Source organism: Curtobacterium sp. NPDC090223, assembly GCF_044746585.1.
Classification (GTDB): Bacteria; Actinomycetota; Actinomycetes; order Actinomycetales; family Microbacteriaceae; genus Curtobacterium.
In genome coordinates, this window is the sequence record NZ_JBIVCN010000006.1 from 171,397 (window position 1) to 227,476 (window position 56,080).

56 protein-coding genes and 1 riboswitch (1 of these 57 cut by a window edge) are annotated in these 56,080 nt (G+C 69.7%); of the genes, 31 read left to right on the forward strand and 25 right to left on the reverse strand.

From position 1 onward, the window contains the following. The first annotated feature begins 839 nt into the window (after positions 1 to 839). Positions 840 to 1,295: a hypothetical protein gene (locus tag ACIPJY_RS15805; protein ID WP_400465590.1), complete on the forward strand. Its 456-nt coding sequence runs from the start codon at positions 840 to 842 to the stop codon at positions 1,293 to 1,295. Between the two features lie 72 nt (positions 1,296 to 1,367). Here the strand turns inward: ACIPJY_RS15805 and ACIPJY_RS15810 are convergent, their stop codons facing one another. Next, positions 1,368 to 2,645, reverse strand: a complete 1,278-nt coding sequence (locus tag ACIPJY_RS15810) for a hypothetical protein (protein WP_400465593.1) — start codon at positions 2,643 to 2,645, stop codon at positions 1,368 to 1,370. Positions 2,646 to 2,841: 196 nt separating this feature from the next. On the opposite strand from ACIPJY_RS15810, the gene ACIPJY_RS15815 reads away from it, so the two are divergent. Together ACIPJY_RS15815 and ACIPJY_RS15820 are read left to right on the forward strand one after the other, a co-directional pair. Next, entirely contained in the window at positions 2,842 to 3,591 is a 750-nt protein-coding gene (locus tag ACIPJY_RS15815; protein WP_400465595.1) for a recombinase family protein, read from the forward strand. Continuing rightward, on the forward strand, positions 3,584 to 3,949 hold the full coding sequence (locus tag ACIPJY_RS15820; protein WP_400465598.1) for a hypothetical protein: 366 nt from the start codon (positions 3,584 to 3,586) through the stop codon (positions 3,947 to 3,949). Before ACIPJY_RS15815 ends, ACIPJY_RS15820 begins: the two co-directional genes overlap by 8 nt. A gap of 148 nt (positions 3,950 to 4,097) precedes the next feature. Here ACIPJY_RS15820 and ACIPJY_RS15825 read toward each other — a convergent pair whose 3' ends face one another. Both ACIPJY_RS15825 and ACIPJY_RS15830 read right to left on the reverse strand, forming a co-directional pair. Beyond that, the gene (locus tag ACIPJY_RS15825; protein WP_400465601.1) at positions 4,098 to 5,855 is read right to left on the reverse strand and encodes a hypothetical protein; all 1,758 of its coding nucleotides are present in this window, start codon (positions 5,853 to 5,855) and stop codon (positions 4,098 to 4,100) included. A 114-nt stretch (positions 5,856 to 5,969) separates the two neighbouring features. Next, on the reverse strand, positions 5,970 to 6,680 hold the full coding sequence (locus ACIPJY_RS15830; RefSeq protein WP_400465603.1) for a hypothetical protein: 711 nt from the start codon (positions 6,678 to 6,680) through the stop codon (positions 5,970 to 5,972). 33 nt (positions 6,681 to 6,713) lie between these two features. Here ACIPJY_RS15830 and ACIPJY_RS15835 point away from each other — a divergent pair, with 33 nt between their 5' ends. Then, a complete protein-coding gene (locus tag ACIPJY_RS15835) occupies positions 6,714 to 7,175 on the forward strand; it encodes a phage tail protein (protein WP_400465606.1) in 462 nt (153 codons plus the stop codon). A 3-nt stretch (positions 7,176 to 7,178) separates the two neighbouring features. Here ACIPJY_RS15835 and map read toward each other — a convergent pair whose 3' ends face one another. After that, on the reverse strand, positions 7,179 to 7,949 hold the full coding sequence (map, locus tag ACIPJY_RS15840; RefSeq protein WP_400465609.1) for a type I methionyl aminopeptidase: 771 nt from the start codon (positions 7,947 to 7,949) through the stop codon (positions 7,179 to 7,181). Between the two features lie 66 nt (positions 7,950 to 8,015). On the opposite strand from map, the gene ACIPJY_RS15845 reads away from it, so the two are divergent. Together ACIPJY_RS15845 and ACIPJY_RS15850 are read left to right on the forward strand one after the other, a co-directional pair. Beyond that, on the forward strand, positions 8,016 to 8,282 hold the full coding sequence (locus ACIPJY_RS15845) for a helix-turn-helix transcriptional regulator (protein WP_400465612.1): 267 nt from the start codon (positions 8,016 to 8,018) through the stop codon (positions 8,280 to 8,282). A 236-nt stretch (positions 8,283 to 8,518) separates the two neighbouring features. Beyond that, entirely contained in the window at positions 8,519 to 8,848 is a 330-nt protein-coding gene (locus ACIPJY_RS15850) for a hypothetical protein (RefSeq protein ID WP_400468232.1), read from the forward strand. Positions 8,849 to 9,003: 155 nt separating this feature from the next. On the opposite strand, the gene ACIPJY_RS15855 is transcribed toward ACIPJY_RS15850, so the two are convergent. Both ACIPJY_RS15855 and ACIPJY_RS15860 read right to left on the reverse strand, forming a co-directional pair. Then, positions 9,004 to 9,291: a hypothetical protein gene (locus ACIPJY_RS15855; RefSeq protein WP_400465617.1), complete on the reverse strand. Its 288-nt coding sequence runs from the start codon at positions 9,289 to 9,291 to the stop codon at positions 9,004 to 9,006. Positions 9,292 to 9,531: 240 nt separating this feature from the next. Further along, positions 9,532 to 10,149 (reverse strand): HD domain-containing protein, encoded by a 618-nt coding sequence (locus ACIPJY_RS15860; RefSeq protein ID WP_400465620.1) that lies wholly within the window; start codon positions 10,147 to 10,149, stop codon positions 9,532 to 9,534. Positions 10,150 to 10,304: 155 nt separating this feature from the next. Here ACIPJY_RS15860 and ACIPJY_RS15865 point away from each other — a divergent pair, with 155 nt between their 5' ends. Continuing rightward, positions 10,305 to 11,081: a hypothetical protein gene (locus tag ACIPJY_RS15865; protein ID WP_400465623.1), complete on the forward strand. Its 777-nt coding sequence runs from the start codon at positions 10,305 to 10,307 to the stop codon at positions 11,079 to 11,081. Next, positions 11,078 to 12,946 (forward strand): amidase family protein, encoded by a 1,869-nt coding sequence (locus ACIPJY_RS15870; protein ID WP_400465625.1) that lies wholly within the window; start codon positions 11,078 to 11,080, stop codon positions 12,944 to 12,946. Before ACIPJY_RS15865 ends, ACIPJY_RS15870 begins: the two co-directional genes overlap by 4 nt. Positions 12,947 to 13,119: 173 nt before the next feature. On the opposite strand, the gene ACIPJY_RS15875 is transcribed toward ACIPJY_RS15870, so the two are convergent. Continuing rightward, positions 13,120 to 13,899 (reverse strand): isocitrate lyase/phosphoenolpyruvate mutase family protein, encoded by a 780-nt coding sequence (locus ACIPJY_RS15875; protein ID WP_400465628.1) that lies wholly within the window; start codon positions 13,897 to 13,899, stop codon positions 13,120 to 13,122. Positions 13,900 to 14,009: 110 nt separating this feature from the next. Between ACIPJY_RS15875 and ACIPJY_RS15880 the strand changes: the two genes are divergently transcribed. Next, on the forward strand, positions 14,010 to 15,197 hold the full coding sequence (locus ACIPJY_RS15880; protein ID WP_400465631.1) for a MalY/PatB family protein: 1,188 nt from the start codon (positions 14,010 to 14,012) through the stop codon (positions 15,195 to 15,197). Positions 15,198 to 15,225: 28 nt separating this feature from the next. Here the strand turns inward: ACIPJY_RS15880 and ACIPJY_RS15885 are convergent, their stop codons facing one another. The 4 genes from ACIPJY_RS15885 to ACIPJY_RS15900 form a co-directional block, all read right to left on the reverse strand. Beyond that, on the reverse strand, positions 15,226 to 15,429 hold the full coding sequence (locus tag ACIPJY_RS15885) for a hypothetical protein (RefSeq protein WP_400465634.1): 204 nt from the start codon (positions 15,427 to 15,429) through the stop codon (positions 15,226 to 15,228). Between the two features lie 80 nt (positions 15,430 to 15,509). Beyond that, positions 15,510 to 15,965 carry a GNAT family N-acetyltransferase gene (locus ACIPJY_RS15890; protein ID WP_400465636.1) on the reverse strand — a complete coding sequence of 152 codons (456 nt, stop codon included), beginning with the start codon at positions 15,963 to 15,965 and terminating at the stop codon, positions 15,510 to 15,512. A gap of 4 nt (positions 15,966 to 15,969) precedes the next feature. After that, a complete protein-coding gene (locus ACIPJY_RS15895; RefSeq protein ID WP_400465639.1) occupies positions 15,970 to 16,314 on the reverse strand; it encodes a hypothetical protein in 345 nt (114 codons plus the stop codon). 37 nt (positions 16,315 to 16,351) lie between these two features. Beyond that, positions 16,352 to 16,834: a GNAT family N-acetyltransferase gene (locus tag ACIPJY_RS15900; RefSeq protein WP_400465641.1), complete on the reverse strand. Its 483-nt coding sequence runs from the start codon at positions 16,832 to 16,834 to the stop codon at positions 16,352 to 16,354. A gap of 68 nt (positions 16,835 to 16,902) precedes the next feature. Between ACIPJY_RS15900 and ACIPJY_RS15905 the strand changes: the two genes are divergently transcribed. Continuing rightward, positions 16,903 to 17,784 (forward strand): LysR substrate-binding domain-containing protein, encoded by an 882-nt coding sequence (locus ACIPJY_RS15905; RefSeq protein ID WP_400465644.1) that lies wholly within the window; start codon positions 16,903 to 16,905, stop codon positions 17,782 to 17,784. A gap of 10 nt (positions 17,785 to 17,794) precedes the next feature. On the opposite strand, the gene ACIPJY_RS15910 is transcribed toward ACIPJY_RS15905, so the two are convergent. The 4 genes from ACIPJY_RS15910 to ACIPJY_RS15925 are packed head-to-tail and all read right to left on the reverse strand — an operon-like array spanning position 17,795 to position 19,709. Continuing rightward, a complete protein-coding gene (locus ACIPJY_RS15910; protein WP_400465647.1) occupies positions 17,795 to 18,064 on the reverse strand; it encodes a hypothetical protein in 270 nt (89 codons plus the stop codon). Continuing rightward, complete coding sequence (locus ACIPJY_RS15915) at positions 18,061 to 18,543, reverse strand: FBP domain-containing protein (protein ID WP_400465650.1); 483 nt, start codon at positions 18,541 to 18,543, stop codon at positions 18,061 to 18,063. The genes ACIPJY_RS15910 and ACIPJY_RS15915 overlap by 4 nt, the downstream gene beginning before the upstream one ends. Before the next feature lie 40 nt (positions 18,544 to 18,583). Continuing rightward, positions 18,584 to 19,321, reverse strand: a complete 738-nt coding sequence (locus tag ACIPJY_RS15920) for a M56 family metallopeptidase (protein ID WP_400465653.1) — start codon at positions 19,319 to 19,321, stop codon at positions 18,584 to 18,586. Between the two features lie 13 nt (positions 19,322 to 19,334). Further along, positions 19,335 to 19,709: a BlaI/MecI/CopY family transcriptional regulator gene (locus ACIPJY_RS15925; RefSeq protein ID WP_400465656.1), complete on the reverse strand. Its 375-nt coding sequence runs from the start codon at positions 19,707 to 19,709 to the stop codon at positions 19,335 to 19,337. Between the two features lie 199 nt (positions 19,710 to 19,908). Then, positions 19,909 to 20,029, forward strand: a riboswitch (glycine riboswitch). A gap of 70 nt (positions 20,030 to 20,099) precedes the next feature. Here ACIPJY_RS15925 and gcvT point away from each other — a divergent pair. From gcvT to ACIPJY_RS15965, 8 genes are all read left to right on the forward strand, one after another. After that, a complete protein-coding gene (gcvT, locus tag ACIPJY_RS15930) occupies positions 20,100 to 21,215 on the forward strand; it encodes a glycine cleavage system aminomethyltransferase GcvT (RefSeq protein ID WP_400465658.1) in 1,116 nt (371 codons plus the stop codon). A 5-nt stretch (positions 21,216 to 21,220) separates the two neighbouring features. Beyond that, positions 21,221 to 21,598, forward strand: coding sequence for a glycine cleavage system protein GcvH (gene gcvH / locus ACIPJY_RS15935; protein WP_400465661.1), 378 nt, complete (start codon positions 21,221 to 21,223; stop codon positions 21,596 to 21,598). Continuing rightward, the gene (gcvP, locus tag ACIPJY_RS15940; protein ID WP_400465664.1) at positions 21,595 to 24,513 is read left to right on the forward strand and encodes an aminomethyl-transferring glycine dehydrogenase; all 2,919 of its coding nucleotides are present in this window, start codon (positions 21,595 to 21,597) and stop codon (positions 24,511 to 24,513) included. Before gcvH ends, gcvP begins: the two co-directional genes overlap by 4 nt. Positions 24,514 to 25,679: 1,166 nt before the next feature. Then, positions 25,680 to 27,317 carry an ABC transporter substrate-binding protein gene (locus ACIPJY_RS15945; protein WP_400465666.1) on the forward strand — a complete coding sequence of 546 codons (1,638 nt, stop codon included), beginning with the start codon at positions 25,680 to 25,682 and terminating at the stop codon, positions 27,315 to 27,317. 215 nt (positions 27,318 to 27,532) lie between these two features. Then, positions 27,533 to 28,462 carry an ABC transporter permease gene (locus ACIPJY_RS15950; protein WP_123654126.1) on the forward strand — a complete coding sequence of 310 codons (930 nt, stop codon included), beginning with the start codon at positions 27,533 to 27,535 and terminating at the stop codon, positions 28,460 to 28,462. Continuing rightward, on the forward strand, positions 28,452 to 29,402 hold the full coding sequence (locus ACIPJY_RS15955) for an ABC transporter permease (protein WP_400465669.1): 951 nt from the start codon (positions 28,452 to 28,454) through the stop codon (positions 29,400 to 29,402). Before ACIPJY_RS15950 ends, ACIPJY_RS15955 begins: the two co-directional genes overlap by 11 nt. Next, a complete protein-coding gene (locus tag ACIPJY_RS15960; protein WP_400465672.1) occupies positions 29,399 to 31,141 on the forward strand; it encodes a dipeptide ABC transporter ATP-binding protein in 1,743 nt (580 codons plus the stop codon). The genes ACIPJY_RS15955 and ACIPJY_RS15960 overlap by 4 nt, the downstream gene beginning before the upstream one ends. Positions 31,142 to 31,203: 62 nt before the next feature. Beyond that, entirely contained in the window at positions 31,204 to 31,698 is a 495-nt protein-coding gene (locus ACIPJY_RS15965) for a PH domain-containing protein (protein WP_400465675.1), read from the forward strand. Between the two features lie 153 nt (positions 31,699 to 31,851). On the opposite strand, the gene ACIPJY_RS15970 is transcribed toward ACIPJY_RS15965, so the two are convergent. Genes ACIPJY_RS15970 through ACIPJY_RS15980 form a run of 3 tightly spaced genes read right to left on the reverse strand, consistent with a single transcriptional unit; the run spans position 31,852 to position 35,929 of the window. Further along, positions 31,852 to 34,011 carry a dipeptide ABC transporter ATP-binding protein gene (locus ACIPJY_RS15970; RefSeq protein WP_400465678.1) on the reverse strand — a complete coding sequence of 720 codons (2,160 nt, stop codon included), beginning with the start codon at positions 34,009 to 34,011 and terminating at the stop codon, positions 31,852 to 31,854. Next, a complete protein-coding gene (locus tag ACIPJY_RS15975) occupies positions 34,004 to 34,942 on the reverse strand; it encodes an ABC transporter permease (protein WP_400465680.1) in 939 nt (312 codons plus the stop codon). Before ACIPJY_RS15975 ends, ACIPJY_RS15970 begins: the two co-directional genes overlap by 8 nt. Positions 34,943 to 34,945: 3 nt before the next feature. Next, positions 34,946 to 35,929 carry an ABC transporter permease gene (locus ACIPJY_RS15980; RefSeq protein ID WP_400465683.1) on the reverse strand — a complete coding sequence of 328 codons (984 nt, stop codon included), beginning with the start codon at positions 35,927 to 35,929 and terminating at the stop codon, positions 34,946 to 34,948. 258 nt (positions 35,930 to 36,187) lie between these two features. Here ACIPJY_RS15980 and ACIPJY_RS15985 point away from each other — a divergent pair, with 258 nt between their 5' ends. Continuing rightward, on the forward strand, positions 36,188 to 37,900 hold the full coding sequence (locus ACIPJY_RS15985) for an ABC transporter family substrate-binding protein (protein WP_400465686.1): 1,713 nt from the start codon (positions 36,188 to 36,190) through the stop codon (positions 37,898 to 37,900). A 107-nt stretch (positions 37,901 to 38,007) separates the two neighbouring features. Here ACIPJY_RS15985 and ACIPJY_RS15990 read toward each other — a convergent pair whose 3' ends face one another. From ACIPJY_RS15990 to ACIPJY_RS16000, 3 genes are all read right to left on the reverse strand, one after another. After that, positions 38,008 to 38,577, reverse strand: a complete 570-nt coding sequence (locus ACIPJY_RS15990) for a PH domain-containing protein (protein WP_400465689.1) — start codon at positions 38,575 to 38,577, stop codon at positions 38,008 to 38,010. Between the two features lie 273 nt (positions 38,578 to 38,850). Further along, positions 38,851 to 39,330, reverse strand: coding sequence for a peroxiredoxin (locus ACIPJY_RS15995; RefSeq protein ID WP_400465692.1), 480 nt, complete (start codon positions 39,328 to 39,330; stop codon positions 38,851 to 38,853). 71 nt (positions 39,331 to 39,401) lie between these two features. Further along, entirely contained in the window at positions 39,402 to 40,151 is a 750-nt protein-coding gene (locus ACIPJY_RS16000) for a CPBP family intramembrane glutamic endopeptidase (protein WP_400465695.1), read from the reverse strand. A 138-nt stretch (positions 40,152 to 40,289) separates the two neighbouring features. Here ACIPJY_RS16000 and typA point away from each other — a divergent pair, with 138 nt between their 5' ends. The 7 genes from typA to ACIPJY_RS16035 all read left to right on the forward strand — a co-directional run bounded on the left by typA (position 40,290) and on the right by ACIPJY_RS16035 (position 48,251). Further along, positions 40,290 to 42,212 (forward strand): translational GTPase TypA, encoded by a 1,923-nt coding sequence (gene typA, locus ACIPJY_RS16005; protein WP_400465698.1) that lies wholly within the window; start codon positions 40,290 to 40,292, stop codon positions 42,210 to 42,212. Positions 42,213 to 42,260: 48 nt separating this feature from the next. Next, positions 42,261 to 43,454 carry an amidohydrolase gene (locus tag ACIPJY_RS16010; protein ID WP_400465701.1) on the forward strand — a complete coding sequence of 398 codons (1,194 nt, stop codon included), beginning with the start codon at positions 42,261 to 42,263 and terminating at the stop codon, positions 43,452 to 43,454. A 91-nt stretch (positions 43,455 to 43,545) separates the two neighbouring features. After that, complete coding sequence (locus tag ACIPJY_RS16015) at positions 43,546 to 44,091, forward strand: hypothetical protein (RefSeq protein ID WP_400465704.1); 546 nt, start codon at positions 43,546 to 43,548, stop codon at positions 44,089 to 44,091. 19 nt (positions 44,092 to 44,110) lie between these two features. Next, positions 44,111 to 45,295 (forward strand): PIG-L family deacetylase, encoded by a 1,185-nt coding sequence (locus tag ACIPJY_RS16020; protein ID WP_400465707.1) that lies wholly within the window; start codon positions 44,111 to 44,113, stop codon positions 45,293 to 45,295. A 37-nt stretch (positions 45,296 to 45,332) separates the two neighbouring features. After that, on the forward strand, positions 45,333 to 45,650 hold the full coding sequence (gene fdxA, locus ACIPJY_RS16025; RefSeq protein ID WP_123654110.1) for a ferredoxin: 318 nt from the start codon (positions 45,333 to 45,335) through the stop codon (positions 45,648 to 45,650). A 13-nt stretch (positions 45,651 to 45,663) separates the two neighbouring features. Beyond that, positions 45,664 to 46,782 carry a succinyldiaminopimelate transaminase gene (dapC, locus tag ACIPJY_RS16030; RefSeq protein ID WP_400465711.1) on the forward strand — a complete coding sequence of 373 codons (1,119 nt, stop codon included), beginning with the start codon at positions 45,664 to 45,666 and terminating at the stop codon, positions 46,780 to 46,782. Between the two features lie 170 nt (positions 46,783 to 46,952). After that, positions 46,953 to 48,251 carry a citrate synthase gene (locus ACIPJY_RS16035; protein ID WP_400465714.1) on the forward strand — a complete coding sequence of 433 codons (1,299 nt, stop codon included), beginning with the start codon at positions 46,953 to 46,955 and terminating at the stop codon, positions 48,249 to 48,251. A gap of 123 nt (positions 48,252 to 48,374) precedes the next feature. Here the strand turns inward: ACIPJY_RS16035 and dapD are convergent, their stop codons facing one another. Beyond that, positions 48,375 to 49,334, reverse strand: coding sequence for a 2,3,4,5-tetrahydropyridine-2,6-dicarboxylate N-succinyltransferase (gene dapD / locus ACIPJY_RS16040; RefSeq protein ID WP_400465716.1), 960 nt, complete (start codon positions 49,332 to 49,334; stop codon positions 48,375 to 48,377). A gap of 62 nt (positions 49,335 to 49,396) precedes the next feature. Here dapD and dapE point away from each other — a divergent pair, with 62 nt between their 5' ends. Together dapE and ACIPJY_RS16050 are read left to right on the forward strand one after the other, a co-directional pair. After that, positions 49,397 to 50,479: a succinyl-diaminopimelate desuccinylase gene (gene dapE, locus ACIPJY_RS16045; protein WP_400465718.1), complete on the forward strand. Its 1,083-nt coding sequence runs from the start codon at positions 49,397 to 49,399 to the stop codon at positions 50,477 to 50,479. Next, positions 50,464 to 51,732: a hypothetical protein gene (locus tag ACIPJY_RS16050; RefSeq protein WP_400465721.1), complete on the forward strand. Its 1,269-nt coding sequence runs from the start codon at positions 50,464 to 50,466 to the stop codon at positions 51,730 to 51,732. Before dapE ends, ACIPJY_RS16050 begins: the two co-directional genes overlap by 16 nt. Here ACIPJY_RS16050 and ACIPJY_RS16055 read toward each other — a convergent pair. After that, entirely contained in the window at positions 51,711 to 52,889 is a 1,179-nt protein-coding gene (locus tag ACIPJY_RS16055; RefSeq protein WP_400465723.1) for an AI-2E family transporter, read from the reverse strand. The genes ACIPJY_RS16050 and ACIPJY_RS16055 overlap by 22 nt on opposite strands. 127 nt (positions 52,890 to 53,016) lie before the next feature. Here ACIPJY_RS16055 and ACIPJY_RS16060 point away from each other — a divergent pair, with 127 nt between their 5' ends. Further along, a complete protein-coding gene (locus ACIPJY_RS16060) occupies positions 53,017 to 53,187 on the forward strand; it encodes a DUF3117 domain-containing protein (protein ID WP_017887054.1) in 171 nt (56 codons plus the stop codon). A 142-nt stretch (positions 53,188 to 53,329) separates the two neighbouring features. Then, a complete protein-coding gene (locus tag ACIPJY_RS16065) occupies positions 53,330 to 54,058 on the forward strand; it encodes an AAA family ATPase (RefSeq protein WP_400465726.1) in 729 nt (242 codons plus the stop codon). Here ACIPJY_RS16065 and ACIPJY_RS16070 read toward each other — a convergent pair. Continuing rightward, the gene (locus ACIPJY_RS16070) at positions 54,055 to 54,687 is read right to left on the reverse strand and encodes an O-methyltransferase (protein ID WP_123703493.1); all 633 of its coding nucleotides are present in this window, start codon (positions 54,685 to 54,687) and stop codon (positions 54,055 to 54,057) included. The two genes, ACIPJY_RS16065 and ACIPJY_RS16070, sit on opposite strands and share 4 nt — an antisense overlap. A gap of 61 nt (positions 54,688 to 54,748) precedes the next feature. Here ACIPJY_RS16070 and ACIPJY_RS16075 point away from each other — a divergent pair, with 61 nt between their 5' ends. Next, a complete protein-coding gene (locus ACIPJY_RS16075; RefSeq protein WP_123654102.1) occupies positions 54,749 to 55,117 on the forward strand; it encodes a twin-arginine translocase TatA/TatE family subunit in 369 nt (122 codons plus the stop codon). Between the two features lie 94 nt (positions 55,118 to 55,211). On the opposite strand, the gene ACIPJY_RS16080 is transcribed toward ACIPJY_RS16075, so the two are convergent. Further along, positions 55,212 to 56,080, reverse strand: the 3' portion of a protein-coding gene (locus ACIPJY_RS16080; RefSeq protein WP_400465730.1) for a carbohydrate-binding protein. The gene runs 424 nt beyond the window's last position; only the last 869 of its 1,293 coding nucleotides appear in the window; its start codon lies off the right edge, out of view; it ends in the stop codon at positions 55,212 to 55,214.

Consider the following 56,080-nt stretch of genomic DNA (forward strand, 5'->3'; position numbering starts at 1 on the left):
CCTCCCGAGACGACCACCGTCCAGACTCTGAAGGACATCGCCGACTCGTCAGATCCACCGTCCTAAGGCGGAAGCAGCCCTCGGACGAGCATCCCAACGGGCAGGAATACCTCGCGCCTTAGACGGGCAGCCACAACGGGCGGCAAGAAGGGACCCACCTGTTGATATAGTAGTCTCCTACGCAAAGAAAGCCCCGGAGCACCAACCGCTCCGGGGCTTTCGTCTTGCGCCCCTAAGCTTTTGATATGCCCACCCAACGGCGTTGCTCCTCTCGGAGCTGAAGCTGTCGCTCGGGGGCATCCCTGAAAGTAGGCACCAGCTGGTCGGCTCGTAAACAGAGTCGGACCGGGTTAGTCTCCGCGGGCGGCAGTCGCCAGGGCGGTATCCCCCTTCGAAGTACAGACCCCTTGATACGGGAACGGAACCGATCGGAGGATGCCGAGGAGCAAGCGGTGTGTTGGCAGAGACGACTGCCACGAGATGAAGGTCACCTGTCCGCTCCTCACACTTGGAAAGCTCATTAGCGTAGTAGTGAGCAAGTCCGGACTGGGAAACTGGAACGGCGAAGACGACTTTTCGGTGGAATGGAAACCGATCCAGGTGGCTCGGAGGATTCGGGGCCAGCTCAGGCTGGGTGTCGACAGGTTGGTGGTCGGCGATACTACGCCTCCGCAGTGGAATGACTTCAATGATGAGATCATTCGGCGGGGTTCTTGAATGAAATGACTCTTCTCACCAACCTTCCTTCGACCTCCGACTTCTTCTCTGTTGTTGCGTCGCACACCTCCTCAGCTTTGCCGCCTCGATATCTCCTTGCTCATCAAGAGAGGGAGCTTCCGATGAATCGAGTCACAACAGCAATGGCAATCGTCGCGGCGCTGACCGTAGGTACGAGCGTTGTCGTCGTCAACGAGGCACGGCCGGCAGAGGCAGCGGAGATGAAGGCGGCGGACAACTGGAGGGGCCAGACCAGGACGCTGCGTGTCTGGCCCACCGGAGCTGATCAGGCAGTCGGGGTGGGTGTCGTCAGGCTGCGCTACACCTACCCCGGCACCATCAGCAAGATCGTGGTCGGTTCCGGCTGGAGAGTGGAAGAGCGGACGGCTTCAAGCTTCGTGCTCACCAACAGCGACGGCTTTGTGGCTCGAAGCTGGAACCGGGACGCTGCCTCGGATGTGGGTGTCCGAGTCGATGGCAACTTCCGGCTGGCTCCTGCCGAGCTGGAGTACCTGGCCGGTGGCACAAAGATCATGACCGGGGACGACTTCGACCGAGGCCGAATCTCCATGCGGTGAGTAGGTATGTGACACCACGGCCGGGGCCACGATCCTAGTTCGGACCGTGGCCCTTTGCTGCTGCCCGGAGAGTCAGAGCGGGTAGCTGCCTAGGTCGGCGTAGCCGTTCTTCCACTCAGAGCAGGCGGGGTGGGTGGACAGCCACCCTCGAATCCCGGTGAGGGCACCGATGGTCTCCTGCAAGAGGTTGATCTGCTTGTGGATGAAGCTGTGGTCGTTCAGGTTAGAGCGGAGCGCGTGGGCAGGCTTCTGGCGTGCCTGCCGGACATCCCGCAGCGGCGCAAGAACCTTCCTCGCGTCAGCCGCACTGACTCCGTGGTCGAGCATGAAGCTCTGGAACCGGTTCAGACTCCCGATCCGCTGATTGCGGTCGTCTGTCGTGGGGGCACCGACGCGATCGAGGAACGAGCCGCTCAGGTTCTCCGACAGCAACTTGTCGAGCTGAAGGACGAACTCATCCCACTCCCTCTGCGATGGCCGGAGCAACCAACCGAAGTCGGCAGGACGCTCCTCAATCCGGAACATCTGCTCACCGAAGGCCAGCTCGGTCAGCTGATTGAGATTCTGTAGCTCGATGAACAGGTGGGCGAAGGGTCCGACCGCGTCCGGCCATCTGCCCATCTGCGACCCCCACCAGATTGGGTGCGGTTCCAGACCGCCGTCGGGCACCTGGTAGGTCTCCCACCGTCGCTGGTGCTCCGGGGTGAGTGTGATCAGGTCGCAGTAGAACACAGCAACCCGCCGCTCAATGGGCGAGCCGGGGTCGCTGGAGTCGTAGCCCGAGAGATCGTAGGCGAAACCGATGTGGCTCAACCCCACATGGTCTCTCTCGAAAACATCGTCGCCGTCGAAGGCTTCGTCGGTGAGTCCCATGCTCGCCCCGGCGTCTCCGAAGTCGAATCGGAACCGCCCGTCGTTGCGGTACTGCTCAAGCACGGCGAACTCGAAGTAGGCCAGCTCCAGGGTGCCTTTGCCCCGCGCCATGGCGCGGGCGTAGGGACGGCCAGTCAGACGACTGGGCAGCCTGACGCCTTTCATCCCCTCGACGGTCGGGTACAGGCAGACGCCGTAGTCGTCTGCTGTCAGAGACTCGAGGTCCTGTTCCTGATCGTCCTGCGAGCGCCTCGACGGCCACGGCCGGATGTGGATGTTCATGTAGTCCGCTCCGGTCACGACCTGGACCAGCCCGGCTCGCACCAGCTCGATCGCAGGGCTTCGCGCCTCGTCGACCACTGCGCCGTGAAGGTGCAGCCCGTTGAACTCGCGTGAATCCAGGAATCGTCTACGAATCTGTTGGAGGAGGTCGAGCGCAGCGGGACTCGGGTCGTCACTGCTGCTGGATGACTTCAAGGGCCGTACCTCCGGATTCGTCTTGTACTGACGGTCAGCCTATCCGCGAGCACCGACATCGGAGAGTGTGGCAACTAACGAGCGTTTGTTGCCACAAGATCGATGACCGTTTATTGCCACAAGCGAAACCCTCCGCTTCGATATGTCCTCGTGTGGCACCAAGTTGTGGCACCAAGAATCGAATCAGGAGGGCACTATGCCGAAAGTGAAGGGGTACATCCGGGCTTCAACCGATGACCAGGAGAACACGCTGGAGACTCAGCGAGAGGAGCTGGAAAGGGCCGGCTGCGTCGAGTTGTACATCGATCAGCTCTCAGGGGCGGTGAACATTAGTGGCAGCAAGAAGAGTCTCGACTCCGATTGGCAGCGGCTCCGGGCAGGTATCGAGAAAGGTGACCGGGTTGTGGTTGTCTCCCAATCGAGGCTTGGCCGCAAGAGCTACGAGGTGCAATACGCAGTCGGAAAGCTCATCGAGGACGGGGCGGAAGTGCAGGTGCTTGAGGATAATCGAATCTACGATGACCTCGACGACTTCAGCCAGAACATGAACCTGTCTTTCCGGGCTGTGACCGATCAGAACGAGCGGGTCGAAATCAAGCGGCGTACGAAGAAGACGCTCAACTACCTGAAGGCCAACGAGGTCAAGCTCGGTACCCCGCCGAAGCTGTCCCGGAGCCTCGTGAACTACATCCTGCTACTCCGTGAGGCCAAGATGACCATTCGCGAGATTGCCGCCGAGGTCAAGGTCTACAGCAAAAAGCACGACAAGCTTATGCCGATCAGCACGACCACGGTCCAGAAGGTCATCAAGGGCACCTACGGCCTGACGCTGGAGGACACCGAGGAACACAACAGGCGAGCGCGGGAGAACATGGTGAAGATCGCTAGGTCGAAGCAGGCACTCGAAGGACGGCGCTCCGGCGCGAAGGGGGCCGACCATGAGTAAGCCCAGGTTCACCACTGATGAGGTCCGCTCCCTGCGGGACCGGGTTGCCACAGGTTCGAGCAAGGCCGAGCTGGCTAAGGAGTACGGCGTTGCCTCCGCAACGCTCAGCCGAGCGCTCCGAGACGGGTACCGAACAAGGGACGAGTGGGAGCGTCACCCACCCGTGGGCACGGCTCCGGTCCTCTCCAGGGAACAACTCACCGAGCTGCTGAGGAGGCGGGCTGACGGCGAGTCGATTCGCCAGATTGCTGAGGAGCTGGGCATCGATCGACGCCGAGCCTATGCCGCGACTCACGAGGGGTATCGGACGACCGACGATCTGGCGGAAGCCCGGGCGCGCTACTACTCGAAGAACTGACTATCGAGGCGAGAAGGGTCGGGGCAAGCCGCCTCGGCCCTTCTTCCCGTTCTTGCCGTCCGTAACCTGCCCTCTCGCACGCAGACAGCGATCCGTGGAACATGCTCATCGCCTCGGTATCCATGGGCTGAGGCGGGCAGCTACGGGATCAGAACTCGAAACCGCCGGCTCCTACGCCGTCGTCCACCAGGTGGCCGTAACGCTCCAGGGTGAAGGACGAATCGTGGTGACCCATCTCGTCCGCGATTAGCGGCAGCGGTACGCCGGCCTTGATCCTTGACGAAACCGCGTAGTGACGGAGGCCATGGTGGGTCCAGCCGTTCCGCTGAGTCGAGTTGGTTCGGTGCTCGGGGTACTCCAGAAACTGCTCGGCCACCCAGTCGTAGAGCGGATTGACGAGCTTGGCGTAGTTGCTCTGCGACTGGTAGGTACCCGCGCCGGGGACGATCCGAGTCGGCTTCCTCCAGCCGGGATCGGTGAGCACGGACGGCAGACCACCCCGGCTCTTCCTCGCCTGGTTACGAGTTGGAAACAACAGTAGATCTCTGAACTCAGAGGTTCGCGGTCCTGCGTCGAGATGGGCAATCGCGGGATGCTGCCACAGCTCCCGGAGCCGTTCCCAGAGCAACCAGTTCAAGGGCGTGAAGCCATGGCTCCAGAGCGTGAGCGATTCGTCCTCCGTTGCCGACCAGAGCTTATGCTGCGGGTCCTCGAAACGCTCCATGACTGCCGCGACCTGTGCTCGATGCGTCCCATTGCCGAAGCCGTTCCAGTTGGGTAGGAACGCCGGAAGATGCACCGTTCGACTTTTCTTCCGGCCCTTTGTCCCCGTGACCCAGATCTTCCCCTTGCTCGCCTGACTCGCCTGCTCGCTGACATCGATCGTGCCGTCGAAGGCGAAGGGCATTTGCTGCGGGTCGGTGCGGGCCTTCTCCATCATCGCGCCGAGCCGCCAGTCGTGCGTCCCGGCGAAGCTCCACTGAGCGGCTGTCACCACATGGCGAACTCGGAGAGCGAGGACCTCACCGATACGCAGACCCCCGCCCGCGCCCATCGCAGTAGCGAGGGCGATCTGTCGGTAGCGGCTTGCAAGCTCCTTCGTCTCGACCCCGCGTCGTGCTTCTGGGTCCTTGTAGTGCTGGGGGATACCCCTCCGGTGCTTTTCAGTCACTTCCCCCGGCAGCCCGTCGAGGAAGCTCGTCATCATCGGCCCAGTCAATCCCAAGCCCGGGTGGAACGGCATGGAGCCGTACCGCTGGTTGGGGTGGTCGAGATTCCGCCGCAGCTCATCCCACTCATTCAAGGGGCCGGTTTGGAGAGTGTGGCTCGCCGTGACGATGAAGGCGGCGACGAGCTCGGAACTCGGTATGTCGTTGGTCGGCACAAGCGGGTTGCGCTTGCCCGCCGCCGTGCCAGAAATCCGAATGCCCTGAGCCAGTCGGTCCGCCTGCTCCTTCGTGATTGGGCCAGCGTGATTGAAGATGCCACGCACCAGCGAACGGGCTTTCTCCTGCTGGCCTCTGCTCTGGCTGACCACATCGACGGTGGCAATGTCAGCAGGTCCGACATGGGTTACTGGTCTGCCGCCGAATCGATCGATGAGCTTCTTACCGAAGTAGTAGTATTGATCGTAGGTTCGGCTTGACCATCGGGATTGATTCGATGCAAGCCAGCTCTCCACTGCCTCCGTGACGGTGGGTACATAATCGCCGGGACGCCAACCCGCAACAAACTCACCCGACATCTCCCGGGCCTTGCTCTCGGCCAGTTCCCGGGTGCTGCCCCCACTGGTCGTTCTACGCTTGCCAGTGACCCGATCCACATACACGATTCGCCAATACTTAAAACGGCCCACCGGCTCGTAGATCGTTGCCTGCGTCCCCCGGATCGGGATGCCCTTACCCATCTCGTCGCTCCTGCGTCGTCTGTGTCAACCAACCCGTGTCAATCGTTGCACATCCGCGCCAGCAGTGCGATCTAGGATGGAGAACATGACATGTGCTGAGTTCCGCTTCAACAACTAGGTCCCCGGCGTCGCCCTGACCTGACGGATCTGGGCGACGACCTGCTCCAGCGATCCCCGCGGCTCGTCGGGCCAGTGCGGCGCCCGACCCGCCTCGGCCCGCAGCCAGCGCAGTGTCGCGTACCGGAGCCGGTGTGACGACTGTCGCAGGTCGTGGTCGAGCTGGATCCTGACCTGTTCCGGCAACCACGTCTGTCCGGCCTCGATCAGGTCGAGCGGGTGCGGCGGACGGACCTCGAGTCCGGCCCAGTCGGCGAACGTCGTCGTCCGGTCATCGGCGTCCGGTTCGCCGAGCACGACTCCCGGGTCCGCGAACGCCGCGCGTCCGGAAGCGAGGACGGTGTCGATCGTCGTCGGCGCGGGTTCGTCGATCCCCGCGTACCGGGAGGCGTCGTCGAGCCACTCGTCGACGGCCTCGCGGAGGTCCCCTTCAGCGCGCCGGAGTTGTTGATCGGCGATCTCCGCCTCGGACTCGGCATCCGTCGGCATGCTGATGAAGGCCTCGGAGAACCCGAACGCTCGCATCACGTCGACGGCTTCGGCGTGCAGGAGGGGGCGGTCGCCGTTCTCGACCGCATCGACGTCGTCCTCGGTCCAGGCCCAGCCGCGCAGTCGCATCCGCAGCGCCAGATCGGCAGCGTCCGAGTCGGTCAGTCGTTCGCGCAGCCGGCGCAGGTTCCGTCCGATCTGTCCGTCGTCCACCCTCATGACCGCGACGCTACGCCGCGGTACGGTTCCTCCATGAGGTACACGGTCGACTTCGTCGACGTCTCCACCACCGGACTCGAATCGTCCCCGGTCGCGGACGCCCTCGCAGGCCTTCGCGCGAACGAGGCTCGGTACTACAAGAACAAGTACGACCACGTGTTCGTCACGAGCAGCGCGGCCGAGGCACCCGAGGTCCTCGCGTACGTCGCGAAGGTCCTGCTGGACGAACGTGGCATCGTGATCGCCTCCCCGGCGCTCGAGGTCTCGGCGTTCGAGGTCGGCGGCCTCCGGATGGCGTACGTGTTCTACGAGTCCGGCCTGGCGATCAACGTGATGTACGCGATCGAGGACGGCGGCAAGCGCGCTGTGGGGTTCAAGCTCGCGATGGGCATGGACGTGCCCGAGGAGTTGTCGGCGTTCAAGTTCGCCCGGCAGCGCTCGAAGCTCGCCGGGGAGATCCGCGGCTCCTACTTCGTCGTCAAGGGCACCTACTGAGCCTCAGCCGCGCAGCGTCAGCACCTCTGCGCCGTCCTCGGTGATCGCGATCGTGTGCTCGCTGTGGGCGGTCCGGGCGCCCGTCGCGCTCCGCAGGGTCCAGCCGTCGTCGTCCGTGACGAGCTCGTCCGTGTCCGCCATCACCCACGGCTCGAGTGCGAGCAGGAGCCCGGGGCGGAGCGTGTAGCCACGGCCGGGCCGTCCGTCGTTCGCGATGTGCGGGTCGCCGTGCATGGTGGACCCGACGCCGTGGCCGCCGAACTCCAGGTTGATCGGGTACCCCGCGTCGTGCAGCACGGACCCGATCGCCGACGACAGGTCGCCGATCTTCGCGCCGGGCACAGCGGCGGCGATCCCGGCGGCGAGGGCGCGCTCCGTCGCCTCGATCATCGCGAGGTCCGCCGGCGCGGCTGTCGCGCCGACGACGAAGCTGACGGCCGAGTCCGCGACCACCCCGTCGAGGGAGACGGCCAGGTCGAGCGTCAGGAGGTCACCGTCGTGGAGCACCTGGTCGCGGGGGAGTCCGTGCAGGACCGCGTCGTTGACGGACGTGCAGATGAAGTGGCCGAAGGGCCCGCGGCCGAACGACGGCGCGTAGTCCACGTAGCAGGACTCGGCGCCGGCCTCGAGGATCATCGCCTTCGCCCACCGGTCGATGTCGAGCAGGTTCGTGCCGACCGTGGTGCGGCGCTGCAGCGCGTGCAGGATCCGGCCGACCAGGGCGCCGACGGCTCGCGCGCGGGGGAGTTCGTCCGGGGTGAAGATCTCGATCATGCGGGTGTCCGTTCGTGGTGCCGACAACTATCCCGGTCAGACTATACCGGTACTAGTATCGGTTCCATGGTCCGCCTGCCCCTCACACCCGCTGACGTCGAACGTGGTCAGCGCCTCGGTGCGCTGCTGCGTCGTGCCCGTGGCGAGCGGTCGATGCTCCAGGTCGCGATCGACGCCGGGGTCTCGCCCGAGACGCTGCGGAAGATCGAGACGGGTCGGGTGGCGACGCCGGCGTTCCCGACGATCGCCGCCATCGCGGACGTCCTCGGGCTCTCCCTCGACGAGGTCTGGGTCGAGATCAGCGCAGTGTCGCGCTCCGCACTCGCCTCCTGAGGAGGTTCGACGACTGCGGATGCGCCTCTGACGCCGGGGGATGCGACAGCGCGTACACGTCCGCGCTGCGCTTTCGCCCGCGTCGTGTCGCTTTCGTCGCAGACCCTCCCGCACGCCGCACCCACCCGCACGCCGCACCCTCCCGCACCCACCCGCACGCGCCCCCTCATCCACCGAACGCATCCACCGAGCGTGCTCGGAACCGGCGTGCATACCGTCACGTGGGGAGGTGGAACGTGAAGTACATCAACTACGACGGCAGCGTGATCATGACCGGCGACCTCATCGCTGAAGCGCTCGCTGACTACGCGGCGGTACTCGGAGCGAACGGGCGCACGGACACGGTCCACGTGCCCACGGTCGGAGCGGACGGCGCGATCGAGACGACCACGGTGCTGGTCGGACCCGCGAGCGAACTCGTGCTGACCCCGGCACCCGAGGACGAGCTCGACCTGGAGGACCAGGCGTTCATCCGCAGGCTCCGAGACGCGGCAGCGACGGCGGGCCCTGACCGCCCGATCAACGCCGACGGTCGGACTCCGTTCGAAGGAGCCGACGGACCGTGAACTCCGGCGGCGCCTCGCCCGCGTCGAGACGCCCCACGAACGACGAAACGCCGCCGGAATCGGCGGCGTTTCGTGTGTTCAGCGGCGTCTCGTGGCAGATCGGGCGCCAGACGCCAGACGACAGGCGCGGGGCGCCAGGCGCCAGGCGCGCCGGCTCAGGCCGCGAGCGCGAGCTCCGAGCGACGGATGGTCGCCGCCTGCAGCAGGGTGCGGCTCGACTCGCCGAGCCACGGGCGCCCCGGGACGGTCCAGCCGGCCTCGCCGTCGACCTCGACACGGGTGCCGGGGGTGACGAAGAGGTCGAGGACGTCGACGGGCACGCGCACGAGGTACTCGCGCTGGGTGCCGGCGTCGCGCACGGGGAACTCCGCGATGCGGTCGGGGGAGATGACGGGAGCCGCGGTGGCGGTCCCGAGGATGGTGATGCGTTCGTTGCTGGTCATGGTTGTTGCCTTCTCGTCTTCTGGCGGCCCACGCTGCGGTCCGACGGACGACTGAGTCGCATCGGTCGCGTGTGGTGGGCACGTGCACGCCGGCATTCGACGTGCTGCTCGGCCTGGCCCGGTGAACGGACGTGCGGCGGAGCGGTGGTCTCGTGGGAATGCGACTCGGGTGAGTCGGCTTCGAGACGGTTCGGTGTGCGCGAGTCAGATGGGTTCGCTGCAATGCACCAAAGGAAGACTCTACACGACGTCCCGCAGGAAGTCCATCCAGCGATCGCCGCCGGCGAGCACGTTGCCGGAACCGTCGAGTCGGGCCGCGGCTGTCGTGGGCTTCCGCGTTGCTTGCTCGTGGACGAGGGCGTGGAACGACTCGGAGAGGTCGAGCCGTGGGACGGCCGCCGTCACGGCACGGAGATCAGCGGCGGACCAGCGTGGGAACCCGGCCCCCGAGACGTCGAGGGAGGTCGCGACCTCGAGCAGGTGCCCCTCGAGGTCGAGCGCGGGATCGACCTCGGTCCACATGTGCCGCTCGACGACCTCGCCGACGCGGCGAGCACGGTCGGCGGGCCAACCGGCACCCAGGGCGAACACGCTCCCGACGGCGCCGCCGGCGTCCTCGAACGCGACGGCGTGGGCGTCGAAGGACGGCGTGACGCCGAGGTCGTGCAGCATCGTCGCGACGAAGAGCAGCTCGCGGTCGGGCTCGAGCGACTCCGCGGTCGCGAGCAACGACGCCCATGCCCACGAGCGCAGGCAGTGGTTCACCAGCGCCGGTGTCGACCAGGCGCGAACGACCTCGAGCGCGCGTGCGGCGACCGGGGACGGGGGCGTGAGCAGCGCGTCGAGATCGGGACCCATGAGCCGACCCTAACGGCCCCGGCAAGCGCGTAACGCGCCCGAAACCGAACCGGTCGATCCGCGAAACAGCGCGTCGTTACGGTTCGGGAACTGAGCACGTGCTCAGCAAGGTCACACTCCCCGCGCACCACCCGAACCCAGAAGGACCTGCACGGATGCAGCACCGAACACGACGTGGCCCACGGGCGCTCGTCACCGCGACCGCCGTCGCGACCGGGGCGCTCGGCCTCGTCGTCATGACGGCCGGCCCTGCCCAGGCGGCCCCCACCGCGACCACCGCGACCATCGAGGCGCCGGCGACCACGACGGTCGGGGACGACCTCGACGTCGACCTGACGATCCCCGCCGCGACCGACGTCTACGCCTACGAGATCACGCTCGACGTGGACGCCGACGCCCTCGAGTACCGGGACGACAGCGTCTCCGGCCCGGACGGCGGCTACGACAGCGTCACGCAGGACGGCGACGCGCTGACGATCGTGCACACGCGCCTCGGCACCTCGCCCGCGATCAGCGGCGACCTCGCCAGCTCGATCGTGCTGACCGCCACGAGCCCCGGGGTGACCGAGCTCGCGATCAGCAGTGTCACGCTCCTCGACGCGGACGGGGCGGCGACCACGCTCGACGCCCCCGACACGACGACCGTCACGATCGCCGCGGCGCCGACGACGGCTCCCACGGGCGGCCCCACCACCGACCCGACCGACCCGGCCACCCCCGGAGCCGGGACCGGCGGCGACCCGACCGGCACCGACGGCTCCGCGACCGACGTCGACGCCGTGAGCACGGCCTCCCGTCCCGCCGCAGGCGCCCTGGCCTGGACCGGTGCGGACGTCGCACCGTGGATCGCCGCCAGTCTCGCCCTCCTGCTGGCCGGTGGCGGCGTGCTCGTCGCCCGTGCCCGCGCCCGCCGGAACGGAGCCGCCAAGTGAACGCCGTGAACCAGAACCCGAACCGTCAGTCCACCCGTCGGCGTCGGCGCACGACGGCAGCCGGCGCCGCCCTCATCGCCCTCGCCGGCACCACGCTGGCCGCGATCCCGTCGATGACCGCCCAGGCGGCCCCGGCGACCGTGGACGCCAGCGCGGCGGCGATGCTCGCGCCGTACTACACGCAACTCGACCTGACCGGGGACGACCAGGTCACGACGGCCGACCTCACGGTGCTCACGAAGTACCTCGGCGTCACCAGCACCGACCCGAACTGGTCCGGCGTCGCCGCGACGGACACCGACGCGGACGGCACCATCACGGTCGCCGACGTGGCCGCCCTGTCGCAGCGGATGATCTACGACGACGGTCCGTTCCAGCTCGTCGAGGCGTCGACCCTCGACATGCAGGCCGCGATGAACGCGGGCGTCACGACCTCGGTCGCGATCACCCAGGACTACCTGGACCGCATCGCCGCCTACGACCGCACCACCGTGCAGGACGGCGGTCGCCCGCTCAACTCGATCATCACGACGAACACGGAGGCGCTGGCGGCCGCGAAGACCGCGGACACCGAGCGCGCCAAGCACGGGATGACGAGCATGCTCCTCGGCGTGCCGATCGCGCTCAAGGACAACTACGACACGAAGGACATGCCGACCACCGGCGGCTGCGGCTGCTGGGACGACAACCAGACCGACACCGACGCGGCGATGGTCACGGGCCTCCGCGACGCCGGTGCCGTGATCCTGGCGAAGGCGAGCCTCGACGAGTTCGCGTACGGGTTCGTGTCGGAGTTCTCCTCGAACCAGCCGGCCGGGTCGTCGCTGCTCGTCGCCAGCCCGTACAACACGACGAAGACCGCGGGAGGCTCCAGCGGTGGCACGGGTGCCGCGATCGCCGCGAACCTGGCGGGCATCGGGTTCGGCACGGACACGGGCGGCTCGATCCGCGTCCCGTCCTCGTACAACCAGCTCGTCGGGATCCGCCCGACGGTCGGGCTGACGAGCCGTGACGGCATCATCCCGCTCGCGCTGTCGCAGGACACCGGCGGGCCCATCGCCCGCTCGGTGACCGACGCCGCCGTGGCCCTCGACGCCGTCACCGGGGTCGACGCCGCCGACCCGGTCACGTCCGGGCAGACCGGCAAGGTCCCGACCTCGTACACGGCGGCGCTCGACCCGACGGCGCTCAAGGGTGCCCGGATCGGCTACGTCACGTCGATGGTCGGCACGAACGCCACCACGCTCCGGCTCTTCACCGAGTCCGTCGCGAAGCTCACCGCGGCCGGCGCGACCGTCGTGCCGATCACGACCACGCCGGACTTCAACCTCGTGCTGAACGAGGGCAGCGGGTCGACCAACGAGTTCAAGCACGACCTCGACGAGTACATCCAGAAGCACCTCGAACCCGACGTGACCGCGCGGAGCGTCTCGGGCATCCTGGCCTCAGGTGAGTACGTGCCGAGCCGGAAGTCGACCTACGAGGCACGCGACAAGATCACCGACGCGCAGTACCAGGCGTGGGCGGGCCCGACCGGGTCGCACACCACGCAGCTCGCCACCGGTAAGCAGGTCGTCACGTCGATGATGGACGCGCAGGACCTCGACGCGCTCGTCTACCCGTCGGGGACGCCGTACGGCACGCAGTCGACGAACATGCGGCTCAGCCCGAACACCGGCATGCCGGCCGTGACCGTCCCGATGGGACAGGCCACCGCGGCCGACAACACGGTCACCGGGGCCGGTGTGAACCTGGAGTTCCTCGGCCGCTCGTACGACGAGAGCACCGTGATCGGGCTCGGCTACGCCTTCGAGCAGGCGACGCACGCGCGCACCTCGCCGGCCGCGTACGGCCCGCTCGGGTAGTCCCCACCAGGACGGACTGGAGGCTCGGTGCCAGCTGGCACCGAGCCTCCGGTCCGTCAGGTGGTCGCGCGGCGGCCGGCGGGTGGAGGCTGCGGGCCTGCGGCTGTCGGCCGGAGTGCGCGCCGAAACGACGAGTGCGCATGCGGGCCCATGCGCACTCGTCGTCAGGGTGATCAGTTCAGCGTGGGGGTGTCCTCCGGCACGACCCCGCCGCCGTACAGGTCGGTCGCCAGGTCGCGGAGCGCCCGGAGCGCGACGCGCTGCGTGAGCGGACCGTACGAGATGCGGGCGACCCCGAGTGCCTCGTACTCCGCCGCGGGCAGGGCACCGGGCAGCCCGATGACGCTGAGCTTCCCGCGGCCGAGTCCCTCGACGAGGCGCTCCACCACGTCGCGCTGGATCGCACCCGGCACGAAGACCACGGGCGCACCGGCGTCGAGGAACGCCTTCCCGCGGGCGATGGCGTCCGCGATGCTCTCGTCGAGCGGGCGGTCGCCGCCCTTCGCGATGGCGTCGGTCCGGGCGTTGAGCTGGAACGCCACGCCCTCCTGCTCGGCCGCCTTCGTGATCGCGGCCACGCGTGCGACGGCCTCGTCGAACGGGCGGAGGCGGTCCTCCACGTTCGCGCCCACGACGCCGAACCCGATGGCGCGGCGGATGGTCTCGGCCGGGTCCTCGTACCCGTCGTCGAGGTCGGCCGTCACGGGCAGGTCGACGGCCTCGGCGACGATGCGGGCGCCCTGGAGCGCCAGGTCGAGGGGCATCCCGCCGTCGTCGTACCCGTAGGACGCGGCGATCGAGTGCCCGGCCGTCGCGATGGCACGCGTCTCCGGCAGGGCCGCGACGGTCTTCGCGCTGATGGCGTCCCACACGTTCACGACGCGGAGGATCTCGGGGGCTTCGTGCAGGGACTTCAGGGTCGACGCCTTGTCGACGGTGCTGCTGCTGATCATGGGACCGACAGTAGGCTGAGGCGTCAGCCGCCGGCCCAGCCGCACCCGAAGACGACGTTCGATGACATCCGGACTCGCGCCGGGCCTCCTGGTCGGTGCATCCTGAGGACATGGCGAGCGACGAGGAGGACCCGGTCGGCACGCTCCGCGGGGTCCGGACGAGCATCAAGTGGACGCGGTACGCGCCCGACGTGCTGCCCCTGTTCGTCGCCGAGATGGACCACGAGGTCGCTCCGGAGATCCGGCAGGCGCTGGTCGAGCGGGTGCAGCAGTCCGACCTCGGGTACCTCGACGGGCCGGGGCCGCTCGCGCCCGCCTTCGCTGCGTTCGCCAGGGACCGGTGGGGCTGGGACGTGGACCCTGCCCGCGTCTACCTGGCCACCGACGTCAGCGTCGGCATCGTGGAGACGCTGCGGCTCGCGCTGCCCGACGGCGGCCGCGTGGCGATCACGCCGCCGGTGTACCCGCCGTTCTTCGAGCTCATCGAAGAGGCCCGATGTCAGGTGGAAGAGGTCCCGCTCACCGAGCGCTGGGGCGTCTACCGGCTCGACCTCGACGGCCTCGAGCGCGCCTTCGCCTCCGGTGTCCGCGTCTTCCTGCTCTGCAACCCGCACAACCCCATCGGGCTCGTCCACGACCGTGCCGACCTCCTCGCGCTGGCAGCGCTCGCCGCGGAGTACGACGTGCTCGTCGTCTCCGACGAGATCCACGCACCGCTGACCCACCCGGGCGTGCAGTTCACCCCGTTCGCGTCGATCGCCGCGGAGGCAGGGGCCCGGAGCGTCTGCGTCACCTCCGCGAGCAAGGGCTGGAACCTCGCTGGCGTGAAGTGCTCCGTCATCGTCGCCGGGGACGACCGCACCGCCGCGCTCCTCGACACCCTGTGGGAAGAGGTCGCCTGCCGGACGAGCATCCTCGGGCTGCACGCCAACCTGGCGGCGTTCTCGCTCGCCGTCGGCTGGCTCGACGACGTCATCGACCGGATCGTGGCGAACGACCGGCTGCTCGCGAAGCTCCTCGCCGAGCACCTGCCCGGGGTGGTGTACTCACGGCCGCGCGCCGGGTACCTGGCGTGGCTCGACTTCCGCGGCATCGGCCTCGGGGACGACCCCGCCGTCCAGCTCCGCGAGCACGCGTTCGTGGCGCTGAACTCCGGCGTGCCCTTCGGCACCGAGGGCCGCGGGTTCGCCCGGATCAACCTGGCGTGCTCTCCGGACACCCTGCGCGAGGCCGTGCTGCGGATCGCGGCGGCGTACCCGTCGAGTGCGCAGGAGGCCGTGGTCTGGCACGTCGCCTGACCCGCGCGCGCTCCTGGGCGGGGCGACGTCAGGCGTCGATGTACTGGTTCCGGCCGACGACGCGGATGGCCAGGTGGACCTCGCTGGAGGGCATTTCCTCGGTCATCGCGACCCATTCGCGGGCGACGAAGCCGACGGAGCCCCACCGTGCGACCTCGGTGACGAGGAACCCGTCGATGAACACCTGCCACATGCCCTTGTCACGGACGGCCTGGACCTCGTGCGTCGCCATGGGCCGAGCGTAGCAAGCGGGCGTCCGGCCGGCCGGGTTCGGCCGACGGCGCTCGGCGTGCAGTCGACGGTGCTCGGCGTTCAGCCGACGCGCTTGGCGTAGTACCGCAGCAGCGGCGTCTCGCCCGAGGGCTTCGACCAGTCCGCGAGCCCGGTCCCGGTGAGCCGCCAGCCCCGCCGCTCGTACAACCGCCAGGCGGCCGGCGTCTCCTCGGTGACGTCGAGCCGGATGTGTGGTCCCGGTGCGCACTGCTCGGCGGCGTCGAGCAGCCCGTCCGCGAGTCCGCGGGCGCGGTGCGACGGGTCCACGAACAGCCGCGTGACCTCCGGCATCCGCCCGGGGGCGGGGACTGCGATGCCGACGTGGCCGACGATCTGCCCGTCCTCGATCGCGGCCCAGGCACGGAGGAGCCCCTCGGGGGAGAGCCACGCGCGCGGGTCGTCCGGCCAGGTCGCCGGGTAGCCGTCGGCGTGCACGCGCCAGAGGACCTCGACGAGGGCGTCCAGGTGGGCGTCGGTGCGTTCGGTGATCCGCATGTCCTCAGACACTGTCGGCCGACTCGCGCGATCCGTCAGCGGGGTGGTCGGGTCGGTCGTCGAAGAAGTCGGCCGCCCGGAACGCGAACAGCAGGATCGAGACGAGGGCCCCGACGACGAACCAGACGATGTCGCCGCTGGTCGGGCCGACGACGGCGGTGCGCCCGAAGAGCAGGCCGATCGCGATGACGAAGTTCGCCATGCCCCAGACCACGTTCGTGCGGGCTGACGAGTACCGCCCGAACGGTGTGCGGAACACGAGCCCCGCCGACCCCGCCACGAAGTGCGGCATGCCGTTCAGCAGTGCCAGCCCAGCGACTGCGAACAGCACGACCCCGACGATCCCCATGCGCTCAGCGTACGGGCTCGTCGCGGTCGGGGGACGGTCAGAGCTCGAGCGCCATCGCGACGTCGGCGCGGACGTACGGGCTGGCGTGCCGTTCCTCCGGGCCGAGGTGCCGGAAGCCGGTCGTCTCGTACAGGTGCACCGCGCTCGCCAGGGCGGAGTTCGTCTCGAGCACGAGGCGCCGCGCACCGACGGCGCGGGCACGGTCGATCGCGTGCAGGATCAGCCGGCGCCCGGTGCCGTGACCCTGGTGGTCAGCGGCCACGGCCATCTTCACGAGCTCGTACTCGCCGTTCCCGACGGGCAGGATGCCGACGCAGCCCACGACGACGTCGTCCATCCGGGCGACGAAGACCGCGCCACCGGGTTCGACGATCTGGCCGACGGGGTCGCCGAGGAGCTTGCGGTCCTCGTCCTCGAGCGTGAAGAAGCGCGAGATCCAGGCCTCGTTGAGCGTCCGGAAGGCCTCGGCGTCGGCGGCCGAGCTCATGTCGCTGATGGTGACGGATGCGGTGTCGGGCATGGTCCCATCCTCGACGGACGAGGAAGTCACGTCCAATACTCGTTCGCGACCATCGATAGGCTGCGTGCATGGATCACCCGGACGTGGACCTCCGTCAGCTCCGCGCGTTCCTCGCGGTCGCCGACGCCCTGCACTTCGGGCGCGCGGCGGAGACACTGCACATCGCCCAGCCCGCGCTGTCGCAGCAGATCCGGCGGACGGAGCGCGCCCTCGGCGTCGACCTGTTCGCCCGGACGTCGCGGAGCGTGGCGCTGACGCCGGCTGGCCGCGTGCTGCAGGGTCGCGCCCGCTCGCTCCTCGCCCAGGCGGAGCGGGACCTCGACGAGGCCGTCCGGGTCGGGCGCGGGGAGGCGGGACGGCTCGACGTCGGTTTCGTCGTCTCGGCACTGCCCCTCGGCCCGATCGAGCGGGTGCAGCGCTTCCGGGAGCGCCACCCGCTGGTCCGGGTGGAGCTCACCGAGGGGTACACCTCCCGGCTCCTCGCGCGCATCGTCCGCGGCGAGCTCGACCTGGCGATCGTCCGGGACCCCGACGAGACCGACGGTGTGCGGCTGCGCCCGTTCCGGAGCGAGCCCTTCGTCGCCGCGGTCCCGCTCGGGCACCGGTTCGCCGACCGCACGTCCATCGCCGGGTGGGAACTGCTCGACGACCCGTTCGTGTTCTTCCCCGCCGAGGCCGGCGCCGTCGCCACCGAGCGGAACCTGGCGCCGGTCGTCCGGGACGGCCGGGTACCGGAGGTCGTGCAGGAGGCCACGACCTGGGCGACCGTCCTGCACCTGGTCGGTGCGGGCCTCGGCGTCACGGTGGCACCGGCGAGCGCGACCCTCGCCGCGCCCGACACGGTCGTGCTCCTGCCGCTGACCGGGGACCACCGCAGCGAGCTCTGCTGGGCGGCACGTACCGACGACGACCGCGAGATCCTCCGCAACTTCGTGGCCGCGGCGGACTGAGCGCCGGCGCCTAGCGCGGCAGGACCGGCGCGCGGTGGTCGCCGAGCTCGTCCACCCGCCACGGACGCGACCCCGTCAGACCGAGTCCGAGCTGCGCCAGCACGAACGACACGTGCGGCTCGACGTCCGGGTCCCAGGCGCCCTCGATCCCGAGGCCGAACGCGCCGAGCTCGTCGTCCGCCTCGTCGTGCAGTCCCATGCGCCATCGCCCGTCGCCCAGTTCCTCGACGACGACCCACCGCGCGGTGCCGAACCGGGACGGTGCGGACCGTCCGGTCACGCCGTCTTCATGATGTCCGCCGTGAAGTTCTGCACACGCTGCAGCAGGGCCTCGCCGCGCATCGCGATCGTCGCCGGCGGGTTCAGGTGCGGCGGCGCGGTCCGGATGAGGAGCGGGCACCCGAGGTCCTCGCAGATGTACGTGCCGATCGTGTTGCCGTTCCGGCCGGACTCCCCGGCACGCGCGGCGGAGAACAGGCGCACCTGCGTCGCGGGCTGCGGGGAGTGGCAGAAGGAGCACATCGCGGCGATCCCGGGGCGGAGCGAGCCGCCCGCCGAGCGCACGACGATGCCGACCGCGTGGCCGTCGATCCACGAGACGATGTACCCGCGGCGTGCGGCCTGCGGGTCGCGCCAGCCGAGGAACTCGCGGTCGTCCCAGAGCATCTCGTGGAGTCCGGGGATCGGGAGCTGCGCGAGTTCGTCCTGGGTGGCGTTGACGAACGACGAACGGATGTCTGCTTCGGTCAGTGGCTTCACGGTGAGAACACCATATGCCTCGCCTCCGACACGTGGTTGGTCAGGACAGCCGGGAGGCCCGGATCACCGCGAGCGCGCTCGTCTCGTCCGCCACCAGGACGGCCCGACGCACCGCGTCGCGTCCGATGCGGCGCGCGGCCGCGTCGTCGGCCGCGAACTCCACGAGGACGCGCGTCGAGCGCGCCATGGCGCGCGCACCCGGGATCCAGGGGACCGCACGCTCGATCGACTCGGCGACCGCGACTGCCACCGCGTGGTGCTGGTGCAGGTGCGCTCGTTCGTGGGCGACCACGGCCTCCAGTTCGTCGGTGCGCAACCGGTCTGCGAGACCGGAGCTGACGAGGACCCCGCCGCTGCGGCCAGGGACGGCGCAGGCCAGGGCGTGCTCCGCCTCGACGACGGCGACGAGCGTGCCGTCGATCTCACGGTGGGGTGCGGCGCCGGAGCGCATGGCCGCTCGGACGGCGCGGTGCTCGGAGCCCGGGCGGACGCGCACGGCGACGACGAAGGCGAGCACCGCGACGATCGCGACCCCGATGTTGAGCCCGTGCGAGGGGGAGTCGCCGAGCGCGAAGGGATCGGTGACCGGCCGGTTCGCCGTCACCACGAGGGTGATGCCGACGACGAACCCGAGTGCGCCGAGCACGACCGCGAGCGACCAGGACACCAGTGCGGTGCGCGGCCGGTCGATCGTCCAGGCGGACCGGGTCAGGATCCGCGGCGCCAGGGCGACGACCGCCAGCGCGAGCACGATGAGGACGACGCCGGTGACCACCACGGGAGAGGGTCCGTCAGGAGCGGGCGCGGGCGTCGAGGGCGCGGCGGAGGACGTCGAGGTCGTCGGAGGCCAGTGAACCCGTGAACTGGAGCAGTGCGGCTTCGCGGTCGGACGCCGCCGCGAGGGCGGTCGACATCAGCGACGCGGTCTGTTCCTCGCGCGAGTGGGTGGCGCGGAACGTCAGTGCGGCGTCCTGGTGCTGCTGCCGTTCCACCGCGCCCTTGCGGCCGAGGCGGTCGAGCACGGTGAGGACGGTCGTCAGTGCGGGACGGGGCTCCGGGAAGGCGTCGAGCACCTGGCGCGCGGTCAGCCCGCCGTCCGCGGACCAGAGCGCGTCGAGCACCGCCTGCTCGAGCTGCCCGCGAGGGCGCTGCCGTTGTCCTGCCACGGGACCACTCTACGAGATGTCGAAGGGGTGGCACGGTTCACATGCCCGTAACGCGATCTCGGTAAGCTCTCCGCGGACAACAGAACATCGAGGCCGATCACCCGCCGCGGGAGACGTCGCCCGCCGTCGCACCCCGACGGCGCAGCGGCACCGAAGGAGCATCCTCCCCGCCAATCTCTCAGGTCCAACACCGCAGCGGACAGGCCACTCTGGAAAGCAGACGCCCGTGCTCCATCGGGGCCGGTCGTCTCGCCGACGGTGAAAGCCGCGGACCTCACGGGCCGCGGTGAAACTCTCAGGCCGATGACAGAGGGGGAGTTCCACCCGGCGATCGCCGTCGGGTGCCGCCCGGCGATGGCCGGGCCCTGCGCACGCCAGGAGAACTCCGCAATGTCCCCATCCCTCCGTTCGTCCCCGCTCGAAGCGGCGCACGAGTCGGCCGGTGCCACGTTCACCGACTTCGCCGGGTACCGCATGCCGGTCCGGTACTCGTCCGACCTCGCCGAGCACCACGCCGTCCGGCAGGCCGCCGGCGTGTTCGACCTCTCGCACATGGCGGAGATCGGCGTCACCGGACCCGACGCCGTCGCCTTCCTGGACCACGCGCTCGCCGGGGCGTTCGGCGCGATGACCGTCGGCCGCGCGAAGTACTCGCTGCTGCTCGAGGAGACCGGCGGGATCCTCGACGACCTGGTTGTCTACCGGACCGACGACGACACGTACCTCGTCGTCGCGAACGCCGCGAACCGGTCCGTCGCCGTGTCCGCCCTGCAGTCGCGGGCCGACGGGTTCGACGTCACGGTCTCGGACGACTCCGACACCACGGCGCTGGTCGCGATCCAGGGGCCCGCTGCCGCCGGCACGCTCGACGAACTCGTGGTCGAGGACCGGCTGCAGCCGGAGTCCCCGCTGGACGAGCTCCGCTACTACCGGGCGCTGCACGCGACGTTCGACGGCTCGTCCGTGCTCGTGGCCCGCACCGGCTACACCGGCGAGGACGGCTTCGAGATCTACAGCGACCCCGACGTGGCCCCGGCGATCTGGGACGCCCTGCTCGACGCCGGCGCACCCCGGGGTGTGGTGCCCGCCGGGCTCGCCGCCCGCGACACCCTGCGCCTCGAGGCCGGCATGCCGCTCTACGGGCACGAGCTCACCGTGTCCACCCGCCCGGCGCAGGCCGGCCTCGGCCGGGTCGTCGCCGCGGACGGGGCGTTCGTCGGTTCCGCGGGCGTCGAGCCCGCTGCCGACGCCCCCGTGCTCGTCGGCCTCGTGATGGAGGGCCGCCGTGCCGCCCGTGCCGGGTACCCGGTGCTGCTCGACGGCACGGTCGTCGGTTCCGTGACCTCCGGTGCCCTCTCCCCGACGCTCGGGCACCCCGTCGCGATGGCGTTCGTCGACCCGTCCGCCGCCACCGGGGGACAGCTCCTCCACATCGACGTCCGCGGAACGGCCATCCCCGCCACCGTCACCGCGTTCCCCTTCTACCGCCGCGCTTCGAAAGGCTGACACCCATGACCGACCAGACCGCTCTGCAGTACACCAAGGACCACGAGTGGATCCTCGTCGAGGGTGACGTCGTCACCGTCGGCATCACCGACCACGCCGCCGAGCAGCTCGGTGACGTCGTCTACGTCGAGCTGCCCGCCGTGGGCACCGCGACGACCGCCGGAGACCAGCTCGGCGAGATCGAGTCGACCAAGAGCGTCGGCGAGCTCTTCGCGCCGATCGAAGGAGAGGTCATCGAGGTCAACGACGCCGTCGTCGACGCCCCGGACACCGTCAACCAGGACCCGTTCGGCGCCGGCTGGCTCGTGAAGATCAAGGTCGACGGCACGTCCTTCCCCGAGGACCTGATGGACCACGACGCGTACCGGGCGTCCATCGCATGACGGACACCGACCTGAACCTCCAGACCACCTTCGCCGACCGGCACATCGGGACCACCCCGGCCGACCAGCGCGTCATGCTCGAGACCGTCGGGCACAGCTCGCTCGACGAACTCGTCCGTGCCGCGATCCCGGCCGCGATCCACGCCGCACCCGTCGCCACGTCGTCGATCCCCCCGGCGATCGGGGAGACCGAGGCGCTCGCCGAACTCCGCGCGGCGGCGTCGAAGAACACGGTGCGCCGCGCCATGATCGGCCTCGGGTACTACGGCACCCACACGCCGGCCGTGATCCAGCGCAACGTGCTCGAGAACCCGAGCTGGTACACGGCGTACACGCCGTACCAGCCGGAGATCTCGCAGGGGCGTCTCGAAGCCCTGATCAACTTCCAGACGATGGTCGCCGACCTGACCGGCATGGCCACCGCCGGCGCCTCGATGCTCGACGAGGGCACCGCCGTGGTCGAGGGAATGCTCCTCGCCCGTCGCGCGTCCAAGGTCAAGGGCGACGCGTTCCTCGTCGACGCCGACCTGCTGCCGCAGACGCGGGCACTGCTCGACCACCGCGCAGAGGCCGTCGGGATCACCCTGCGCGCCTTCGACGCCGTCGCCGGACCCACCGACGACCAGCTCGCCGGCGCCTTCGGCGTCGTCCTGCAGTACCCGGGCGCCTCCGGGCACGTCGTCGACCCGTCGACGACCATCGAGCGCGTCCACGCGGGCGGCGGGATCGCGGTCGTCGCGGCGGACCCGCTCGCGATGACGCTCCTGGCGTCCCCGGGCGACCTCGGCGCGGACGTCGCGGTGGGCACCTCCCAGCGCTTCGGCGTCCCGCTCGGCTTCGGCGGCCCGCACGCCGGGTACCTCGCCGTCCGCGCGGGGCTCGAACGCCAGCTGCCCGGCCGGCTCGTCGGGGTGTCCTTCGACGCCGCCGGCGGGATGGCCTACCGGCTCAGCCTGCAGACCCGTGAGCAGCACATCCGGCGCGAGAAGGCGACCTCGAACATCTGCACCGCGCAGGTGCTCCTGGCCGTGATGGCCTCGATGTACGCGGTCTACCACGGGCCGGAGGGCCTCCGGTTCATCGCGAACCGCGTCGCGCGCACGACGGCGGCGCTCGCCGACGCCGCACGTGCCGCCGACGTGCACGTCGTGCACGACGGGTTCTTCGACACGCTCACGCTCCGTGCCGCCGGGCGGGCGGGGTCCCTCGTGCAGGCCGCACACGACGCGGGCTACCTGCTGCACCTCGTCGACGCCGACACCGTGCTGGTCTCGGTCGACGAGACGACCACGCCCGACGACGTCCGCGTGCTCGCAGGCCTGTTCGCCGGCGGGGACGGACCGGACCAGCACGCCGTCGAGACCGCCGTGGCGGACGCGACCTCCGGCCTCCCGTCCGGCCTGTTCCGGCAGAGCGCGTACCTGACGCACCCCGTGTTCAGCTCCCACCGGAGCGAGACCCGGATGATGCGGTACCTCAAGCACCTCGCCGACAAGGACTACGCGCTCGACCGCGGCATGATCCCGCTCGGCAGCTGCACGATGAAGCTCAACGCGGCGACCGAGATGGCGGCGGTCACGTGGCCGGAGTTCGCGAACGTCCACCCGTTCGCGCCGCGGTCCGACGTCGAGGGCTACCTCGGCATGATCAGCGACCTCGAGACCTGGCTCGCCGAGGTCACCGGCTACGACACGGTGTCCGTGCAGCCGAACGCCGGCAGCCAGGGCGAGCTCGCGGGGCTCCTCGCGATCCGCGGGTACCACCGCTCCCGCGGGGACGACACCCGCACGGTCTGCCTGATCCCGTCGAGCGCGCACGGCACGAACGCCGCGTCGGCCGTGCTCGCGGGGATGCGGGTCGTCGTGGTCGCCTGCGACGAGAACGGCAACGTCGACCTCGCCGACCTGCGCGCCCGGGTCGCCGAGCACGCGGACGCCCTCGCCGCCCTGATGATCACGTACCCGTCCACCCACGGCGTGTACGAGCACGACATCCGGGAGATCTGCGACGCGGTGCACGACGCCGGCGGCCAGGTGTACGTCGACGGGGCGAACCTCAACGCGCTCCTCGGGCACGCTCGCTTCGGGGACTTCGGCGGCGACGTCTCGCACCTGAACCTGCACAAGACCTTCTGCATCCCACATGGTGGCGGCGGTCCCGGCGTGGGTCCGGTCGCGGCGAAGGCGCACCTCGCGCCGTTCCTGCCCGGGCACCCGATGGCGCAGGACGCCGACCGCCGTCCGGGCTCGACCTCCGACGGGCGCCTGGCGCACGCGGGCGGTCCGGTCTCGGCAGCGCCGTACGGCAGCCCGAGCATCCTGCCGATCACGTGGACGTACGTCCGCATGATGGGTCTGGACGGCCTGACCCGTGCGACCGAGACCGCCGTGCTCGGGGCGAACTACATCGCCGCCCGGCTGCGTGACGCCTTCCCGGTGCTCTACACGGGCGAGTCCGGGCTGGTCGCGCACGAGTGCATCCTGGATCTCCGTCCGCTCCGGGACGCCACCGGCATCACCGTGGACGACGTCGCGAAGCGCCTGGTGGACTACGGCTTCCACGCGCCGACGATGTCGTTCCCGGTCGCCGGCACCCTGATGGTGGAGCCGACCGAGAGCGAGGACCTCGCCGAACTCGACCGCTTCGTCGACGCGATGCTGGCCATCCGCGCCGAGGCCTCGGCCGTCGAGCGCGGCGAGTGGCCTGCGGACGACAACCCGCTCGTCGGGGCGCCGCACACGGCCGCGTCAGTGATCTCGGGGGAGTGGACGCACGCCTACACCCGGGAGCAAGCGGTGTACCCGCTGCCGGGCATCGCGGAGCGGAAGTACTGGCCGCCGGTGCGCCGCATCGACCAGGCGTACGGGGACCGCAACCTCGTGTGCGCCTGCCCGCCGATCGAGGCGTTCGCGTAACGAGCACCCGCTCGCACCACCACGGAAGGCCCGGAGCCCCACGGCTCCGGGCCTTCCGCGCGCCGGGCGGCGGGCGCGGCCGCCGGGCTGCCGCGGCGCCGCCCGGCTCCCGCGGCGCCCGGGATGCCGTGGCACCGCCCGGCTCCCGTGGCGCCGCCGAACTCTGCGGCGTCTCGGGCACCCCGGGGTGCCTCGGGGAGAGCGGGGCGCCTCGGCCCCGACGTGCGGGGGCTTCCGATGCCGACTCCCGTGGCGCCCCTGGCCTCCCGCGGCGCCCCTCGCCTCCCGAGACGCCGCCGAACTCTGCTGCGTCTCGGGCACTCCGAGGCGCCTCGGGGAAAGCGGGGCGCCTCGGCCCCGACGCGCCGAGGCGTCCGACGCCGGCCTCCCGTGGCGCCCCTGGCCTCTCGCGGCGCCCCGGGCCTCCCGCGGCGCCGCCGAACTCTGCGGCGTCTCGGGCACCCCGGGGCGCGTCGGGGAGAGCGGGGCGCCTCGGCCCCGACGTGCGGGGGCTTCCGCCGTCAGCCTCCCGTGGCGCCCGGCTGCCGCGGTGCCGCCCGGCTGCCGCGGCGCCCCGGGCCTCCCGAGACGCCGCCGAACACTGCGGCGTCTCGGGCACCCCGGGGTGCCTCGGGGAGAGCGGGGCGCCTCGGCTCCACCGCGCCGAAGCCTCCGCCCCCGGCCCCCCGCGGCGCCCCCGGCCCCCCGCGGCGCCCCGCAACTTCCGAGACGCCGCCGAACACCGCGGCGTCTCGGGCACCCCGGGCGCCTCGGCGGGACCGGGGGCGCCGGTGGAGCGGTCCCTTTCGTCCAGGGGATGGATCGTTGCGTCCAGCTGCCGCACAGCCGTCCCACTGGCGAGCACCTCCGGCCCCCGCAGACACGCGGAGCACGACGCTCGTGACATGACCCCCGAAGGAGTGGCACACTGCAACAAACCGTTCCGAGATGCAACGAAACCGATGCACATGCAACAAAACAGCATGTTGCGTGGTGAAACGCGGGTATCTTGCAGTCTCTCGCAAGGATCATGCAAGTTGGTTACCAGCGTGTAACCGTTCGGCCCAGGGTTTGGTGCGTTCTCAGCGCACTGCCTACAGTGCAAAGGTCAAACGCGCCTGGCGACACCTCTGTGCCCGGCGCGTCCCATGCACCAGGAGGAACCTTTGATCAAGAAGCGCGCTGGGCTCGCAGCCCTCGCCGTGCTCGGGGCCACAGCAATCGCCCTGGCCGGCTGCTCCAGCAACAGTGGTAGCAGCAGCAACAGTGACTCGAGCTCCGGCTCGACGAACGCGAGCGGCATCGTCACCACGAACGGCAGCGAGCCCCAGAACCCGCTCATCCCCTCGAACACCACCGAGACCGGTGGTGGCAAGATCATCAACTCGATCTTCGAGGGCCTCCGCTCCTACGACGCCGACGGCAAGCCGGTGAACGAGGTCGCGAAGAGCATCACCACGGACGACTCCAAGACGTTCGACATCAAGCTCAACTCGGGCTGGACCTTCACCAACGGTGAGAAGATCACGTCCGAGTCGTTCACGAAGGCGTGGAACTGGGCGGCGCAGAAGTCGAACGCCCAGGGCGCGAGCTACTACTTCGAGAACATCGAGGGCTACAACGCCGACGCCGACTCGAAGCTCACGGGCCTCAAGACGGTCAGCGACACCGAGTTCACGGTGACCCTGAAGTCGGCGCAGTCGGACTTCCCGCTCTCGCTCGGCTACTCGGCCTTCGTGCCGCTCCCCTCGGTCTTCTACGACGACACGAAGGCCTTCGGTGAGAACCCGATCGGCAACGGTCCGTACAAGCTCGACGGCAAGAGCGCCTGGACGCACAACACCGACATCAAGCTCGTCACCAACAAGGACTACGAGGGCAAGCGCAAGCCGAAGAACGGTGGTCTGACGATCACGTTCTACACCTCGCAGGACACCGCGTACTCCGACGCGCAGGGTGGCAACCTCGACATCCTCGACGCCGTCCCGGACTCGGCCTTCGCGAACTACAAGTCGGACTTCCCCGACTCGAACGTGAACCAGCCCGCGGCGATCTTCCAGGGCATCTACCTGCCCTACTACCTCGACCACTGGAAGGGCAAGGAAGGCGAACTCCGCCGCCAGGCCGTCTCGATGTCGATCAACCGCAAGCAGATCACCTCGAAGATCTTCGACGGCACCCGCACGGCGGCCAGCGACTTCACCTCGCCGGTCATCGACGGCTGGTCGAAGAACCTCGACGGCGCTGACGTGCTGAAGTACAACAAGTCCGAGGCCAAGAAGCTCTGGGCCGAAGCCGACGCGATCTCGCCGTACAACGACACCCTCACCATCTCGTACAACGCCGACGGCGGACACGAGGCGTGGGTGACCGCGGTCACGAACAGCATCTCGAACACCCTGGGCATCAAGGCCGAGGGCAAGGCGTACCCGACCTTCCAGGAAGCGCTGGACGTCCAGACGAACGACAAGCTCACGGGCGGCAGCCGCACCGGTTGGCAGGCCGACTACCCGTCGCTGTACAACTTCCTCGGCCCGACCATGGGTGAGGGCTCGTCGAACAACTACTCGCGCTACGCGTCGACCGAGTACAACGACCTGCTCAAGAAGGGTCAGTCGGCGGACAGCGTCGAGGCCGGCAACAAGATCTTCGACCAGGCCCAGGAGCTCCTGCTCAAGGACCTGCCGGAGATCCCGCTCTGGTACTCGAACGTGACCGGTGTCTGGTCCGCTGACAACGTGTCGAACGTCAAGTTCGGCTGGGACTCGGTGCCGCTGTACTACGACGTCGAGGTCAAGAAGTAACCAACTGAGAGCAGGTATCCTGCCTCAGCAGCACCACCGGACGGGGGTTCGGGAGCCAATGGCTCCCGAACCCCCGTACCGCGGCGGCACCACCTTCCCCACAACCCACAGCGGGCGCCGCCACCCGCGCCGGGCAACCGTGTCACCGCACGGAACGTCCACCCTGACGAAATGACTGTGATCCACATGCTCGCTCCGAACCAGGCGGAGATCTGATGCTCTGGTACCTCGGGAAGCGCCTCCTGCAGCTGATCCCCGTGTTCTTCGGTGCCACGTTCCTCATCTACTTCATGGTGTTCTCCCTCCCCGGAGACCCCATCGCAGCGCTCTTCGGCGACCACCAGCCGTCGCCGCAGGTGATCGAACAGATCCGCGCGCAGTACAACCTCGACAAGCCGTTCATCATCCAGTACCTGCTCTGGATCGGCGGCGTGTTCCGCGGCGACCTCGGGATGACCTACTCGGGCATCCCGGTCAGCCAGCAGCTCGCGCAGGCCTTCCCGATCACGGCCCGGCTCGCGATCCTGTCGCTCGTCTTCGAGGCCGTCGCCGGCATCGTCGTCGGTGTCATCGCGGGCCTCAAGAAGGGCAAGTGGTTCGACGCCACCGCGCTCGTCGTGTCGCTGCTGCTCATCTCGGTCCCGACGTTCGTGGTCGGCTTCGTGCTGCAGTACGTGTTCGGCATCAACCTCGGCCTGTTCCGCGTGACGGTCTCCGGTGACGCGCCGTGGTCGGAGCTCGTGCTCCCGGCGATCGTGCTCGCCTCGGTGTCGTTCGCGTACATCGTGCGTCTGACCCGTGCGAGCATCGCGGAGAACATGAGCGCCGACTTCGTCCGCACCGCGACGGCGAAGGGCCTCCCGCGTCGCCGCGTGATCGGTGTGCACATCTTCCGGAACTCGCTCATCCCGGTCGTGACCTACCTCGGCATCGACATCGGCAACCTGATGGTCGGCGCGATCGTGACCGAGGGCATCTTCAACATCCACGGCGTCGGCGGCACGGTCTACCAGGCCGTCAAGCTCGGCCAGGGCCCCACCGTGGTGTCCTTCGTCGCCGTGATGGTCATCATCTTCATGCTCGCCAACCTCCTGGTCGACCTGCTGTACGCCGTCCTGGACCCGAGGATCCGCTATGCCAAGTAACACCGAATCGCGCTCGGCGACGCACTACGTCGCGCCGCTCGAGGAGACGCCGCTCCAGGCGATCGACAACGTCAACGAGGACGAGAAGGCACGGTCGCTCTGGACCGACGCCTGGGAGTCCATGCGGACCCGTCCGACGTTCTGGGTCTCGTCGATCCTGATCGTCCTGATCATCGTCGTCGCGGTGTTCCCCGGGCTGTTCACGCACATCGACCCGCGTGCCTCGAACCTCAACAACAGCGACGAGGGTCCACGCGCCGGACACATCCTCGGCTTCACGCGACAGGGCTACGACACGTACGCCCGCGTGATCTGGGGTGCCCGCAACTCGCTGATCGTCGGCATCGTCGCGACCGTCCTGGTGTCGATCGTCGGCATCGTGATCGGTGCGCTGGCCGGCTTCTTCGGCGGCTGGCTGGACACGATCGTGTCCCGCATCGGTGACATCTTCTTCTCGATCCCCACCGTCCTCGGTGCGATCGTGATCATGTCGGTGATCCCGGCCCGCAACGCCCTGACGGTGTCGCTGGTGCTGGCGGCGTTCGCATGGCCCCAGATCGCCCGCATCATGCGTGGCGCCGTGCTCAGCGCGAAGCAGGCCGACTACGTCACCGCCTCGGCGGCGCTCGGGGTCAGCCGGATGAAGACGCTGGTCCGCCACGTCATCCCGAACTCGCTCGCTCCGGTCATCGTGGTGGCGACCGTGTCGCTCGGCACGTTCATCGTCGCCGAGGCGACCCTGTCGTTCCTCGGCATCGGGCTGCCGCCGTCGGCGCTCAGCTGGGGCCTCGACATCGGCGCCGCGCAGTCCTCCATCCGGACGAACCCGGCGACGATCTTCTGGCCGTCCGCCGCGCTGTCCATCACCGTGCTCGCGTTCCTCCTCCTCGGTGACGTGGTCCGCGACGCACTCGACCCGAAGGCGAGGGCCCGCCGATGAGCGAGACTCTGACCGAGACGACGGCCCGTCGCGCCGGCAACAGCGGCGCCCCGCTCCTCGAGATCTCCGGGCTCCAGATCGGCTTCAAGACCCAGAGCGGGTTCGTCCAGGCCGTCCGCGGTGTCGACTTCACCCTCGAGCAGGGCGAACGCCTGGCGATCGTGGGCGAGTCCGGCTCCGGCAAGTCGACGAGCGCCCAGGCGATCATCAAGCTGCTGCCCGGCGCCGGCGAGGTCACCGGCGGGTCGATCAAGTTCAACGGTCGCGAGCTCGTCGGCCTCTCCGACAAGGAGATGTCCGAGATCCGCGGCAAGGAGATCGGCTACGTCCCGCAGGACCCGATGTCGAACCTCAACCCGCTGTGGACCATCGGGTTCCAGGTCGAGGAAGCGATCCGCGCGAACGGCATGGCCGTCGGCAAGAAGGCCGTCCGCGAGCGCGCGATCGAGGTCCTGAAGGAAGCCGGGCTCGGCGACGCCGCGAACCGCCTGAAGCAGTACCCGCACGAGTTCTCCGGCGGCATGCGGCAGCGCGTGCTCATCGGCATCGGTCTGTCGAGCCGCCCGCAGCTGCTCATCGCGGACGAGCCGACCAGCGCGCTCGACGTCACCGTGCAGCGCGTCATCCTCGACCACCTCGAGACCCTGACGCGCGACTTCGGCACCAGCGTGCTGTTCATCACGCACGACCTCGGCCTCGCCGCCGAGCGTGCGGAGAAGCTCGTCGTGATGTACAAGGGCCAGGTCGTCGAGGCGGGGCCGTCGAAGGAGATCCTCGGCAACCCGCAGCACCCCTACACGCAGCGCCTCGTGGCCGCGGCACCCTCGCTCGCGAGCCGTCGCATCCAGTCGAAGGTCCAGCACGAGCGGGTCGACATCGCGGACGCCGGCAGCGACGACGCCGAGCTGATCGCCCGCGCCCAGGAGCGCGAGCACCAGCCGACGAAGGACCTCATCGTGGTGAAGAACCTCGAGAAGGTCTACAAGCTGCGTGGCAAGAACCTCGCGAGCCGCGAGCTGAAGGCCGTCGACGACGTGTCGTTCTCGATCCCGAAGGGCACCACCACGGCGCTCGTCGGCGAGTCCGGCTCGGGCAAGTCCACGGTCGCCAAGCTCGTCCTCCAGCTCGAGGGCATCACGAGCGGCAGCGTGCAGTTCGACGGCATCGACATCGGCGCGCTGAAGGGCAAGGAGCTCTTCGACTTCCGCCGTCGTGTGCAGCCGGTCTTCCAGGACCCCTACGGCTCCCTCGACCCGATGTACAACGTCGGGAACACGATCGCCGAGCCGCTCGTCACGCACCACATCGGGGACAAGGCCTCGCGCCGGGCCCGGGTGCGGGAGCTCCTCGACCAGGTGGCCCTGCCGTCGTCGATGGTGAACCGCTACCCGAACGAGCTCTCCGGCGGACAGCGGCAGCGCATCGCCGTCGCCCGTGCGCTGGCGCTGAAGCCCGAGGTCATCGTGCTCGACGAGGCGGTCTCCGCCCTCGACGTGCTCGTCCAGGGCCAGATCCTCGACCTGCTCACGGAGCTGCAGTCGGAGCTCGGCCTGACCTACCTGTTCATCACGCACGACCTCGCGGTCGTCCGCCTCGTCGCGGACAACGTGTGCGTGATGCGCAAGGGCCAGATCGTGGAGAAGGCGACGACCGACGAGGTCTTCGCCAACCCGCGTGAGCAGTACACCAGGGACCTCCTCGCGGCGATCCCGGGTGCGTCCTTCGAGTTCGGGCGCTGATCGACCTGACGAACGACGAGGCCGGACGACCGATCGTCCTCCGCGGTGGCCGCGGGGGACTGGTGTCGTCCGGCCTCCTCGCGTTCCTGGGGCTCGCGCTGCTCGTCGACGCGGCGGTCCGCGGCAGCTGGGACGTGGTCCTGCACGCCCTCGGACCCATCGCCGTGCTGGTCTGGGGCGTCTGGCTGCTCATGGTGCGGCCGTCCGTGCGGGTGGCCGCCGACGCGCTCACGGTGGTCAACCCGCTCCGGGTCACCGTGGTGCCCTGGGGTGCGGTCGCCGACGTCCGGATGCGGTACCAGATCGTCGTGGAGACGACCGAGCCGCGGAAGCTGACCTGCTGGGGCGGCCCGACCCTGCCCCGGCCGAAGCCGGCGCGGCGCGGCGAACGACCCGTGATGCCGACGTCCGGTGAGCTGAACGCGGTCCTCGACGCCTGGGCGGTCGCCCGCGACCGCGGCGCGCCCGCGGGCGACGTGGTGCGCGCGTGGGACCGGAGCGCCCTCGCCACCGGCGTGGTCGCCGTGCTCCTGCTGGTCCTCGCCCTGGTCGCCTGACCGGGACGCGTCACGTCTCCACCTGACGGACGGGAGGCTCCGCACCGGTCCGGTGCGGAGCCTCTCCCCATCGGCACGGCCGGTTCGCCGCTGGCGCGTCGTACCGGAACCGGCGATGTGGGCCCAGTCCGTCAGGTGGCGACGTGAGCGGTACTACACGGCCGCCACTGCGCGTTGCGTGAGCAGGTCGTTCTGGTCGGTCTGCACGCACGCGACACCGCGGCCGTGCACGGCCTGCAGAGCCGGGTCGATGGTGCGGCACTGCTCCTGCCGGGTCTCGTCGAGGAGCTGGTACAGCGGGCAGCGGGTCCGGAACCGGCAGCCGTCCACACGCTCGGTCGGCGACGGCAGGTCGCCCTCGAGCAGGATCCGGCCACGGGCCGCCTCGGCGTCCGGGTCGGGGACGGGCACCGCGGAGAGCAGCGCACGGGTGTACGGGTGCTGCGGGTCGTCGAAGACCAGGTCGCCGTCGCCGTACTCGACGATGCGGCCGAGGTACATCACGGCGACGTCGTCGGCGATGTGCCGGACGACGGAGAGGTCGTGCGCGACGAACAGGTACGACAGGCCGAGGCGGTGCTTCAGGTCCTCGAGCAGGTTGATCACGCCCGCCTGCACCGACACGTCGAGCGCGGAGACGGGTTCGTCGAGCACCAGGATCTTCGGTTCGACGATGAGCGCCCTGGCGATCCCGATGCGCTGGCGCTGACCGCCGGAGAACTCGTGCGGGAACCGGTCGATGTAGCTCGGCTCGAGCCCGACCAGCGCCAGGGAGTCCTGCACCCGGCGGCGGATCTCGTCCTTCGGGACGCCCTGCACGGTGAGCGGTTCGCCGATCACCGACCCGATGTCGAGTCGGGGGTCGAGCGATGCCATCGGGTCCTGGAAGACGACCTGGATGTCGCTCCGGAGCGCCAGGCGGTCGCGCTTGCTCAGCGTCGCAGTGTCCACGCCGTTCACCGTGATGGTGCCCTGCTGGGCGCCGGCGAGCTCGAGGATCTCCATGATCGTCGTCGTCTTGCCGCAGCCGGACTCGCCGACCAGGCCGAGGACCTTGCCGCGCTTGAGCTCGAGCGAGATGCCGTCCACCGCGTGCACCTCGCCGATCCGCCGGCGGAAGACCGCGCCCTTGGTGAGCGGGAAGGTCTTCACGACGTCGTCGAGGCGCAGGACCACGTCGTCGCCGTGGTCGGTCGCCGCTTCCTCGATCTCCTCCGGGCGGGGGAAGATCTCGGAGCGCTCGAGCGTGCCGGCGGCGATCTCGTCCCGGCGGATGCAGGCGGCGGTGTGGTCGGGCAGCACGGCTGGGGCCGCGACCATCGCGCCGGTGGCGGCGTCGGCCGTGGAACCGGCGATCGAACCGGCGCCGGCGTTCGTGATGCTCGGGGCGAGCAGTGCCGGTTCGCCGTCGCGGCAGGCGTCGATCGCGGCGGGGCAGCGGTCCGCGAAGGGGCAGCCCGTCGGCTGCTGGGTGAGGAGCGGCGGGCGGCCCTCGAGCGGCACGAGGCGTTCGGTGCGCGGAGCCGACATGTTCGGCATCGAGCGGAGCAGGCCGATCGTGTACGGCATCACCGGCTCGCGGAACAGCGTCTGCACCGGGGCGGTCTCGACGATCCGGCCCGCGTACATCACGGCGACCCGGTCGGCGTTGCCCGCGACGACACCGAGGTCGTGGGTGATCAGCACCACGGCGGCGCCGGTCATCTCCTTGGCGGTCTGCAGGACGTCGAGGATCTGCGCCTGGATCGTCACGTCGAGCGCGGTCGTCGGCTCGTCGGCGATGATCAGCTTCGGGTCGTTCGCGATCGCGATCGCGATCATCGCGCGCTGCCGCATGCCGCCGGAGAACTCGTGCGGGAACGCGTCGAGGCGCCTGGCCGGGTTCGGGATGCCGACGACGCGCAGGAGTTCCTCCGCACGGGTGCGGGCAGCGTGCGCGGTCAGGGACCGGTCGTGCAGACGGAGTCCCTCGACGATCTGCTGGCCGATCGTGTACACGGGCGTGAGTGCGGACAGCGGGTCCTGGAACACCATCGCGATGTCCCGGCCGCGGAGCTTCGACATCTCGCGGTCGTTCAGGCCGACGAGCTCCTGGCCGTCGTACGTGATGCTGCCGCCGACCTTCGCGGACGAGGGCAGCAGGCCCATCACGGCCATCGAGGACACCGACTTGCCGGAGCCCGACTCACCGACGATGCCGAGGAACTCGCCCTGCCGGACCTCGTAGTCGACGCCGCGGACCGCGTAGACCGGCTTGGAGTTCGCGTTGAACGTGACGGAGAGGTCGGAGACGGAGAGCAGGGGGTCAGTCACGATTGGCTCCGGAGGTGGGGTCGATGGCGTCGCGCAGGGCGTCGCCGAGCAGGCTCGTGGACAGGACGGTGGCGACGAGCGTCGCGGCGGGCAGGACGAACAGCCACGGCCGGGTCACCGCCGACTGGCTGCCAGCGGCGAGCAGCGTGCCGAGCGAGACGTCCGGCACCTGGATGCCGAAGCCGAAGAAGCTCAGCGTGCTCTCCGCCAGGATCATCGCGCCGACGCCGAGGGTCGCGTCGATGATCAGCAGCGACGCCACGTTCGGCAGGATGTGCCGCCGGATGATCGTGAGCGACGGGACGCCCATGAAGCGCGCGGCCTTGACGTAGTCCCGCTCGCGCAGGGACATCGTCTGCCCGCGGATCACCCGGGCCATGATCATCCAGTTGAAGATCGCGAGCCCGACGATGAGCGCCACCCAGGTGAGGTTCTTGAACACCGGGCTGAGGAGCACCAGGGCGTAGAACGACGGGATGACGAGCAGCAGGTCGATCGCCCAGACGATGGCCCGGTCCGCGAAGCCGCCGAAGTACCCGGCGATCGCGCCGATGATCCCGGCGATCAGGGTCGATCCGGGGCCGGCGATGAGGCCGATGAGCAGCGACTTCTGCAGGCCGACGAGCGTCTGCGCGTAGATGTCCTGGCCGATGTCGTTCGTCCCGAACCAGTGCGACGCGCTCGGGCCCATGCCGAAGGCGAGCCCGTCGGAGTCCACCGAGTTCCAGTGGTAGAGCAGCGGGCCGACGAAGGCCCACAGGATGATGAGGACGAGTGCCGTCGCACCGATCCGGGCGCGCCAGGTGCCGAGCACCTTCCGCCAGAACGGGACGCGCCGGCTGGTGGCGTCGACGACGTGCGCGGGCACACCGGCGTTGCCGTCACCCGGGTCGCCGGCGGTGGTCGTGGTGGTGGGGTCGAGAAGCGACACGGGTCACACCCTCACTCGCGGGTCGAGTGCCGCGTACAGGAGATCGGCGAGCGTCCCGGCGATGAGCACGAGGATCGCCGTGAACAGGATCGTCCCGGCCGCTGCGTTGACGTCGTTGTTGGTGATGCTGGTGACGAAGTACTCGCCCATCCCGTGCCAGCTGAACACGAGCTCCGTGACGCTCGCGCCGGTCAGGATCAGACCGAACGAGTACGCGAAGAACGTGGACATCGGGATGAGCGCGACCCGGACACCGTGCCGCATGATCGCCGAGCCGCGGGTGCGGCCCTTCGAGCGGGCGGTGCGGATGAAGTCGTTCGACAGGACGTCGAGCATCGCCGAGCGCTGGTAGCGGGAGTAGCTGGCGATCGCGCCGATGGTGAGCGAGATCGTGGGGAGCAGCAGGTGCACCAGGCGGTCGCCGAGGTTGGCGAAGAAGCCGCCGCCGTACCCGGGTGTGTACTCGCCGGTGAAGCGGATCACCTGCGTCCCGACCGCGCTGTTCAGGCCGGTGGCGAGGATCATCAGGACGACCGCGATCACGAACACCGGCGTCGCGAGGACCGCGAACGACAGGTACGTCGAGACCTGGTCGGAGGTCTTGTACTGCCGGACGGCGTTCCAGACGCCGAGCAGGACACCGAGGACCGCCCCGAGCAGGGCGCCGATGATGAGCAGGCGCAGGCTCGTCCCGGACCGGGAGATGATGTCCGCCGTCACCTCGGTGCTGCGGGTGCTGATCCCGAGCGACCCGTGCGTGACGAGGTCCACCCACCAGTTCCAGGTCCGGACCAGGACGGGCACACCGGGGTCCGCACCGAGCTTCGCGAGCGAGGCGTCGATCGTGTTCTGCGGGACCGGGGGATTGCGGCCGTAGAAGCGTGCTGCCGGATTGAGCGTCGTACTGGCCAGGATGTATCCGAGCGTCGTCGCGACGATCGTCAGGATCACGTAGTTGACGATCCGTTTCGCGATGAATGCGAGCATTGGCGGTTCCCAGGGTCGATTGACCGTCCGGCCGGACGGCGCTGTCGGTGGGGACAGCGTAGTCGCCTCCAAGACGTGCTCAGGACGACGGGCGCAACGCTAGACAACGACTGTTACGGGCTTGTTTCGATTCCGTACGACCATTCACCGCAACGGCCCAGGTGTGGCTAGGGTCAACTCCCAACAGCCACGGCGACGGGGGTCGCCGTGTTCAGCGCGATCTGCGCGAAACAACGAAAGGGAATCCTCGCCATGCGAATGAGGATGAAGACAACGGCCGTGCTCGCCGTCGCGGCGGCTTCGGCCATCGTGCTCGCGGGCTGCTCCGGCGGCGGGACGGCGGGCAACGACAGCTCGGCCGTCGCGACGTCGTCACTGAAGTCGACGGGGTGGACCACCGCCGACCGCGACTCGGTCAAGGACGGCGGTTCGCTCACGCTGCCGATCGACTCGGCGCCGGCGAACTGGCAGATCAGCAACCTGGACTCCGGCACGGTCGACGACCAGACGATCGCCGGCACCTACCTCCCGAGCTTCATCCAGTTCAAGGAGAACGGTGAGTGGGAGGCGAACAAGGACTACGTCGACTCGATCAAGCTGACGAAGGACTCGCCCCAGACCGTCGAGATCAAGATCAACCCGAAGGCGGTCTGGTCCGACGGCACCCCGATCACCGAGAAGGACGTCGAGGCCAACTGGAAGGCGCTCAACGGCACGAACGAGGCGTTCGCCCCGCTCGCCACGAACGTCTGGGAAGACGTCGACTCGGTCAAGCAGGGCTCCAGCGCCCAGGACGTCCTCATCACCTTCTCGAAGGTGAACGCGGACTGGCCGTCGGTCTTCTCCACGATCTACCCGTACTGGGCGGTCGACACCCCCGACCACTTCAACAAGGCGTGGGCCAAGGGCCCGTACGCGGCCGACGGCAAGACCTACGTCTCGGGCGGCCCGTACATCGTCAAGTCCTTCGACGCCAACGGCGGCGTCGTGACGTTCGAGAAGAACGCCAAGTGGTGGGGCGACGAGCCCAAGCTCGACACGATCATCTTCAAGACGGTCTCCCGTGACGGTGTCGCCCAGGCGTACGCCAACAAGGAGCTCGACGCCTTCAACCTGAACGGCAGCGCGGACAACTACAAGACCGCGAACTCCCGCTCGGACTCGAAGATCGAGCGCTCGCTCGGCACCACCCAGCGGCAGATCACGCTGAACGGCACCGCCGACGTCTTCAAGGACGCCGAGGTCCGTCAGGCCTTCGCGCAGGCGATCAACCGCAAGGTCCTCTCGCAGGCGATCCTGTCGCCGGTGAAGAGCCCCGGTGGCGTGCTGAACAGCCTCACCTACCTGCCCGGTCAGAAGGGCTACACCGACCACGTGACGAGCGTGTACGGCTACAGCACCGACAAGGCGAAGTCGAAGCTCGAGGACGCTGGCTACAAGATCGGCTCGGACGGCTACGCGACCAAGGGCGGCAAGACGCTCGAGGTCCGGTTCGTGATCCCCTCGGACAACCCGAACTCGGCCAACATCGCGCAGCTCGTGCAGCAGCAGACGAAGGCCGCTGGGTTCAAGGTGACGATCGACACCGTCCCGACCGACGACTTCTTCACGAAGTACATCACCACGACGACCCGTGACTTCGACGCGACGTACTTCGCGTGGCAGGGCACGCCGTTCCCGGTGTCCTCGCTGAAGTCGATCTACTACCCGGCCGACGCCGGCCAGAACTACACCGGCGTGACGGACTCGTCGCTCGGTGCGGCCTGGGACAAGGCGAACGCCGAGCTCGACGCGACCAAGCGCATCGCCGACGCGAACGCGATCGACAAGAAGATCGTCAAGGTCGCCGGCACCATCCCGCTGTTCGCCGAGCCCTACGCCTGGGGTGTGCGGAAGGACCTCGTGAACTACGGTCCGGCACAGTTCCAGCAGTACTCGGTGAAGTGGCAGGACGTGGGCTACAAGAAGTAACCACCGCGGAGGAAGTCGGATCGCGCGCAGGAGGTCGTTTCTTTCGACCGCCTCCGCGCGATTCGGCTTTCCGGTGCGAGGACGACTTTCCCGTGCGAGCGTGATGCTCAGAGGCGGGCGGCGGCGAGCGACGCCGCGATGCCGAGGACGATCATCGCGAGGACCGACCAGCCGTGCACCCGGTGCGTGATCGGCTGCCGTGCCACCGTCGCCGGCGGCGGGCCGTCCTGCGGGACGGCCTCGGGGACGAAGGCGAGCACCTCGGCGGCCGCGGCGTCGACGCTCACCGGCACCGAGCCTCCCGGCCGGTCGACGCGCAGGCGTGCCGTCGGCCGCGGCGCGATCCACGTGCGCCGGTCGGGTTCGTTCGACTGGACCTCGAGACCGTAGGTCGTCCGCACCCCGGTGACCCGCGGCCAGGCGTAGGTGGAGGTCCGCCGGACGTCGACGACGACGAGCGCCTCGGGAGTGAGCTCGAGGCGGGGACGCCAGAGGACGGCCCAGGCGACGAACGCGATGAACACGCTCGGCACGGGGACGAGCCACGCCGAGGTGTCCCCACGGCCGACGAACCCCAGGACGAGCAGCACGACCGCGACGACCCACAGCACGACGGCGAGGGTCCGCATTCCGGGGGCGACGATCCGAGCGGGTTCGGGCGTGGGGGCGTCGCGCATGGGCTCAATCGTAGGAGAGCGCAGGTGCGCGCCGTGCGAGCGTGGCGGGTGCGCGACCCGCAGGAGTGCGAGTGCCTCCCCGGGAACGTCGGCTGAGCGGACGTGAAACGCCTGGCGCGTACCAGCTGACGACCCGATTTCCCGGGGAGGCCGATCCATCACGGTTCTCTCGTACCCACAGGGTCCAGGACTCCCGGTCGAGAGTCAATACCCCAAGCGAAGAAAAAACGACAATCGACACGCCGAGTTCCCCGGAAAAAGATGCGTACGTACCTACCCGACGAGCAACTCGATCTGTTCGCGGATCGCGTCGGCCTTCGGGAACCGCAGTCCGACGAGTCCGACGTGCCGCCACCGCACGATGCCGTCCGGGCCGATCACGAACACGGACCGCCGGAGCCCGATGCCCGGGACGTTCAGCCCGTGGTCGCGGATCACGGTGCCGGACGCGTCGCTCAGCAGCGGGAAGGTCAGTGACGAGCCGCGGGCGAAGGCCTCGTGCGAGTCGAGTGCCTGCGGGCTGATGCCCCACACGACGGCGCCGAGGTCGCCGAAGTCGTCGAGTTCCTCCTGGTAGCTGCAGAGCTGGGCCGTGCACACCGGGGTGGCGTCGCCCGGGTAGAAGGCGAGCACGAGCGTTCGGCCGATCGCGGAGTCGGTGGCGTACTCGCCGTCGGTACGCACCCCGTCGCGGACGATCATGCCGGGCAGGGTGAACCTCGGTGCCGGATCGCCGACCGCGGGGATGCTCATGTGCTCACGGTAGGGCCGGGGGAGGAGAGGCGGCCCTCGCCGCGCTGTGCGCGGGCTGTGGGTCGCGGCGATCAGGAGAAGAGCTGCGGGAACGCGTGCGCCACCCACGGGTAGCCGACGAACACGGCGGCGTCGAGCAGGCAGTGCGTCACGATCAGGGGCATCAGGCGTCCCCACTTCGTGTAGATCCACCCGAACGCGATGCCCATCACGGCGTTCCCGACGAACGCGCCGAAGCCCTGGTAGAGGTGGTAGCTCCCGCGCAGCACCGCGGTGGACAGGATGACCTGCCACCGGCCCCACCCGATCTCGCCGAGCCGGGCGTACAGGTACCCGACGACGATCACCTCTTCCTGCAGCCCGGACCGGACCGCCGAGAGCAGCAGCACCGGGATCGTCCACCAGTAGGAGTCGAGCGCCGCCGGGTTCACGTTCACGGTGAACCCGAGCGCGCGGCCCGTGAAGTACAGCGCCAGGCCGGGGATCCCGATGCACAGCGCGATGAGGACCGGCCCGCCGAGGTCCGGCTTCACGCGGAACCGGTCGATGCCGAGCCGCTCCAGGTGCGGGCGGGTGGTCGACCAGAGCAGGTAGCAGACCAGCGCCACCGGGGCCAGGTCCACCGCGATGCCGACGAGCTGCCGCGCGAGGTCGACGTACTGCACGGTGGTCGTCGACGAGTTCAGCGCCGTGGACTGCTGTCCGAGCGGGGTCGTCTGCGACAGGTCGTCGATGATCTGCAGCACCGAGTACAGCGCGCTCCCGCCGAGCGAGAGCATCAGGACGATCGTGATCTCGATCCACGTTCGCCGTCGGCTCATCTGCAGTACTCCTGTCGGTTGCGAACTACCGGTAGACTGGCGTGTCGGGCGTTCTGCCCACGGGTGCGGTGCCGATCGACCAACAGGGTCGATCACCAGCTGGCCCGACACTCTCCCAGAAATTGAAGGATGTCCTGTATGGCGCTCGCCACCCGGTCCGACCTGCGCAACGTCGCCATCGTGGCACACGTCGACCACGGCAAGACCACCCTCGTCGACGCGATGCTCACGCAGACCAACTCGTTCGACGCCCACTTCGAGGGCGAAGACCGGATGATGGACTCGAACGACCTCGAGCGCGAGAAGGGCATCACGATCCTCGCGAAGAACACGTCGGTGCTCTACAACGGCAAGCACGCGACCGAGTTCGGCGCGGACGGCCCCATCACCATCAACGTGATCGACACCCCCGGCCACGCCGACTTCGGTGGCGAGGTGGAGCGCGGCCTCTCCATGGTCGACGGTGTCGTGCTGCTCGTAGACGCGTCCGAGGGCCCGCTGCCCCAGACCCGCTTCGTGCTCCGCAAGGCGCTCGCCGCCAAGCTCCCGGTGATCCTGCTCGTCAACAAGACGGACCGCCCCGACTCCCGCATCGACGAGGTCGTCTCCGAGTCCCAGGACCTGCTGCTCGGTCTCGCGTCCGACCTGTCGGACGAGGTCGACGACCTCGACCTCGACGCGATCCTCGACGTCCCGGTGGTCTACGCCTCGGGCCGCAACGGCGCCGCGTCGCGCAACAAGCCGAACGACGGCGAACTGCCCGACAACGACGACCTCGAGCCGCTCTTCGAGGCGATCCTGCAGCACGTCCCGGCCCCGAAGTACGACGACGAGCACCCGCTGCAGGCGCACGTCACGAACCTCGACGCCTCGCCGTTCCTCGGTCGCCTGGCGCTGCTCCGCATCTTCCACGGCACCATGAAGAAGGGCCAGACGGTCGCGTGGGTCAAGCACGACGGCACCGTCGTCAACGCCCGCATCACCGAGCTCCTCATCACGAAGGCGCTCGACCGCTACCCGGCCGAGTCGGCTGGCCCCGGTGACATCGTCGCCGTCGCCGGCTTCGACACGATCACCATCGGCGAGACCCTGACCGACCCGGAGGACGTCCGTCCGCTGCCGACCATCACGGTCGACGACCCGGCGATCTCGATGACGATCGGCACGAACACCAGCCCGCTCGTCGGCAAGGTCAAGGGCCACAAGCTGACCGCCCGCATGGTCAAGGAGCGCCTCGACCGCGAGCTCGTCGGCAACGTCTCGCTCAAGGTCCTCGACATCGGCCGCCCCGACGCGTGGGAGGTCCAGGGCCGTGGTGAGCTCGCACTCGCCATCCTGGTCGAGCAGATGCGCCGCGAGGGCTTCGAGCTCACCGTGGGCAAGCCGCAGGTCGTCACCAAGCGTGACGAGAACGGCAAGCTCCAGGAGCCCTACGAGCACATGACGATCGACACGCCGGAGGAGTACCTCGGCGCGATCACGCAGCTCATGGCCGCCCGCAAGGGCCGCATGGAGAACATGACGAACCACGGCACCGGCTGGGTGCGCATGGAGTTCATCGTCCCGTCGCGCGGCCTGATCGGCTTCCGCACGTCGTTCCTCACGGAGACCCGCGGCACCGGCATCGCCAACGCGATCTCGCACGGCTACGACGAGTGGGCCGGCCCGATCCAGACCCGCATCAACGGCTCGATCGTCTCCGACCGTTCCGGTGTGGTCACGCCGTTCGCCATCACGAACCTGCAGGAGCGGATGACGTTCTTCGTCAACCCGACCGAAGAGGTCTACGAGGGCATGGTCATCGGCGAGAACTCGCGCGCCGACGACATGGACGTGAACATCACCAAGGAGAAGAAGCTCACGAACATGCGTTCGGCGAACGCCGACTCCTTCGAGTCGATGACGCCGTCGCGCCAGCTCTCCCTCGAGGAGTGCCTGGAGTTCGCGCGCGAGGACGAGTGCGTCGAGGTCACCCCCGACGCCGTGCGCATCCGCAAGGTCGAGCTCGACGCGCAGGCACGCCAGCGCGCGTACGCCCGCCTGAAGCGTCAGGACGCGTAACCCCGCACGGAGTTCGCACCGAGGAGGTCGAGGGATACGGTGGATGCCGTGACCCTCGACCTCCTCTCGCTGTACCAGGACCTCCACGCCCACCCGGAACTCGGTTTCCAGGAGCACCGCACCGCCGGTGTCGTCACCGCGAAGCTGCACGAGCTCGGTGGCATCGACGTCACCGAGGGCGTCGGCGGCACCGGTGTCGTCGGGGTGCTCAGCAACGGTGACGGCCCGGTGATCTGGCTGCGCGCCGACATGGACGGCCTGCCGGTGGAGGAGCGCACGGGGCTGCCCTACGCCAGCACCCACCGCGGCACCGACGAGACCGGCACGGACGTCCCGACCATGCACGCCTGCGGTCACGACATCCACGTCACGTGGCTGCTCGGCACGCTGGAGCGGCTCGTGGCGACCCGCGAAGAGTGGACGGGCACCGTCGTCGCCGTGTTCCAGCCCGCGGAAGAGGTCATCTCCGGCGCCCGCGCGATGGTCGAGGACGGCCTGGTCGACCGGTTCCCGACGCCCGAGATCGTCCTCGGCCAGCACTCGGCACCGGCGCCGGTCGGCATGGTCGCGGTCGGATCCGGACCGGTGATGGCCTCGAGCGACCGGTTCACGGTCACGTTCAACGGTCGCGGCGCCCACGGTTCGGCCCCGCAGGCATCGCTCGACCCCGTCGTCACGGCGGCGTCGGCGGTGGTCCGGCTGCAGACGATCGTCTCGCGGGAGGTCTCCCCGAGCGACGCTGGCGTCGTCACCATCGGCAGCTTCCACGCCGGCACCCGGGCGAACATCATCCCGGACAAGGCGGTCATCGAGATCTCCACCCGCGCCCGCAACGAGGACACGCGCAACCGGATCATCGCCTCGATCGAGCGCATCGTGCGCGCCGAGAGTGACGCCGGGGGACTGCCCGAGCCGACGATCGAGCGCTGGCCGGGTGCCGACGTGCTGGTGAACGACCCGGAGAACGCCGCGCGCGTGCTCGAGGCGGTCGCCGCAGCGGTGCCGAAGGCCGTCGACCTGGAGTCCGGCCTCGCGATGGCGTCGGAGGACGTCGGCCAGCTCGCCACCGCGGCGGGCGTGCCGATCGTCTACTGGTTCACCGGCATCACCGACCCGGAGCTCTTCCGCCGGGGCGAGGAGATCCCGAGCAACCACTCGCCGTTCTACGCGCCGCAGGCGGAGACGGCGATCCCCGTCGGCGTCGACGCGCTCGTCGCGGCGGCGCGCGCCTACCTGCGCTGACGGCCTGGAGGCCCTGGTCGGTCCCGGCAGGCAGGTGAGACTCCCAGGGAACTCGCGCCGAGCCTCCCGGGTGGTTGGTTATGGTCACCGCATGCGCAGCGCACTCCGTCATCCGCTCATCGCCGCCGTGGCGGCGGGCATCGCCCTGGCCGGTCTCACCGGCTGCTCCTCGGACGCCGTCAAGCAGGCGACGGACCTCGGGTCGTCGGTGGCGTCGGACGTCAGCGAGAGCGTCAAGGGCATCGACGGCTCGGCGATCACCGAGGGCATGTCGAGCATCGCCGGGGGCATCGACGGGGCGCTCGACACGGCGCTCAAGGGCGCGGACATCACCTCGGACGGGGCGGTGCCGGACGGGTTCCCGACGTCGGCCGTGCCGCTGGTGGACGGCACCGTCCTCGGCGGTGGCTCCGGTCCGAACGGGTCGGGATGGGTGGTGCAGGTGCGGGCGGGTTCGGTGGACGACTTCGCGACCGCGGCGCAGCAGCTCACCGACGCCGGGTTCACCGAGTCGGCGAAGCGCGCGGACTCGTCGAGCGCGTTCGGGATCTTCCGCAGCGACGACCACCGCGTGGTGCTGACCTTCTCGGGATCGGACACCGGGGCGACGGCGACGTACATCGTCACCACGCGGTAGTCCCGTACCCTTGGGGGCGATGTCGAAGGCCTCCGCGACGCGCCCAGAGCGTGTCCTCATCGTGCACGCCCACCCCGACGACGAGACCCTGTCGTCCGGTGGGACCATCGCGACGCTCCTCGAGCTCGGCGCCGAGGTGACCGTCCTCACGGCCACCCGCGGTGAGCGCGGCGAGATGCTCACGCCGGCGCTCGCGCCGCTGTTCGGCGACGGACCCCGCGTGGCGGCCCACCGCGAGACCGAGATCGCGGCCGCCCTCGCCGCGCTCGGGGGACCGGCGCACCTGTGGCTCGGCGGACCCGGCGCCCGCCCGACCGACCTGCCCGAGCGGCGCTACTCCGACTCCGGCATGCAGTGGGGCCCGGACGGCCGTGCCGTCGCCGCGGACGACGCGCCCGCAGACTCGCTCACGATGGCCGACCTCGGCGAGGTCGTCGACGACGTCCGTGCCGCGATCCGGTCCACCCGCGCCGACGCGGTGATCAGCTACGCGGACGACGGCGGCTACGGGCACCCGGACCACGTCCGTGTCCACAACGCCGCGCGGTACGCCGCGAAGGCCGAGGACGTGCCGTTCTCGATGATCGTCGACCCGGACTCCGGCGAAGCCGACGTCACGGTCGACGTCGTGCCCGTGCGCGCCAAGGTCCGCGCGGCGATCGAGCAGTACCGGTCGCAGGTCACCGTCGACCCGGTGGACCCCGCCGACCCGACCGCGCTGTCGTGGGTGATGCCGCACGGCGTCCGGCAGCACGCGGCGGCGACCGAGGCGTTCCGGCACGACGACCCGCCTGCCGCACCCGCTCCGGAGACCTACGCCGAGATGACCCCCGCCGGCAAGGGCACCGCGGTCGTGGTCGCCCTGGCCGTCGGGCTCCTCGCCGGCGGCCTCGGCACGATCACCCACCAGCAGACGCTCGGCGCGTTCCCGATCGGCATCGTCCTCACCACCCTGATCGTGATCGGCCTGGTCGTCGGCGTCCGGCTGCTCTACCGGTCCCGCGCGATGGTCGCGGCCGTCGGCATCGGGGTGATCGTCGCCACCCAGGTCCTGGTGTCCGTCGGCGGGCAGAGCTCACCGCTCGTGCTCGCGAACGCCGCCGGGTACGTGTGGACCTTCGGACCGGCGATCGTCGCGATGCTCGCGCTCGCGTGGCCGGACCTGTCCGGGGTGCGGTCAGGGTCGTCCACGGCTCGCGAGTAGACTCGAACCGCTCGTTTCCGAAGGGAGCACCCCGACCGTGACCTACGTGATCGCCCAGCCCTGTGTCGACGTCAAGGACCGCGCGTGCATCGACGAATGCCCCGTGGACTGCATCTACGAGGGTGACCGCTCGCTCTACATCCACCCGGATGAATGCGTGGACTGCGGTGCGTGCGAACCGGTCTGCCCGGTCGAGGCGATCTACTACGAGGACGACCTCCCGGACCAGTGGGCCGACTACTACAAGGCCAACGTCGAGTTCTTCGACGAGGTCGGTTCGCCCGGCGGCGCGGCGAAGGTCGGTGTGATCCACAAGGACCACCCGGTCGTCGCGGCCGAACCGCCGCGCGGCTGAGCCGGACACGCACGTGGCCCTCGACCTCCCCGACTTCCCCTGGGACCAGCTCGTCCCGTTCAAGCAGCGCGCAGCCGAGTACGAGGGCGGCATCGTCGACCTCAGCGTCGGCTCGCCGGTCGACCCGACGCCCGTGCTCGTGCGGACGGCCCTCGCCGAGGCCACCGACGCGCACGCCTACCCGCAGGTCGCCGGCACCCCGGCGCTCCGCCAGGCGATCGCCGACTGGTACGGCCGTCGGCACGGCGTGCAGCTCACCGAGGACCAGACGCTGCCGACGATCGGCTCGAAGGAGTTCATCGCCGGGCTCGCGCTCTGGCTCGGCATCGGCCGCGGGGACACCGTCGTGTTCCCCGCCGCGGCGTACCCGACGTACGAGCTCGGCGCGGCACTCGTCGGGGCCACCGCGCTGGCCTCGGACGACCCGGCGGCCTGGCCCGTCGGCACGAAGCTCGTCTGGCTGAACTCCCCGGGCAACCCGGACGGCCGGGTGCTCACCGTCGACGAGCTCCGCGTGGCCGTCGCCCGCGCCCGGGAACTCGGCGCGGTCATCGTCGGCGACGAGTGCTACGCCGAACTCGGGTGGGAACCCCCCTACGACGTCACGCCGACCCCGACCATCCTGGACCCCCGCGTCGTCGGGGACTCCGTCGACGGTGTGCTCAGCGTGTACTCGCTCTCGAAGCAGTCGAACCTGGCCGGCTACCGGGCGGCGTTCGTCGCGGGTGACGCCGCGGTCCTCGCCGAGGTGCTCGCGGTACGGAAGCACACCGGCATGATGCCGCCGCTGCCGGTCCAGCACGCGATGATCGTGGCGCTGGCGGACACGGCCCACGTGCAGCAGCAGAAGGCGCTGTACCGTGCCCGTCGCGGCATGCTCCGTCGTGCGCTCGAGGGTGCCGGGTTCCGCGTCGACCACAGCGAAGCTGGGCTCTACCTCTGGGCGACCCGCGGCGAGCCCGCGCTCGACACGGTGGCGTGGCTCGCCGACCGCGGCATCCTCGTCGCCCCCGGGACCTTCTACGGCGCGGCCGGCGGGCAGCACGTCCGGATCGCCCTCACCGCCACCGACGAGCGGATCGCGGCCGCCGCACAGCGCCTGACCAGCGGCCGTCGTCTCGCATCGGCCTGAACCCCGTCCGGCACCGACCAGCGAACCGGTCGACCGCTAGTCGTGACTCCCACGAAGTTCGTGGGACCTGGGTGTGCACGAGCGACAGACGGCGCGATTAGGCTGGTGGTGTGACTGACACTGCCAATGACGCTCAGACGACGGCCACACCGCCAACGACGCCCGTCCCCGTGAGTCCCGAAGCCGAGCAGGCAACGGAGACCGCGACGCTGACGTACCCGGGCGGCCAGGCGGAGTTCCCGATCCTCCCGAGCGTCGACGGCGCGTCCACGATGGACATCTCGACGTTCAAGAAGCAGACCGGGATGAACACGCTCGACTACGGCTTCGTGAACACCGGTTCCACCAAGAGCGCGATCACCTACATCGACGGCGACCAGGGCATCCTGCGCTACCGCGGGTACCCGATCGACCAGGTCGCCTCGAACTGCACCTTCCTCGAGGTCGCCTGGCTCCTGATCTACGGCGAGCTGCCGAACGACGCCGAGCTCGCCGACTTCGACGCCCGGATCCGCCGGCACACGTTGCTGCACGAGGACCTCCGTCGCCTGTTCGACGCCCTCCCGCACTCGGCGCACCCGATGTCCGTCCTCTCCAGTGCCGTCAGCGCCCTGTCGACGTACTACGAGGACGACATGGACGTCGACGACCCGGAGAAGGTCGAGCTGCAGACGGTCCGGCTCCTCGCGAAGCTCCCCGTGATCGCGGCCTACGCCCACAAGAAGTCCATCGGCCAGGCGTTCCTGTACCCGGACAACTCGCTGTCGTTCGTCGACAACTTCCTCCGGCTCAACTTCGGCACGATGGCCGAGACCTACGCGCCGAACCCGGTGCTCTCCAAGGCGCTCGACCGCCTGCTCATCCTGCACGAGGACCACGAGCAGAACGCCTCGACGGCCACCGTCCGCCTGGTCGGGTCGACGAAGGCGAACATGTTCGCGTCGATCTCCGCCGGCATCAACGCCCTGTACGGGCCGCTGCACGGTGGCGCGAACGAGGCCGTGCTCGAGATGCTCCAGCAGATCAAGGACTCCGGCGAGCCCGTGCAGCGGTTCGTCGAGCGCGTGAAGAACAAGGAGCGCGGGGTGAAGCTGATGGGCTTCGGGCACCGCGTCTACAAGAACTACGACCCCCGCGCGAAGCTCGTCAAGGAGTCCGCCGACGAGGTCCTCGAGTCCCTGGGCGTGCAGGACGACCTGCTCGACATCGCCCGCGAGCTCGAGGAGATCGCGCTGAGCGACCAGTACTTCATCGACCGCAAGCTGTACCCGAACGTCGACTTCTACACGGGCATCATCTACAAGGCGATGGGCTTCCCGCCGCGGATGTTCACCGTGCTGTTCGCGATCGGGCGGCTGCCGGGCTGGATCGCGCAGTGGCGCGAGCTCAACAACGACCCGCTCAACAAGATCGGGCGCCCGCAGCAGCTCTACGTCGGCTCGCCGAAGCGGGACCTGCCCGAGCGCTGACGCTCCGCGCTGCGGCGCGCGCCACGCGGCGCCGATCGGCACGGCACAACGCAAACCGGCCCGCACCACGGATGTCCGTGGTGCGGGCCGGCTTTGGTTGTGCGGCGACGGCGCGCACCGCTCCTACGCGTGGAGCGCGGTGTTGAGCTGGATGCCGTCGCCCTTGCGCTGCAGTGCCTCGACGGCCCCCGTGAGGCTGTTCCGGCGGAACAGCACGTTCGGGGCACCGGACAGCTCGGCGGCCTTCACCGTCCTCGGGGTGCCGTCCGGGTTCGGCGCCGCACCGACGAGCACGACCTTCGTGCCGGCGGTGACGTAGAGGCCCGCCTCGATGACGGAGTCATCGCCGAGCGAGATACCGAGGCCCGCGTTCGCACCGAGGAGCGCGCGTTCGCCGAGGGACACCCGGTGCGTCCCGCCGCCGGAAAGGGTGCCCATGATGGACGCGCCGCCGCCGATGTCGGTGCCGTTGCCCACGACGACGCCCTGCGAGACACGGCCCTCGATCATCGCGTCACCGAGCGTGCCGGCGTTGAAGTTCACGAAGCCCTCGTGCATGACGGTGGTGCCCGGAGCGAGGTGCGCCCCGAGCCGGACGCGGTTGGCGTCGCCGATGCGCACGCGGTCCGGGACGACGTAGTCGACCAGGCGCGGGAACTTGTCGATCGCGTGCACCGCGATGCCCGCGCGCTGCAGCGACGGGCGCAGACGGGTCAGGTCGGCGGGGAGGACCGGGCCGGCGTTCGTCCACGCGACGATCGGCAGGTGGCCGAAGACACCGTCGAGGTTGATCGTGTTCGGCCGCACGTGCAGGTGGCTCAGCAGGTGCAGGCGGAGGTAGGCGTCCGGGGTGCTCGCCGGGGCCGCGTCGATGTCGATCTCCACCGTCACGGCTTCGATCCGGACCCCGCGGCGGGGGTCCTCACCGATGTGCTCCTGGAGCTCGAGCGGGAACACCGCGTCCGCGGGCAGCGCGCCGAGGTGCGTCTCCGGGAACCAGGTGTCGAGTTCGGTGCCGTCGGAGGCGACGGTCGCGAGGCCGTGGCCCCACGCGGAGGTGGTCTGTTCGGTCGTCTCGGTCACGGTTCCAGGGTAGCGACGGGTGCGCCCGGGTTTCGGCGGACGTCGGCCGGTAGGCTTCCGGCATGCCGGAGCCGCTCGACCTCACCGCCTCGTCCATCGACATCACCCGTGCCATCTGCGACATCGAGTCGGTGTCGGGCAACGAGAAGGCCCTCGCCGACGCGATCGAGGCGGTGCTCGCGCCGCTGCCGCACCTCGAGGTGATCCGCGACGGCGACGCGATCGTCGCACGGACCAACCTCGGCCGTGACCGTCGCGTCGTCATCGCCGGGCACATCGACACCGTGCCGCTGAACGCGAACCTGCCGACCGAGTTCCGCACCGCCGAGGACGGCACCGAGATCCTGTGGGGCCGCGGCACCGTCGACATGAAGGCCGGGTGCGCCGTGCAGCTCAAGCTCGCGTACGACCTCACCGACCCCTCGGTCGACGTCACGTGGGTCTGGTACGACCACGAGGAAGTGTCCGACGCGCTGAACGGCCTCGGTCGCCTTGCCCGCACCCGCCCCGAGCTCCTCGCCGGTGACTTCGCCATCCTCGGGGAGCCCTCCGGCGCCCAGATCGAGGGCGGCTGCAACGGGAACCTGCGTGCGGAGATCCGTGCGTACGGCAAGCGCTCGCACAGCGCCCGGAGCTGGATCGGCGACAACGCGATCCACAAGGCGGCGGCGGTCCTCGCCACCCTGGCTGCGTACGAGCCCCGCACCGTCGAGGTCGACGGGCTCGAGTACCGCGAGGGCCTCAACGCCGTGGGCATCACCGGCGGGATCGCCGGCAACGTCATCCCCGACGAGGTGATGGTGCACGTGAACTACCGGTTCGCGCCGTCCCGCTCCGCCGACGAGGCCGTCGCGCACATCCGCGAGCTCTTCGACGGGTACCAGGTGGACATCGTCGACCTGGCCGCCGGGGCGCGCCCCGGGCTCGACGCGCCGCTCGCCCAGGACTTCGTGGCCGCTGTCGGCGGTCCGGCCCCGCGCCCGAAGTACGGCTGGACCGACGTCGCCCGGTTCTCGGCGCTCGGCGTCCCCGCCGTGAACTACGGCCCGGGTGAGCCGGTGTTCGCCCACCACGACGACGAGCAGGTCCCGGTGGCGCAGATCACCGCGGTGGAGGACGGTCTGCGTCGGTGGCTGACGGCCTGACGACCGGTTCGTCGCGGGACACGGGCGCCGTGCCGGTGCGCCGTCCCCGCGCCGCGGCCGTGTGGTGGCGTGCGCGCTACCGGGTGGTCCCGTGGTGGCTGCGCATCACCGTCGTCTACGTGCTCGCGCGGATCGTCACGGGCGCGCTGCTCATGTCGTTCGCGAGCATCCAGTCGGCGAACTCGTTCACGCTCCAGCACCCGCACTACCTGTCGTTCGCGTCCATCTGGGACGGCGCCTGGTACCGCGTGATCGCGACGAGCGGGTACCCGTCGACGCTGCCGATCGACAGCGCCGGACACGTGACGGAGAACGCGTGGGCGTTCATGCCGGCGTACCCGTTCCTGGTCCGGGCCCTGATGACGCTCACCGGGGCGTCGTTCGAGCTCGTGGCGATCTCGGTGTCCCTGCTCTTCGGCTGGGGGTCGGCGCTGGTGTTCCGGCGGCTGATGGGGCGCTTCCTCGACCCGTCCCGCGCGACGTTCGCCACGGTGCTGCTCTGCGTCGCCCCGCTCTCGGTGATGTTCCAGGTCGCGTACGCCGAGTCGATGGGGCTGTTCCTGCTGCTCGTCGCGCTGCTGCTCCTGGTCGAACGACGCTTCTGGACGATGCTGCCCGTCGTGCTGCTGCTCGGCATGACCCGGCCGACCGGTCTGGCGTTCGCCCTGCTGATGCTGCTGTTCGTCGGGACGTGGGTCGTCCGGCCCGCGTGGGTCCGGCTCGCACCGCTCCGCAGCGTCCGGCAGCTCGTCGCACCGGCCGTCGTGGCGGTCGTGTCCGGGCTGGTGGGGTTGGCCTGGCCGGCCGTCGCGTGGGCGGTCACCGGCGTCCCCCGGGCGTACACGGACACCGAGCTCGCGTGGCGGTCGTCGTACATCGGGTGGAAGGACCTGGTGCCCTTCGCCCCGTGGATCCAGGGGTTCGGGTGGTGGTTCCGGCAGCCGGCCGGGGTGGTGCTGCTCGTGGTGGTGCTGGTCGGCCTCGCGGCGTTCGTGTCCATGCCGCCCGCGCGCCGGATCGGCCTGGAGCTCCGGCTGTGGGCGGTCGCGTACCTCGTGTACCTGCTCGCGGTGTTCTTCCCGCAGTCGAGCACGTGGCGCATCCTGCTGCCGATCGCGCCGCTCCTCGGGATCGTGGCGCTGCCCCGCTCACGCGTCTACCGGGTGCTCGTGGTGGTGCTCTGCGTGGTGCTGCAGTGGGTGTGGATGTACTACTGCTGGTGGGTCGACGGCTACGACTGGACCCCGCCGTGATCGGCATCCGCGTCCGCGTCCGGTTCGGCGTCCGCTGACGGCACGGGCGGTGGCTCGTCCGGTCCCCAGTTCGCCGCGGCGACCACCATCGCGTTCACCGTCGCGATGAAGGGCACGGCGAAGAACGCCCCGACCACGCCGGCGATCGTGGTGCCGGCGACCACGCCGAGGGCGACACCGAGCGGGTGCACCTTGACGGCACTGCCGGTGAGGAACGGGTGCAGGACGTGGCTCTCGAGCTGCTGCACGAGCACGACGATGCCGAGCATGAACAGTGCCGGCACCCAGCCGTTGAACACGAGCGCGATGAGCACCGCGACGCTCCCGGCCACGATCGCGCCGACGACGGGGACGAACGCGCCGAGGAACACCACCACGCCGATCGGGATCGCGAGCGGGACCTGCAGGATCAGCGCGCCGATCACCACGCCGAGCGCGTCGGTGATCGCCACGACGAGCTGGACGCGGATGAAGCTGGTCAGGGTGTGCCAGCCGGCTTCGCCCGCGACGCCGATCCGGGGCCGGGCCCGCCGCGGGAAGAGCCGCAGCACCCAGGTCCAGATCCGTCGGCCGTCGATGAGGACGAAGATGGTCGTGAAGACGACGATGAACAGGCCCTGGAGCACGTGCACCGCTCCGGTGCCGGCGGCCTGGAACCCGGACAGGATCGACGAGACGTGCGCCTGCAGGTAGTCGAAGCCGTCCGAGACCCACCCGTTGACGTCCTTCACCGTGATGCCGAACGGCTCGCTGTCGAGCAGCGTCTGCAGTGACCGGACGCTGTGGTGCAGGCGTCGTTCGAGCGACGGCAGGTCGTACCGGATCTGCGCCGTGACGACGAGGGCGAGCGCACCGATCGCCAGCGCGACCGACACCAGGCTCGAGAGCACTGCGGTCCACTTCGGCCACCGGTGCCGCTGCAGGAACGACGACATCGGCGCGAGCAGCGCGCAGAGCAGCAGCGCGATGAGGAACGGCACGATGATGTCCTGCAGCACCACCACCAGGGCGATCACCACGGCGAGGGCCGCGGCGACGATGAGCAGGCGCCAGGAGAACGCGCTGGCGATGCGGAGCCCGGCCGGGACGGCGTCGCCGACGGGGTCGACGAGGGGGTCCGGCGGGCTCGGACGGCGCGTGGAGGGAACGGTCGGCACGTCCACAGACTAGGAACGGGAGCCGCGAAGACGGCGGGATCCGCACCCCCCAACCTGGGCGGTTTCGCAGTTCGCCCCCTGGTACGGGATAATGGGGGTGCATGTACTGCACGAAAGGGGACATCTGATGGCAGCCATGAAGCCGAGGACCGGTGACGGGCCGATGGAGGCTGTTAAGGAGGGTCGACTCATCATCGTGCGGGTTCCGCTCGAAGGTGGAGGCCGCCTTGTCGTCTCGGTCAACGATGCCGAGGCGAAGGAACTCCACGACGCACTCGCCGAGGTCGTCTCGGCCTAGTTCGTCGACGCACCACAACAGGCACCAGCCAGCAGGCCCGGGACACTCGTCCCGGGCCTGCTGTCGTCCGGGTGCCGCTGTCGTCCACGGCGTCGCTGTCGTCCACGGCGTCGCTGTCGGCGGTGCTCGGCATGATGGGCCCGTGCCACGATCCCGCCGCCCCGTCCGCCGCGTCGAGGAGTACGCGGCCGACCCGATGCCCCGCGACGTCTGGCCGTCGATGCTCGCCCCGGTCCGGCAGCTCCTCGACGAGGGGATCGACCTGGACACCGTGACGGTGTTCGTCGGCGAGAACGGCGCCGGCAAGTCCACCCTGGTCGAAGCGATCGCGCTCGCCTTCGGGATGAGCCCGGAGGGCGGCTCGACGAACTCGGGCCACAGCACCCGACCGAGCGAGTCGCAGCTGTGGGAGCACCTCGCCCTGCACCGCGAGGCCGGGGCACCGCGCGGCGGGTTCTTCCTCCGCGCCGAGACCATGCATGGTTTCTTCACCTACCTCGAGGAACACCCGTCCGCACGCCCTGAGCCGGTGTTCCACGAGCGCAGCCACGGCGAGTCGTTCCTCGACTTCGTGATCGACCGGTCGCAGTGGCCGGGGCTCTGGATCCTCGACGAACCCGAGTCGGCGCTGTCGTTCCAGGGGTGCCTCGCCCTGATCGGCCTGCTGCAGGCGATCGTCGACGACGGCCTCGGGCAGGTCGTCCTCTCGACGCACTCGCCCGTGCTCGCGGCGTTCCCCGGGGCCACCATCCACGAGGTGGGGGAGTGGGGGCTCCGCCAGAGCACCTGGGCGGACCTCGACCTGGTGCGGAACCAGCGGTCGTTCCTGGAGTCCCCGGAGCGCTACCTGCGCCACCTCGGAGCGGACTAGTTCGTGACCTTCGTCATCTGCAGCAGCCCGTCGCCGGCCGGGGACAGCGCGCTGATGACGGCGCCGGAGGTCGAGACCTCGGTCAGGAGCAGCCGGAAGTCGGTCGTCGCCCGGTCCCGCTTCACCGGGTCCGCCACGCGGCCGCGCCACAGGGCGTGCGGCACCAGGACCGTCCCGCCGAGCCGCGCGAGCCGCAGCCCGTGCTCGACGTACTCGATGACGTGCTCGGGGTCGGCGTCGACGAGGACCACGTCGTAGGACGCCTCGTTCATGCGCGGGAGCACCTGGTTCGCGCGCCCGGGGATGAGTCGCACGCGCGACGGCGCCGTCCCCGCGGCGATGTACGCGTCACGGGCGTACTGCTGGTGGTCCACCTCGATGTCGATCGTGGTGAGCGTGGCCTTCGGGGCGCCGCCGAGCAGGTAGAGCCCGGACACGCCGAGGCCGGTCCCGATCTCGATGATCGCCGTGGCGCGGGAGGCTGCCGCGACGACACCGATCTGCGCGCCGATAGCCGGCGAGATCGCCTCGACACCGAGCTCCAGGGAGTGCTCACGGGCGCGAGCGATCACCTCGGACTCGGAGACGATGTCCTCCGCGAACTTCCAGTTCGACTCTTTCTCTGACACGCACACTCCTCGGTCGACAACTCTAGGGCGCAGCACGGGTGGTTCGGGTTAGGCTCGCTCCGTGAACATCCCGCTCGACAAGATCCTGATCATCGGGATCATTGCCGTGCTCCTGCTCGGCCCGCAGCGTCTGCCCATGTACGCCCAGAAACTCGCCGAGTTCGTCAAGGCCGTCCGACGGTTCGCGGACACCGCGAAGGACCGGATGCGCGAGGAGATGGGGCCGGACTTCGACGACGTCGACTGGCAGAAGCTCGATCCCCGCCAGTACGACCCGCGCCGGATCATCCGCGACGCGCTGCTCGACTCCGCGACCGGGGCGGGTGCGGCCGAGACCGTGCAGGTCACCGCCTCGAAGGTGCGGGCGCCAGCGCCGGTGGTGCCGCTCGCCGCAGGCGAGCAGGCCCCGTACGACGCCGAGTCCACCTAGGAGCGACGCGTTCCGGCCCGGTACGCGGCCAGGACGACGGACGGGAGGCCCGGTGCCAGCTGGCACCGGGCCTCCCGTCGTTCAGCGGTCCCGTCTACCGCAGGTCGGCCAGGAACCGGTCGGTCCAGGCGAGGGCGGCCGTCCCGGCGACCGAGCTGCACGTGGCGGACGCGGTGCTCGTCGGGGTGGCGCAGGGGGTGTCGCGGTCGAGGGACCACGTGTGCACCCCGGCGAGGCCGTGCGCCTTCGCGTACGAGGACACGGTGTCGGCGTCGGCGAGGGTGAAGACCTCGTCCGAGGCGTCGTTCACGCCGAGCATCGGCGTGACCTCGATCTTCGACGCCGCGATCCCGTAGGTGTGCTGCAGGTTCGTCACCGCCTGGATCGTGGACTGCCCCATCTCGCACGCGGACCCGACGACCACGCAGTTCGCGGTGGTGGCACGGCCGAAGTCCATCGTCATGAGGTTGACCGTGTAGTTCGTCAGCGTGGACGCCTTGATCGCCTTCACGGTGGCGTCCCCGGTGCTGTTGAGCCCGCCGAAGCTGCCGTCCGATGCGGCGAGCGTCGCCAGCGTGAAGGAGAAGCGCAGGCCCGGGTACTTCGCCTGCGCGAGTGCGGCGGCGCTGACGAGGTTCTGCACGTCGGCCGCGGACTGGCCGCTCTCGATGTCGAAGTCGACGCCGATCATGTGCGGGCTGGCGTACCGGGCGATGAAGCTCTGGAGCGCGGTGCCGGAGCACTTGAACGAACCGGCCGCTCCGCCGGTGCTCACGATGTAGTTCACCCCGGCGGCGTCGAGCTTCGGGATGTTGGCGCTCGCGAAGGCGTCCGCGGCGACCCCGCCCCAGTTCTCGCTGCCGCAGGTGCCGGTGGCGAAGGCGAGCGTGATGGCCTTGAGGCCGGGTTCCTTCGTCGAGACGAGGCTGTTGGACGAGCCGACGACCGGGATCCGCGTACCGG

Bases quoted from the DNA above. Each gene is read 5' to 3' on its own strand.
- ACIPJY_RS15805 (WP_400465590.1), top strand. From the start codon at position 840: ATGAATCGAGTCACAACAGCAATGGCAATCGTCGCGGCGCTGACCGTA.
- ACIPJY_RS15815 (WP_400465595.1), top strand. From the start codon at position 2,842: ATGCCGAAAGTGAAGGGGTACATCCGGGCTTCAACCGATGACCAGGAG.
- ACIPJY_RS15820 (WP_400465598.1), top strand. From the start codon at position 3,584: ATGAGTAAGCCCAGGTTCACCACTGATGAGGTCCGCTCCCTGCGGGAC.
- ACIPJY_RS15825 (WP_400465601.1), bottom strand. From the start codon at position 5,855: ATGGGTAAGGGCATCCCGATCCGGGGGACGCAGGCAACGATCTACGAG.
- ACIPJY_RS15830 (WP_400465603.1), bottom strand. From the start codon at position 6,680: ATGAGGGTGGACGACGGACAGATCGGACGGAACCTGCGCCGGCTGCGC.
- ACIPJY_RS15835 (WP_400465606.1), top strand. From the start codon at position 6,714: ATGAGGTACACGGTCGACTTCGTCGACGTCTCCACCACCGGACTCGAA.
- map (WP_400465609.1), bottom strand. From the start codon at position 7,949: ATGATCGAGATCTTCACCCCGGACGAACTCCCCCGCGCGCGAGCCGTC.
- ACIPJY_RS15845 (WP_400465612.1), top strand. From the start codon at position 8,016: ATGGTCCGCCTGCCCCTCACACCCGCTGACGTCGAACGTGGTCAGCGC.
- ACIPJY_RS15855 (WP_400465617.1), bottom strand. From the start codon at position 9,291: ATGACCAGCAACGAACGCATCACCATCCTCGGGACCGCCACCGCGGCT.
- ACIPJY_RS15860 (WP_400465620.1), bottom strand. From the start codon at position 10,149: ATGGGTCCCGATCTCGACGCGCTGCTCACGCCCCCGTCCCCGGTCGCC.
- ACIPJY_RS15865 (WP_400465623.1), top strand. From the start codon at position 10,305: ATGCAGCACCGAACACGACGTGGCCCACGGGCGCTCGTCACCGCGACC.
- ACIPJY_RS15875 (WP_400465628.1), bottom strand. From the start codon at position 13,899: ATGATCAGCAGCAGCACCGTCGACAAGGCGTCGACCCTGAAGTCCCTG.
- ACIPJY_RS15880 (WP_400465631.1), top strand. From the start codon at position 14,010: ATGGCGAGCGACGAGGAGGACCCGGTCGGCACGCTCCGCGGGGTCCGG.
- ACIPJY_RS15885 (WP_400465634.1), bottom strand. From the start codon at position 15,429: ATGGCGACGCACGAGGTCCAGGCCGTCCGTGACAAGGGCATGTGGCAG.
- ACIPJY_RS15890 (WP_400465636.1), bottom strand. From the start codon at position 15,965: ATGCGGATCACCGAACGCACCGACGCCCACCTGGACGCCCTCGTCGAG.
- ACIPJY_RS15895 (WP_400465639.1), bottom strand. From the start codon at position 16,314: ATGGGGATCGTCGGGGTCGTGCTGTTCGCAGTCGCTGGGCTGGCACTG.
- ACIPJY_RS15900 (WP_400465641.1), bottom strand. From the start codon at position 16,834: ATGCCCGACACCGCATCCGTCACCATCAGCGACATGAGCTCGGCCGCC.
- ACIPJY_RS15905 (WP_400465644.1), top strand. From the start codon at position 16,903: ATGGATCACCCGGACGTGGACCTCCGTCAGCTCCGCGCGTTCCTCGCG.
- gcvT (WP_400465658.1), top strand. From the start codon at position 20,100: ATGTCCCCATCCCTCCGTTCGTCCCCGCTCGAAGCGGCGCACGAGTCG.
- gcvH (WP_400465661.1), top strand. From the start codon at position 21,221: ATGACCGACCAGACCGCTCTGCAGTACACCAAGGACCACGAGTGGATC.
- gcvP (WP_400465664.1), top strand. From the start codon at position 21,595: ATGACGGACACCGACCTGAACCTCCAGACCACCTTCGCCGACCGGCAC.
- ACIPJY_RS15950 (WP_123654126.1), top strand. From the start codon at position 27,533: ATGCTCTGGTACCTCGGGAAGCGCCTCCTGCAGCTGATCCCCGTGTTC.
- ACIPJY_RS15955 (WP_400465669.1), top strand. From the start codon at position 28,452: ATGCCAAGTAACACCGAATCGCGCTCGGCGACGCACTACGTCGCGCCG.
- ACIPJY_RS15960 (WP_400465672.1), top strand. From the start codon at position 29,399: ATGAGCGAGACTCTGACCGAGACGACGGCCCGTCGCGCCGGCAACAGC.
- ACIPJY_RS15980 (WP_400465683.1), bottom strand. From the start codon at position 35,929: ATGCTCGCATTCATCGCGAAACGGATCGTCAACTACGTGATCCTGACG.
- ACIPJY_RS15985 (WP_400465686.1), top strand. From the start codon at position 36,188: ATGAGGATGAAGACAACGGCCGTGCTCGCCGTCGCGGCGGCTTCGGCC.
- ACIPJY_RS15990 (WP_400465689.1), bottom strand. From the start codon at position 38,577: ATGCGCGACGCCCCCACGCCCGAACCCGCTCGGATCGTCGCCCCCGGA.
- ACIPJY_RS15995 (WP_400465692.1), bottom strand. From the start codon at position 39,330: ATGAGCATCCCCGCGGTCGGCGATCCGGCACCGAGGTTCACCCTGCCC.
- ACIPJY_RS16000 (WP_400465695.1), bottom strand. From the start codon at position 40,151: ATGAGCCGACGGCGAACGTGGATCGAGATCACGATCGTCCTGATGCTC.
- typA (WP_400465698.1), top strand. From the start codon at position 40,290: ATGGCGCTCGCCACCCGGTCCGACCTGCGCAACGTCGCCATCGTGGCA.
- ACIPJY_RS16015 (WP_400465704.1), top strand. From the start codon at position 43,546: ATGCGCAGCGCACTCCGTCATCCGCTCATCGCCGCCGTGGCGGCGGGC.
- ACIPJY_RS16020 (WP_400465707.1), top strand. From the start codon at position 44,111: ATGTCGAAGGCCTCCGCGACGCGCCCAGAGCGTGTCCTCATCGTGCAC.
- dapE (WP_400465718.1), top strand. From the start codon at position 49,397: ATGCCGGAGCCGCTCGACCTCACCGCCTCGTCCATCGACATCACCCGT.
- ACIPJY_RS16060 (WP_017887054.1), top strand. From the start codon at position 53,017: ATGGCAGCCATGAAGCCGAGGACCGGTGACGGGCCGATGGAGGCTGTT.